Annotated in this window: 53 protein-coding genes, 1 riboswitch and 1 other annotated feature; of the genes, 16 read left to right on the plus strand and 37 right to left on the minus strand. The window is 44.9% G+C overall.

The genetic code is table 11. From position 1 onward, the window contains the following. Positions 1-666 precede the first annotated feature (666 nt). The 5 genes from ACE4RR_RS18125 to trmB all read right to left on the minus strand — a co-directional run bounded on the left by ACE4RR_RS18125 (position 667) and on the right by trmB (position 5,060). Entirely contained in the window at positions 667-1,302 is a 636-nt protein-coding gene (locus ACE4RR_RS18125; RefSeq protein ID WP_375536860.1) for a response regulator, read from the minus strand. After that, positions 1,299-2,498 carry a GAF domain-containing sensor histidine kinase gene (locus ACE4RR_RS18130; RefSeq protein WP_375536861.1) on the minus strand — a complete coding sequence of 400 codons (1,200 nt, stop codon included), beginning with the start codon at positions 2,496-2,498 and terminating at the stop codon, positions 1,299-1,301. The genes ACE4RR_RS18125 and ACE4RR_RS18130 overlap by 4 nt, the downstream gene beginning before the upstream one ends. Positions 2,499-2,534: 36 nt before the next feature. Then, entirely contained in the window at positions 2,535-2,741 is a 207-nt protein-coding gene (locus tag ACE4RR_RS18135) for a hypothetical protein (protein WP_375536862.1), read from the minus strand. 590 nt (positions 2,742-3,331) lie between these two features. Further along, positions 3,332-4,174 carry a YtnP family quorum-quenching lactonase gene (locus tag ACE4RR_RS18140; RefSeq protein ID WP_375536863.1) on the minus strand — a complete coding sequence of 281 codons (843 nt, stop codon included), beginning with the start codon at positions 4,172-4,174 and terminating at the stop codon, positions 3,332-3,334. 229 nt (positions 4,175-4,403) lie between these two features. Next, positions 4,404-5,060, minus strand: coding sequence for a tRNA (guanosine(46)-N7)-methyltransferase TrmB (gene trmB, locus ACE4RR_RS18145; protein WP_375536864.1), 657 nt, complete (start codon positions 5,058-5,060; stop codon positions 4,404-4,406). 89 nt (positions 5,061-5,149) lie between these two features. Here trmB and ACE4RR_RS18150 point away from each other — a divergent pair, with 89 nt between their 5' ends. Beyond that, entirely contained in the window at positions 5,150-5,482 is a 333-nt protein-coding gene (locus ACE4RR_RS18150; protein WP_375536865.1) for a hypothetical protein, read from the plus strand. Positions 5,483-5,542: 60 nt separating this feature from the next. On the opposite strand, the gene ACE4RR_RS18155 is transcribed toward ACE4RR_RS18150, so the two are convergent. From ACE4RR_RS18155 to pulA, 3 genes are all read right to left on the minus strand, one after another. Beyond that, positions 5,543-6,490 (minus strand): carbohydrate kinase family protein, encoded by a 948-nt coding sequence (locus ACE4RR_RS18155; protein ID WP_375536866.1) that lies wholly within the window; start codon positions 6,488-6,490, stop codon positions 5,543-5,545. Between the two features lie 207 nt (positions 6,491-6,697). Continuing rightward, a complete protein-coding gene (locus ACE4RR_RS18160; RefSeq protein ID WP_375536867.1) occupies positions 6,698-7,522 on the minus strand; it encodes a phosphotransferase in 825 nt (274 codons plus the stop codon). A 60-nt stretch (positions 7,523-7,582) separates the two neighbouring features. After that, the gene (pulA, locus tag ACE4RR_RS18165; RefSeq protein ID WP_375536868.1) at positions 7,583-9,730 is read right to left on the minus strand and encodes a type I pullulanase; all 2,148 of its coding nucleotides are present in this window, start codon (positions 9,728-9,730) and stop codon (positions 7,583-7,585) included. 119 nt (positions 9,731-9,849) lie between these two features. On the opposite strand from pulA, the gene purU reads away from it, so the two are divergent. Then, positions 9,850-10,722 (plus strand): formyltetrahydrofolate deformylase, encoded by an 873-nt coding sequence (gene purU, locus ACE4RR_RS18170; protein ID WP_375536869.1) that lies wholly within the window; start codon positions 9,850-9,852, stop codon positions 10,720-10,722. Positions 10,723-10,725: 3 nt separating this feature from the next. Here the strand turns inward: purU and ACE4RR_RS18175 are convergent, their stop codons facing one another. From ACE4RR_RS18175 to thpR, 4 genes are all read right to left on the minus strand, one after another. Continuing rightward, positions 10,726-11,688 carry a nuclease-related domain-containing protein gene (locus ACE4RR_RS18175; RefSeq protein ID WP_375536870.1) on the minus strand — a complete coding sequence of 321 codons (963 nt, stop codon included), beginning with the start codon at positions 11,686-11,688 and terminating at the stop codon, positions 10,726-10,728. A gap of 80 nt (positions 11,689-11,768) precedes the next feature. Next, positions 11,769-12,458: an LrgB family protein gene (locus ACE4RR_RS18180; protein ID WP_375536871.1), complete on the minus strand. Its 690-nt coding sequence runs from the start codon at positions 12,456-12,458 to the stop codon at positions 11,769-11,771. Continuing rightward, on the minus strand, positions 12,451-12,816 hold the full coding sequence (locus tag ACE4RR_RS18185; RefSeq protein ID WP_375536872.1) for a CidA/LrgA family protein: 366 nt from the start codon (positions 12,814-12,816) through the stop codon (positions 12,451-12,453). Before ACE4RR_RS18185 ends, ACE4RR_RS18180 begins: the two co-directional genes overlap by 8 nt. Before the next feature lie 65 nt (positions 12,817-12,881). Further along, complete coding sequence (thpR, locus tag ACE4RR_RS18190; RefSeq protein ID WP_375536873.1) at positions 12,882-13,427, minus strand: RNA 2',3'-cyclic phosphodiesterase; 546 nt, start codon at positions 13,425-13,427, stop codon at positions 12,882-12,884. Positions 13,428-13,542: 115 nt separating this feature from the next. Here thpR and cysK point away from each other — a divergent pair, with 115 nt between their 5' ends. Next, positions 13,543-14,481: a cysteine synthase A gene (gene cysK, locus ACE4RR_RS18195; RefSeq protein ID WP_375536874.1), complete on the plus strand. Its 939-nt coding sequence runs from the start codon at positions 13,543-13,545 to the stop codon at positions 14,479-14,481. 194 nt (positions 14,482-14,675) lie between these two features. Here the strand turns inward: cysK and ACE4RR_RS18200 are convergent, their stop codons facing one another. The 6 genes from ACE4RR_RS18200 to pepV form a co-directional block, all read right to left on the minus strand. After that, on the minus strand, positions 14,676-15,455 hold the full coding sequence (locus ACE4RR_RS18200; protein WP_375536875.1) for a fumarylacetoacetate hydrolase family protein: 780 nt from the start codon (positions 15,453-15,455) through the stop codon (positions 14,676-14,678). An 18-nt stretch (positions 15,456-15,473) separates the two neighbouring features. Next, complete coding sequence (locus tag ACE4RR_RS18205) at positions 15,474-16,937, minus strand: FAD-binding oxidoreductase (protein ID WP_375536876.1); 1,464 nt, start codon at positions 16,935-16,937, stop codon at positions 15,474-15,476. A 6-nt stretch (positions 16,938-16,943) separates the two neighbouring features. Beyond that, entirely contained in the window at positions 16,944-18,335 is a 1,392-nt protein-coding gene (locus ACE4RR_RS18210; protein WP_375536877.1) for a (Fe-S)-binding protein, read from the minus strand. Positions 18,336-18,337: 2 nt separating this feature from the next. After that, the gene (locus ACE4RR_RS18215; RefSeq protein WP_375536878.1) at positions 18,338-19,618 is read right to left on the minus strand and encodes an FAD-binding oxidoreductase; all 1,281 of its coding nucleotides are present in this window, start codon (positions 19,616-19,618) and stop codon (positions 18,338-18,340) included. Between the two features lie 27 nt (positions 19,619-19,645). Further along, positions 19,646-20,368, minus strand: coding sequence for a FadR/GntR family transcriptional regulator (locus tag ACE4RR_RS18220; protein WP_375536879.1), 723 nt, complete (start codon positions 20,366-20,368; stop codon positions 19,646-19,648). A 360-nt stretch (positions 20,369-20,728) separates the two neighbouring features. Then, positions 20,729-22,135: a dipeptidase PepV gene (gene pepV / locus ACE4RR_RS18225; protein ID WP_375536880.1), complete on the minus strand. Its 1,407-nt coding sequence runs from the start codon at positions 22,133-22,135 to the stop codon at positions 20,729-20,731. Positions 22,136-22,444: 309 nt separating this feature from the next. Here pepV and ACE4RR_RS18230 point away from each other — a divergent pair, with 309 nt between their 5' ends. Then, positions 22,445-22,663: a DeoR family transcriptional regulator gene (locus ACE4RR_RS18230; protein WP_375536881.1), complete on the plus strand. Its 219-nt coding sequence runs from the start codon at positions 22,445-22,447 to the stop codon at positions 22,661-22,663. 26 nt (positions 22,664-22,689) lie between these two features. Here ACE4RR_RS18230 and ACE4RR_RS18235 read toward each other — a convergent pair whose 3' ends face one another. The 5 genes from ACE4RR_RS18235 to ACE4RR_RS18255 form a co-directional block, all read right to left on the minus strand. Beyond that, positions 22,690-23,430, minus strand: a complete 741-nt coding sequence (locus ACE4RR_RS18235; RefSeq protein WP_375536882.1) for a pseudouridine synthase — start codon at positions 23,428-23,430, stop codon at positions 22,690-22,692. After that, positions 23,420-24,091 carry a hypothetical protein gene (locus ACE4RR_RS18240; protein WP_375536883.1) on the minus strand — a complete coding sequence of 224 codons (672 nt, stop codon included), beginning with the start codon at positions 24,089-24,091 and terminating at the stop codon, positions 23,420-23,422. Before ACE4RR_RS18240 ends, ACE4RR_RS18235 begins: the two co-directional genes overlap by 11 nt. A 76-nt stretch (positions 24,092-24,167) precedes the next feature. Further along, positions 24,168-25,310 (minus strand): putative lipid II flippase FtsW, encoded by a 1,143-nt coding sequence (gene ftsW, locus ACE4RR_RS18245; RefSeq protein WP_375536884.1) that lies wholly within the window; start codon positions 25,308-25,310, stop codon positions 24,168-24,170. 280 nt (positions 25,311-25,590) lie between these two features. Continuing rightward, complete coding sequence (locus ACE4RR_RS18250; RefSeq protein WP_375536885.1) at positions 25,591-27,207, minus strand: putative polysaccharide biosynthesis protein; 1,617 nt, start codon at positions 27,205-27,207, stop codon at positions 25,591-25,593. Between the two features lie 107 nt (positions 27,208-27,314). Then, positions 27,315-27,719: a secondary thiamine-phosphate synthase enzyme YjbQ gene (locus ACE4RR_RS18255; RefSeq protein WP_375536886.1), complete on the minus strand. Its 405-nt coding sequence runs from the start codon at positions 27,717-27,719 to the stop codon at positions 27,315-27,317. Positions 27,720-27,830: 111 nt separating this feature from the next. Between ACE4RR_RS18255 and ACE4RR_RS18260 the strand changes: the two genes are divergently transcribed. Next, the gene (locus ACE4RR_RS18260) at positions 27,831-29,093 is read left to right on the plus strand and encodes a BaiN/RdsA family NAD(P)/FAD-dependent oxidoreductase (protein WP_375536887.1); all 1,263 of its coding nucleotides are present in this window, start codon (positions 27,831-27,833) and stop codon (positions 29,091-29,093) included. A gap of 331 nt (positions 29,094-29,424) precedes the next feature. Here the strand turns inward: ACE4RR_RS18260 and leuS are convergent, their stop codons facing one another. Continuing rightward, positions 29,425-31,842 carry a leucine--tRNA ligase gene (gene leuS, locus ACE4RR_RS18265; RefSeq protein ID WP_375536888.1) on the minus strand — a complete coding sequence of 806 codons (2,418 nt, stop codon included), beginning with the start codon at positions 31,840-31,842 and terminating at the stop codon, positions 29,425-29,427. A gap of 84 nt (positions 31,843-31,926) precedes the next feature. Then, positions 31,927-32,156 (minus strand) — a binding site (T-box leader). A gap of 195 nt (positions 32,157-32,351) precedes the next feature. Here leuS and mnmL point away from each other — a divergent pair. The 4 genes from mnmL to ACE4RR_RS18285 all read left to right on the plus strand — a co-directional run bounded on the left by mnmL (position 32,352) and on the right by ACE4RR_RS18285 (position 35,148). Continuing rightward, positions 32,352-33,323 carry a tRNA modification radical SAM protein MnmL/YtqA gene (gene mnmL, locus ACE4RR_RS18270; protein ID WP_375536889.1) on the plus strand — a complete coding sequence of 324 codons (972 nt, stop codon included), beginning with the start codon at positions 32,352-32,354 and terminating at the stop codon, positions 33,321-33,323. After that, complete coding sequence (gene mnmM, locus ACE4RR_RS18275; RefSeq protein ID WP_375536890.1) at positions 33,320-33,892, plus strand: tRNA 5-(aminomethyl)-2-thiouridylate-methyltransferase MnmM; 573 nt, start codon at positions 33,320-33,322, stop codon at positions 33,890-33,892. The genes mnmL and mnmM overlap by 4 nt, the downstream gene beginning before the upstream one ends. A 118-nt stretch (positions 33,893-34,010) precedes the next feature. Continuing rightward, complete coding sequence (locus ACE4RR_RS18280; RefSeq protein WP_375536891.1) at positions 34,011-34,493, plus strand: divergent PAP2 family protein; 483 nt, start codon at positions 34,011-34,013, stop codon at positions 34,491-34,493. Between the two features lie 100 nt (positions 34,494-34,593). Beyond that, positions 34,594-35,148 (plus strand): beta-class carbonic anhydrase, encoded by a 555-nt coding sequence (locus tag ACE4RR_RS18285; RefSeq protein ID WP_375536892.1) that lies wholly within the window; start codon positions 34,594-34,596, stop codon positions 35,146-35,148. 256 nt (positions 35,149-35,404) lie between these two features. Here the strand turns inward: ACE4RR_RS18285 and ACE4RR_RS18290 are convergent, their stop codons facing one another. From ACE4RR_RS18290 to ACE4RR_RS18300, 3 genes are read right to left on the minus strand one after another with little or no spacing between them, the layout of a single operon-like run. Next, complete coding sequence (locus ACE4RR_RS18290; RefSeq protein WP_375536893.1) at positions 35,405-35,953, minus strand: hypothetical protein; 549 nt, start codon at positions 35,951-35,953, stop codon at positions 35,405-35,407. Beyond that, the gene (locus ACE4RR_RS18295; protein WP_375536894.1) at positions 35,940-37,004 is read right to left on the minus strand and encodes a tetraprenyl-beta-curcumene synthase family protein; all 1,065 of its coding nucleotides are present in this window, start codon (positions 37,002-37,004) and stop codon (positions 35,940-35,942) included. Before ACE4RR_RS18295 ends, ACE4RR_RS18290 begins: the two co-directional genes overlap by 14 nt. A 30-nt stretch (positions 37,005-37,034) precedes the next feature. Next, on the minus strand, positions 37,035-37,814 hold the full coding sequence (locus ACE4RR_RS18300) for an alpha/beta hydrolase (RefSeq protein ID WP_375536895.1): 780 nt from the start codon (positions 37,812-37,814) through the stop codon (positions 37,035-37,037). A 124-nt stretch (positions 37,815-37,938) separates the two neighbouring features. Here ACE4RR_RS18300 and ACE4RR_RS18305 point away from each other — a divergent pair, with 124 nt between their 5' ends. After that, complete coding sequence (locus tag ACE4RR_RS18305; RefSeq protein WP_375536896.1) at positions 37,939-38,451, plus strand: gamma carbonic anhydrase; 513 nt, start codon at positions 37,939-37,941, stop codon at positions 38,449-38,451. Positions 38,452-38,615: 164 nt separating this feature from the next. On the opposite strand, the gene ACE4RR_RS18310 is transcribed toward ACE4RR_RS18305, so the two are convergent. After that, entirely contained in the window at positions 38,616-38,747 is a 132-nt protein-coding gene (locus ACE4RR_RS18310) for a hypothetical protein (RefSeq protein ID WP_375536897.1), read from the minus strand. A gap of 165 nt (positions 38,748-38,912) precedes the next feature. On the opposite strand from ACE4RR_RS18310, the gene ACE4RR_RS18315 reads away from it, so the two are divergent. After that, entirely contained in the window at positions 38,913-39,812 is a 900-nt protein-coding gene (locus ACE4RR_RS18315; RefSeq protein WP_375536898.1) for a helix-turn-helix domain-containing protein, read from the plus strand. Between the two features lie 170 nt (positions 39,813-39,982). Here ACE4RR_RS18315 and metK read toward each other — a convergent pair whose 3' ends face one another. Further along, positions 39,983-41,182 (minus strand): methionine adenosyltransferase, encoded by a 1,200-nt coding sequence (gene metK, locus ACE4RR_RS18320; protein WP_375536909.1) that lies wholly within the window; start codon positions 41,180-41,182, stop codon positions 39,983-39,985. A 160-nt stretch (positions 41,183-41,342) separates the two neighbouring features. Then, positions 41,343-41,459, minus strand: a riboswitch (SAM riboswitch). 66 nt (positions 41,460-41,525) lie between these two features. After that, the gene (locus tag ACE4RR_RS18325; RefSeq protein WP_375536910.1) at positions 41,526-41,918 is read right to left on the minus strand and encodes a thiol-disulfide oxidoreductase DCC family protein; all 393 of its coding nucleotides are present in this window, start codon (positions 41,916-41,918) and stop codon (positions 41,526-41,528) included. A 286-nt stretch (positions 41,919-42,204) separates the two neighbouring features. On the opposite strand from ACE4RR_RS18325, the gene pckA reads away from it, so the two are divergent. After that, the gene (gene pckA, locus ACE4RR_RS18330) at positions 42,205-43,806 is read left to right on the plus strand and encodes a phosphoenolpyruvate carboxykinase (ATP) (protein ID WP_375536899.1); all 1,602 of its coding nucleotides are present in this window, start codon (positions 42,205-42,207) and stop codon (positions 43,804-43,806) included. Positions 43,807-44,032: 226 nt separating this feature from the next. Here pckA and ACE4RR_RS18335 read toward each other — a convergent pair whose 3' ends face one another. Continuing rightward, a complete protein-coding gene (locus ACE4RR_RS18335) occupies positions 44,033-44,794 on the minus strand; it encodes an alpha/beta hydrolase family protein (protein WP_375536900.1) in 762 nt (253 codons plus the stop codon). Between the two features lie 91 nt (positions 44,795-44,885). On the opposite strand from ACE4RR_RS18335, the gene ACE4RR_RS18340 reads away from it, so the two are divergent. The 3 genes from ACE4RR_RS18340 to ACE4RR_RS18350 are packed head-to-tail and all read left to right on the plus strand — an operon-like array spanning position 44,886 to position 47,461. Then, positions 44,886-45,893, plus strand: coding sequence for an ABC transporter substrate-binding protein (locus tag ACE4RR_RS18340; RefSeq protein WP_375536911.1), 1,008 nt, complete (start codon positions 44,886-44,888; stop codon positions 45,891-45,893). A gap of 7 nt (positions 45,894-45,900) precedes the next feature. Beyond that, positions 45,901-46,680, plus strand: a complete 780-nt coding sequence (locus ACE4RR_RS18345) for an ABC transporter ATP-binding protein (protein WP_375536901.1) — start codon at positions 45,901-45,903, stop codon at positions 46,678-46,680. Further along, the gene (locus tag ACE4RR_RS18350) at positions 46,652-47,461 is read left to right on the plus strand and encodes an ABC transporter permease (RefSeq protein ID WP_375536902.1); all 810 of its coding nucleotides are present in this window, start codon (positions 46,652-46,654) and stop codon (positions 47,459-47,461) included. Before ACE4RR_RS18345 ends, ACE4RR_RS18350 begins: the two co-directional genes overlap by 29 nt. 80 nt (positions 47,462-47,541) lie before the next feature. Here the strand turns inward: ACE4RR_RS18350 and ytkD are convergent, their stop codons facing one another. From ytkD to ACE4RR_RS18375, 5 genes are all read right to left on the minus strand, one after another. Beyond that, positions 47,542-48,033, minus strand: a complete 492-nt coding sequence (gene ytkD, locus ACE4RR_RS18355; RefSeq protein ID WP_375536903.1) for an RNA deprotection pyrophosphohydrolase — start codon at positions 48,031-48,033, stop codon at positions 47,542-47,544. A gap of 100 nt (positions 48,034-48,133) precedes the next feature. Beyond that, positions 48,134-48,607 (minus strand): YwpF family protein, encoded by a 474-nt coding sequence (locus ACE4RR_RS18360; protein ID WP_375536904.1) that lies wholly within the window; start codon positions 48,605-48,607, stop codon positions 48,134-48,136. 114 nt (positions 48,608-48,721) lie between these two features. After that, positions 48,722-48,865, minus strand: coding sequence for a hypothetical protein (locus ACE4RR_RS18365; protein ID WP_375536905.1), 144 nt, complete (start codon positions 48,863-48,865; stop codon positions 48,722-48,724). A gap of 71 nt (positions 48,866-48,936) precedes the next feature. Beyond that, the gene (locus ACE4RR_RS18370; protein WP_375536906.1) at positions 48,937-50,109 is read right to left on the minus strand and encodes a MalY/PatB family protein; all 1,173 of its coding nucleotides are present in this window, start codon (positions 50,107-50,109) and stop codon (positions 48,937-48,939) included. A gap of 18 nt (positions 50,110-50,127) precedes the next feature. After that, entirely contained in the window at positions 50,128-50,352 is a 225-nt protein-coding gene (locus ACE4RR_RS18375; protein WP_375536907.1) for a hypothetical protein, read from the minus strand. A 315-nt stretch (positions 50,353-50,667) separates the two neighbouring features. Here ACE4RR_RS18375 and ACE4RR_RS18380 point away from each other — a divergent pair, with 315 nt between their 5' ends. After that, the gene (locus tag ACE4RR_RS18380; RefSeq protein WP_375536908.1) at positions 50,668-50,829 is read left to right on the plus strand and encodes a sporulation histidine kinase inhibitor Sda; all 162 of its coding nucleotides are present in this window, start codon (positions 50,668-50,670) and stop codon (positions 50,827-50,829) included. 50 nt (positions 50,830-50,879) lie between these two features. Here the strand turns inward: ACE4RR_RS18380 and ACE4RR_RS18385 are convergent. Then, on the minus strand, positions 50,880-50,976 hold a 97-nt coding region (locus ACE4RR_RS18385; RefSeq protein ID WP_375536912.1), incomplete at its 5' end, for an IS3 family transposase.

Genomic DNA, 50,976 nt, shown 5'->3' on the forward strand with positions numbered 1-50,976 from the left:
TTTGTTTGATATTTATATTATATCTCACACATGAAAAAGACTAGAAAACAATTTTGTTTTCTAGCCAAAAATCGTATTTTATCGGGTACTTTTTCAGCAGCCTCGAAGAGCAGCGGCTGAAGATCCGACGGGCGCGGGTTTCGCCCGGTTAGCTGAAGCGCTGCCCACGGAAAGCGAAGGACTTGTCCACTGCTTTTTTTACCATGCAAAAGGGGCGAGTATCATTAATGATACAGCCCCATAATTTTGGGATGAATTCCATTGTTTATAACCTTTTGATACAGACTAGTTTTTCAAATATTCATATTTTTTTATAGCTGAGGCGGCGCCCATGGAAAGCGAGCGGTTATTTTTCTAAATCAACAATAAAAGATAACAGAGTATCTATTGAAGAGAAGTAAAGTTTGGCACCTTAAATGAGCATAAAGAAGGTGTGTTTGCTTTGACGCTTACGCATGTCTGGAAAGAAAGCAAAGAAAATGTCAGGGAACACAGGCATGGGGCGATACCGTGGGGATCAACGCTCTCTGAAAATCCATTCTGGTGAAGCTTCCCTGAAGCTGAATTAGTTGAAGAAAAGCCCCTCGGAAAGCGTCCGCCTGCAGGGTGAAATCTACAAAATTATTACTTTCTTCTCTTTTTAAAAAAAAGAACCGTTAGACCGGTTCAAGTTTGGTTAAATCCATTTTTCAAAGCGTATATAGCTGCCTGCGTACGGTCTTCTACCTCGAGTTTTCTCAAAATATTAGTCATATGAGTTTTGACCGTCTTCTCGGTGATAATGAGACGGCTTGAAATTTCTTTGTTGGAACATCCATCCAATATTTTTTCGAGAACCTCTTCTTCTCTTGCAGTGAGCCTCTTTAAATAATTTTCCTGTTCACGATAATGCATATGCTGCACCAGCCGGGACGCAGCCTTTGGGTCCAGCTCGGTGCCGCCTTTTACTACGGCATGAATGACTTCGATTAATTTTTCCGGTTCAATGTCCTTCAGCTGGTATCCTGCTGCTCCGGCCTGAAGTGCGGGAATTACCTGTTCTTTTTCAGAAAAGCTCGTTAAGATAATGATCTTTGTGTGCGGGTGTGTCTTCAATATTTTTTCCGTCGCTTCAATTCCGTCCATCACCGGCATAATTAAATCCATTAATACAATATCCGGCTGGATTTCTGATGCAAGCGAAACCGCTTCTTTCCCATTTCCGGCTTCTCCGGCCACCTCGATTTCACTGTTCATATCAAGGTAAAATCTCAGTCCTTTCCGGACAACCTGATGGTCATCTGCAAGTAACACACTAATCATAATTTTCCCCCTGTCGGTGCTTCGGCATAGATGATTGTTCCTGTCCCCGGTTCGGAGTGTATAGCAAAAAAACCGTCCAGCAATTCCATTCGCTGTTTCATTGTCTGAAGTCCAAAGCCTTGCTGATCCTTCATTACACGGGAAGGAATACCTTCTCCATCATCTTTGATTTCAATTACTGCCCGTGTATTTTTGCTGGAAAACCTAACCTCGGCTTTTTTTACAGAGACATGCTTACTGATATTATTTAATGCTTCCTGTCCAATGCGAAGAAATGCCTCCTGAATCGGGAGGGGCCACTCTTCAGTTCTCTTATCATAAATCTTCACGTCGATCCCCAGCGTTTCTCCATAGGAGGCAATAACGTGCCCAAGCCCCTTATCGAGGCCTTCCGGGCGCAGCTGCCAGATTAAAGCCTTCATTTCCTGCAATGCTTCATGGACAAGCTTCTTCACTTCCACCAGCGGTTCCTGCAGTCTCTCATCCTTATTCATTGCCTGCAGCCCTGCCGTATGAAGTGACATCGAAAATAATAATTGATTGACAGAGTCATGAAGATCCCTCGCTAACCGGTGTCTTTCTGAAATCTTAGCTGCTTCTTCTTTTAACAATTGGAGCCTATAGTCTTCCAGCATCATTGCAATGCCGGGGGCAAGCGATTCCAGCGTCTTTTTTTCTTCTGCCGACTTACTGCTGCGCGGCCAGCATAATAGTCCTTTCGTTTCTCCATAATGAAAAGGAACGGCACATACTTCATCAGTAAAATTTTTCTGGTGCTCTGTCACAATCTGCACATCCTCCCATTGAAAAACCTCGCGCAGCGCTTTTTGAATAATTGATACATTGCTTCCTCGTTGAATGGATGCCGCCGTTACAGATTCCATCCATTCCCGTTTTTTTCTATCAAGCTCCTGCTGCTTCTTTTCCTTATCTGCTGCTTCTAATCGTTTCATCGCAGTACCAATTTGAAATGCCGCCGTTTCCAATATATAAAGCTCATCCTTTTCAAAATGTTCCTTGCGTGGTGCCGCAACATTTAAAAGCCCGTAACTGTCATCCCCTGCTTTAATCGGTACGGTAGCATGATGTGTAATATTCAACGTATCCCCATAATTTTTTTGCCGTGCCGTTAACAAACGCTTGCATTCCATCGTATTAACTGCGTGCTTCAGCTCCTTTTTCTCATAGCTGTTCATGCACCAGCAGCTGCCATGACGCATCAGGTACTGGTCCTAGTTATCCAGGGCTGGGGCAAGCTGATGACGTGCTGCCAGTGAATAGGTACCATCTTCTGCGATCAGAAAAATCCATCCCGTAGTCCATGGAGTTATTGAGAGAAGTGACTTTAGCACAGTAGAAAGAGTAGCTTCAATCTCTGTCCCCTGGTTCAACGTCTTTGATATTTTTTTTATAGTTTCTAGTTCTGTTGGTTTTTCCATAAATTTCACACTACTCCTGTAAGGGCGCAACAGCAATAACCACTAAGTGAAACTGGCGGAGCGCTTACTCCGCTGTTTCTTCAAAATGGCCCGTTTTTCCAAGTGTGGCGGACGTGAGTTCCTCTAATCGCCCAATGACGGTCCAATTTCTCTTCCATTCTGGCAAATGGCGTACCTGATGTCGCGTTGACCATCAAAAAGAGAGATTTTTGAGCAAATAAGGGGGCTTCTGAGCTTCCAGCCCGCGAGCCTGATTAGTCTTCTTACCTTCAACCCTTACTTAAGCAAGCGTAGTGTGTCTTCCTCCTCCTTTTCCACAAAGGTCTTTTCTTATTTTTTTCTCGTAATTTATGCTGGTATTTCCATCCATGGTTATTTACTTTCTCTGTGTGGCGCTTTCTTTCCTGCAAAATAGCTTCTTCTAACATCGTGTGCATAAAGCACCGCCTCCTGAATGATCTTTTGTGGTGAGTTAATTAAATTATAAAAAGCCTGCGCCGTTTTATCTTCCGGCACAGGCTTGAATTATTTTTCATTCAGAAGGTTTACTTATTGATGTTCTTTTCTACGACTTATGTCCGGGACAGGACTCAGCTCTTCTTTTCTACCTGATTGATTACCGCGCCGCTTCCATCGTATTGAACCGCCCGGTATTTATAATCATGGTAGAACGTGAACCACGCTTCGTTGTTATATCCTATATCCATATACTTCTGCTTCACGGCAATCGAGTCCATTGGATAGTCATCAAATGCCATAACCCAGAGAACATTTTGGTGAGCGTGCGTCCCCATATTGTCAGCCATGTGGATCATCATTTCATCGTCCTGTTCAATTGTGGTAACCGCCAGACCTGCGCTATGGCCGCCGGTTTTTGTCACTGTAATTCCAGGAGCCGGTTCAAAAGATTCTTCGTACGTTTTTACCTTATGCTCCACCGGCTTCCAATTCTGCGTCCAGTATGTATTCTTCGAGCGGATGTTCGGATTCTTCGTTTCCTCCCATTCTCTCTTTGACACATATACATCAGCATTTTCATAAGCAGGAACTTCCTTGTCTCCTGACCACTTCACAAGCCCGGCGGCGTGGTCAAAGTGCATATGTGTCATAATTACCATATCTATATCAGAAGTAGAGAGGCCCAGCTTCTTCAGATCTTCTTCTACGTACGATTCTTCGGTAATGCCGTAGTTGCGTTTCTGTTTCTCACTGAACCTCCCTTTCCCAAGTCCGGCTTCAATCAGCATTGTCTTTCCGCCGCCCTGTATTAAAATTGGATCAGTGCGGAGTTCAATTTGATTGTTATCATTTACCGGATATTTTTTTGACCATAATGCCCTCGGCACGACGCCAAACATCGCTCCTCCATCCAGGTGGGTAACACCCCCGCGCAGCCAGGTAAGCTTGTAATCGCCTATAGTTAACTGCTCCATTCTTCTCCTCCTTTGAATGCGTTTTCACTCCGTAATTGTAACATAAAGAAAAACTTGGCTTACCGTCAGATTCAAATGTAGAAAAGTCTTTGCTTTTCTTAATCTATCTTTCTCTTCCCCTCAACATTGAACTTCACTTAAACGCTGAATCAATTTCATAAGTGCTTTTCTGAATATAAAAAGGTTGAGGAGCCATGCGCAAGCTCTCATAATAAGGTGTGGTGAATGATCATTCACCGTCATTTGGATAAACGGCCTCCACCCGGAAAATACGCTCGCCTCTACTGTAAAATTTTTCTTCATACTCTGTCATCACATTGTCTTCCCAATCACTTTGATGAAGATTCAGTGAAATATTTTTCAGCTTCAGGCCATACTCTGACATGCTCTCAAGAGAATATTCAAATAAACCCTCATTATCCGTTTTCATATGCAATTCCGCTCCCGGCTTCAGCGCTGCTTTATACAGATCTAAAAAATCCTTATAGGTGAGCCGCCGCTTTTCATGACGTTTTTTGGGCCACGGATCTGTGAAATTAATAAAAATTCTGTCCAGCTCGTTATTTTCGAAATAAGCTGGAAAGTCTGCTGCATCCCCATTGATAAAGCGGAGATTCGCCGGCTTTACTTCCTTCTCTAAAATACGCTGCAGGCCAGTTACGAGGACGCTTTCGTATTTTTCTATTCCAATAAAATTAATGTCCGGATATTTTTCACACATATTCGTCAAAAATTTACCTTTTCCGGTTCCGACCTCCACGTGGATAGGACGGTTATTACTAAAAATCTCGTTCCAGCAGCCTTTTCCTTCTTCTGGAGAAGGGACAATGTATTCAGGATGGCTTTCAAGTAATTCTTTTGCCCAAGGCTTATGGCGCAGTCTCATTGGTACAGACTCCTTTTCGATAAAAATTTTGCTATAATAGGATTGCTGCTGCATACTTAAAGGTATAGTTACATATGAGGAGGAATTCGATGTCACAGCATGTATATCCAGAAACTGAGCAATTGATTAAAATTATCACCGATCTCCTTGACGCCTGTAATGGCAGTGAAGATCAATTCCGCACAATGCATCAGGAATTAAAAAAGCTTCAGCTTGGAGAAGAAATTGATCCAAATTTTCAAGGTACACTGTCAGAAATGGAAGCTTTTATTGACGGTCGGTCGGAAAGTAATTCCCTTCAACAGCATGTAGAAATAAACGAACTAAATTTAAAGCGCTGGCGCAGCGAGCTCCAGCATCTCCAGGAAGGCGCTGGTGCTGTGACAATTGATCATGAACAGCGCCGCGGCCGTGAAATTTAATGTGAGGCAGACAGCCTGTTGAGACAGAAATAATCTCAGCGGGTTTTTTCATCGCTCTGCCTAGCGTAACTTTCGATTTTCAATATCTGTAAGTCTTGGCAATGCCGACATGGCTCCTTTTTCTGAAGCTGCCAGTCCGCCGGAAACACTCGCAAATGCCGCGAACTCCTCCCATTGGTCAAGACCAATGTCCCGTGGATCCTGTCTGCTTTCGTGTATCTGATAAAGCAGGCCGGACACATATGCGTCTCCGGCACCTGTCGTATCTACTGCATTGACTTTATCTGCCGGCGCATCAATTCTGCCATCCTTTGTAATGATTGTGCTCCCTTCCGCTCCTTTTGTGACCACCAGTACAGGAATGTGAAATGACTTCAGCTGTTCAAGCGCATTTTCTTCCTCTGCTTCTCCAGTTAAAAAGGAGAGCTCATCCTCAGAAATTTTGACAATATCTGCACTTGACAGCGTATCTAAAATCACTGTCCTGGCCGCTTTTTCATTTGGCCACAGCGGCAGCCGTACATTGGGATCAAATGAAATCGTCATGCCATACTTTTTCGCGAGATCAATGGCATGCAGAGTGGCAGACCTGGCCGGTTCATTAATTAGAGTAATCGACCCGAAATGAAGAATTTTACACTGATGAAACAGTGCTTCCCTTACTTCGCCTGCTTCCAGTTTTTGATCAGCGCTTGGCTTTATGTAAAAATCAAAGCTTCTCTCTCCGCCTTCTCCGAGCGTTACAAAAACAACCCCTGTCCTAGTCTCTGTAGTCAATGATACTGCACTCGTATTCACACCATACTCGGTAAGCGTTTCAAGCAGAAATCTGCCCAGCACATCATCTCCGATCTTTCCAGCAAAATAAGTCTCGATCCCGAGTCTCGATAGTCCTACGGCCACATTTGCAGGCGCTCCGCCTGGATTCTTTTGAAATACACTGTTAGTTCGGTCCATTGGAATAAAATCAATCAGCGCCTCACCTAAACTAATCACACCTTTTTTCACTCTCTATCATCCATCCTCTCTAGGGGTTGACCAGATTTTCTGGCACCTCGGAATTTATTAAAGCAGTGCTTTAAATGTATAAAAATAGGATACCTCATTAAGAAGGAAAACGCATTTCCTCAGGCATCCTTTCCTTTCAAGCGATATTAGGGTAATGAGAGAAGGGAAATTTTACTATTTCCCGGGGAATAAAGCTTATTTTGTCGGTTATTGCTGGTCCATTTTAGCAGAGAGCTGCTCTATCCATTCGTTTGCTTCTTCAGTTTCTCCGCGTCTCAGATGGTATAGACTGTAATAAATCATATGAGATATCACGTACCACTTCATTCTGACTTCTAAATTTCTGGTCAGAGTAATACCGTAATAAGAAAGCCATTCCTCCCAGCGGTCCCCAGGAATATATTCATCCAGCAAAAGACCAAGATCAAACGCAGGGTCTGCAACCGTAGCTCCGTCCCAATCGATTAGAAATAAATCATTGTCCGAATTTATAATCCAATTATTGTGATTCATGTCACAATGGCACACTACCATCTTTGGAGGTGTGACCAGGCTGCGCATTATTGAAAGATATTGAACTGCTTCGGCTAATACTGGGTGTGAAAATCCTGAATCCATCATACTGTTTTGAAGGTCTTCAATGATTCCCTCCGGCGTGAGCGGTTCATTACCAATTCTCTTAAACATATCAAGCAGTTCAACCGAGGTATGTATCTTACTTAACAACTCGGCAACATCCGGCCTGATCATATCATAGCCTTTTAATTCACGACCGTGCACCCACCGCTGAGCAGTGATCACGTCCCCGTTCTCCAGCCTTTTCGTCCAGAGCAGCTTCGGCACTATCCCTTCAGCAGACAATACAGCAAGGAAAGGAGAGGAATTGCGCTTTAAGAATAGCTTTTGCTCCCCTGCACGGGCAATATATGCTTCTCCCGAAGACCCTCCGGCAGGTTCTACTGTCCAACCTTCTCCAAGTAGCAATTCCAATAGTTTCACCCTCATTTTTACTAAATTATCTGATTGTTTCATGTCGAATTCCTTTTCTCGGGAAGCTGCCCATAAGCTTGTATTTAAACTAATCTATTCACTTTACTGTAATAAAACCATCGCGGTCATCGATTGAATATTTATGGCATGAGAGTTAATCGTTTTTAATGGTATCAAATTAGCACTTTCCCCGTCAACAAGCACCTGCAGCGGGCCAGAGCCCGGCAGATCAAGCTGTTTTTCGGTTTCAGAAGCATTCAAGACCACCATAACCTGCTGCTCGTCATCCGCTTTCTTTTTAAAATAAAAAGCGACAACATTTTCCGGGGCCTCAAGTAAAACAAATCTATTTCCAATTTCTTCCTTGGTCTGCATTCGAAAACAGCTGTATTTCCTGCGGACAGCTATCAGCCCTTTTACGTAATTTACATAATTCTGATATTGCCCGCGCTTTTTCCAATCCAGCTGGTTAATCCACAGGGGCGAATTGTAACTGTTTTCAACGCCGAATTTTGTCCGGTAAAATTCCTGGCCGGCATGAAGGAAAGGAACGCCTTGAGCAAGCAGAACCACTGCCGTTGCCAGGCGGTGCATTTTCATTCTTGCCTCTTTTTTTATATGAGATGATTTGAATTCGAGATGGTCCCACAACGTGTAATTATCATGACATTCTACATAATTGATAGACTTTCCAGGATCATCGAACAGCGGATCCCTGTAATTCTGTGAAATTACAGAGCCCTTTAAATAATACGGGAGCTCTGCTGTTTTTGCAGCATTTCCGTGAATAAATCCAACTTCTTCTCTGTTCATGTGACTGCCCTTTATTAAATCTCTAAAACGGTCATTAAAAAAGCCAATCTTATTCATTCGTCCAGATTGCTCTATCACTGCTTTTTGGTGGTGCGGAAGGGAGGTTGGCATGTTCCAGCCTTCACCGTACAGCATTAATGAAGGATTGATTGCAAGCAGTTCTTTTTCAATTCTCTGCATTGTTTCTACATCGTGTATTCCCATCAAGTCAAAGCGAAAGCCATCAACTGAATAATGTTTGACCCAATGCTTCAGCGAATCGATAATATATTTCTTCATCATTTTCCGTTCGGAGGCAGTATCGTTGCCTACTCCTGTTCCGTCAGAAGGAATGCCGCTTTCTTCATATCGAAAATAATAGCCCGGTACGAGCTTTTCAAGGGAGGAAAATTCCCGGATATAAAAATGATTATAGACTACATCCATTGTAACCCGTATCCCGGCCAGATGAAGAGCAGACACTGCGCTCTGCAGCTCAGTAATTCTTGCAGGACCGTCATCTGCATCCGTTGCATAGCTTCCTTCCGGGGTAAAATGATGAACAGCATCATAACCCCAATTGTAAGCCGGCGGCTCTTTTGTTTCATCGACACTTCCGAAATCCTGAACAGGCAGCAGCTGCACATGCGTTATACCGAGTTCTTTTAAATAAGAGAGCCCTGTAGACAGCCCATCAGGTGTTTTCGTATCGTTTTCAGTCCAGCTTTTATACTTCCCTTTATTATCGGCATTACTATATAAATGTGAAGTGAAATCTCGAACATGCGCTTCATAAATAATCGCATCCACTGGATGGTGAAAAGAGGAGGCCGGTGCATGCACAGGTTCAGTAAGCCGTTCCCAATCTATCATGATTGAACAGCGGCCGTTAACTGAGGCGGAGCTGCCGTACGGATCACTTGTTTCGTGCTGCTCTCCATTCACATTCACCCGATAGGTGTAGCGCTGCAAATGATAGTCTCCTACCAGCTTAACACGCCAGACACCTTTTTCAGTTCGAATCATATGCCTAGTTTCTACCGGTGCTGTAACTCCTTTTTCATATAGTAACAGCTCCACATTCTCAGCAGTCGGCGCCCACACAGCAGCATAGGTATGACTCTTTCCACACAGAGCTCCCAAATCATCGCCGTCATAAGCGTATAATTTATCAAACGTCTCCGTTCTCACCGCTTTCCCAGAAAGTACCCTCGCCTGATGCCCGTATGAGTTCTCAACGATATATAGAATTCCCGCCTGCAGGGTATCCTCCGTGGTGATCCGAATGCGTCCGTGGTGTTCCACCGCCTCAATATTAACCTCTTTTTCATTATGACCGATTTGAAAAAGCTTCCACTCGTCAAGATCCCCTTGTATATCGCCCTTGACGAAGATAGTATTCAAGTCTTCGAGCCAGGCTATGATAGTTGTTTTCTTGTTTTCAATTGAAACGTTCATCAAAGACTGACCTCCGCTTCCTAAATATTTGCATGAACTCCTGCTTTTTTTTCTCCATAAGGAATGATATAGTAAATCCGTCTGCGCAAGCTGATATTACGTACAGTGGAGGAAATAATATGGATTTAAAAAAACATCGAAATCGTGCTCGTTTATTAATATCCTGCCCGGACCAGCCAGGAATCGTGGCATCCGTTTCAGAATTTTTATATAACTCAAAGGCAAATATTGTTCAATCCGATCAATATACTACCGACCCTGAAGGCGGAAGGTTTTTTATGAGAATTGAATTTGATTTATCATCTTTTGATACATCATACCCTTTACTCGAGAAAAATTTTGCCGATATTGCTGACAGGTTCCAAATGAATTGGCGCCTGCAGATGGAACGGAAAACGAAAAGGATGGCTCTATTTGTCTCAAAAGAGGATCACTGCCTCCTGGAATTGCTGTGGCGGTGGCGATCCGGCGAGATTGATGTCGATATTCCTCTAATAATCAGCAATCATCCCGATTTAAAAGATATCGTAGAGGGTTATGGTATATCCTTCTATCATATACCTGTTTCCAAAGAAACAAAAGGAGAAGCTGAAAAAGAAGCGAAAAAACAGCTTGAGAAAGCCAGCATTGATTTTCTCGTACTCGCTCGTTATATGCAGATTTTGTCGCCTGATTTTGTCCATACTTTTTCAGAACGAATTATTAATATCCATCATTCATTTTTGCCGGCGTTTATCGGTGCCAACCCCTATAAAAAAGCGTTTGACCGAGGTGTCAAACTGATTGGTGCCACTGCTCACTTTGTTACCGATGATCTCGATGAAGGACCAATCATCGAACAAGAGGTGCTGCGGGTAAATCACCGCTACAGTACCGAAGACCTGAGAATCGCCGGACGCAATGCGGAAAAAATCGCACTGGCCAAAGCAGTGAAGGCACATATTCAAGACAAAATTATTGTCTATGGCAATAAAACAGTGGTCTTCCCTTAATAGTTATTCATCAAAATCATTTTCACCCCTGTGAAATAGATCCTCGCGGCGAAAAGACACTGTTATTGTATTCTCAAGCAGCATATCCGCAATTTTTAATTGAGTGCTTTTGATAGGAGACGGCTGGCGTTTTAATTTCGCCAGCCAATTTTCATGACTTCTCCGGTCAATTAATTCTACTTTTAACCCGGAAGAGCGGTTATCAATAAGTGAAGCAGGTGACCATACTGCATACCTCACCGGCAAAGCTGCCTCATTATTTTTCAAAATCTCCCGCAGGATCGAGCCCATCCGGTTTAAAGAAACGACCGGGTTCACTTTCCGCTTAATCTGCTGGTCAACGTATTCGTTCCAAAATCTTCCGGAAGAGCTTTCAAATACACTATTATGCTTCCCTTCAAGAATTGTCAGGCAGATTATTTCTGCCGGACTGATAAGTATAACATCCATCTCTATAGGGGCATTCCGCACTGAGAAGATTGGATAATACAGCACAAAATAATTATCAGGCAGCTCCCGAAGCAAATAACGGAGAAGCTGATCATATTTGAACTTCGGATTCAGGCTCGACTCTTCAAGCAGTGACGAACTGGCCCACTTCAGCTGAGCTAAAAAAAGTTCCTCGTAAAAAATGTCAATTATATCTTCACGGGACCTTCCTTCGTATAAAGAAAAATTTGAATCTTCTATGTTCATATTAAATTCCGGTACGACGTGTTTTCTTTTAACGGAGAAATTTTTCAGCCGGTCGAGCGCCTGGGTGAACACATTTTTCTCGGATTCATAAAACCAATCCTCCTCCGCCTCGTCCGTATCGCTTTCCGGAACGGTTCGATTGGCCGTCATCCATTCACGCTTCAAATGATTCCAGCGCTCTTTTTTCAGCCTCGTATACTGACTTGGATACCGGTGGATGTCATGCTGGTACCTGGATGCACAATCTTCCATTTTTATGAGATGAGCCACATATAACACCTCTTTCTAAGAAAAGCGCAAGCATCTTCAGCAGCCTCATGATCGAACTGCTGTACTGACTTCCTGAAGGACTAAAAAAACCATAGCGCGGCAACAGGAACTAAAATAGAGACAAGTACAGCACTTATTGTCATAGAAACCGAACTGGCTGCGCCTTCTTCTTCACTGCTTTCAAGTGCCTTTGCTGTACCTATAGCATGGGAGGCTGTTCCCGTAGCAATGCCTTTACTAACAGGGTCTTTGATTCCAAGCAGTCTAAACCAGTAAGGACCTGCCACTACTCCTCCTATACCCGCCACCATCACAAAAATAGCCGTAATTGCAGGATAGCCTCCAATAGTTTCTGAAACCTCCATAGCCACCGGTGTCGTCACTGAATTTGGAAGCAGCGAGTAGATGAGAGTTTTCTCCATTCCAAGCAGAACAGAGAGAGAATAACTGGTTACAAGACCGATACACGTTCCAAAAGTTACGCCAGAAAGCAGGGGAATAAAATAGCGTTTTAACATACTCCGCTGCTGATAAAGTGGATAGGCAAGCGCTACTACAGCGGGACCAAGAAGCCTTTCAATCCATTGTCCACCGATCATGTATGTATCATAGGAAATTCCTGTCACCAATAAAAAGGTGACCATAAAAATAGTTCCGATAAGCAGCGGAAGTGTTAACGGATGTGGAAACCACTTATAAAAGCTTCTTGCTCCGGCATAAACCAAAAAAGTGCCAATAGCTCCGGTAATCCCTGCAATCCATTCAATCATGCTGCTCCCTCCTCCGCGCCATGGTCTGTGCTGTCCAGCCGGAGACAGCCATCACCGTCATTGTGCTGACAAAGGCAATAACCACAAGCCAGAACGAAGCTCCTGTAAAAACGTCTAAATAAATGATCACACCTGTCGTTATCGGCAGAAATAAGACAGGCATATGAGATAAAAGCAAAGCTGTGCCGCGCTGGATATATTTCGGTTTCATAATTTTCAGCGAAAAGCATGCCAAAAGCAGGAGCATACCAATTATACTTCCTGGAATAACAAGTTCGAACCACTCCCTGATCCAAGAACCCGCTGTATAAAACATATATAGAATGATGATATGAATAACAATACGTAAATTGTCCATCTGCTGCTGTCCCCTTGTTCTCCTGGAAGCGAAGGAAGCCTCTACTGATTAATATCGGTTCTCCTTCAGAACGTTTCCACTATTTCATATTTTGGTTCTTGCTTTGGCCGTGTACGAAAAAGATAAAACTCTGACACTTTCCACTCTAGAGACTCTAAATGAGAGAGTTGTTTTTCCGTTTCGCTGTAAATCTGTTTCCCGCCGTCCCATTTTCTTGCCAATGTAATATGCGGGCGATACGGCCGCGTCTCCACGTCAAATCCTGCTTCCTCGCAAACACCTGCCACCCCTGCCTGCAGATTGAAGAGCGCAGCACTCTTCTCTACACCAGCCCAAAGAATTCTCGGCTGCTTCTTACTTCCAAAAACTCCTTCACGCTCCAATTTTAAATGGAATGAAGTGGTATGCTTTTTCAATATATGCCCCTGTTTAATAATCGCAGCGAGCTTACTTTCCTCAGCAGCTCCGAGAAAGAAAAGCGTAATATGGAAATCGGCGGGATGAACCCACTTTCTGAAAAAAAGATACTGGGCATTTTCCTCTGTCCAGTACGAGAGATACTCTTTAATACGTCTATCAGGCTTCACCGCCAAAAAATAGTGATCTTCCATAAAAAATTCCTCCACAGGCAATTATATAGCATCCCTATTTCAATGATGGGATTAAATGCATTATCTATGTTACTATATTACGAAGATTCGACACAAAAAAAAGGAAGTGACAGCCATGAAAGTGGCAGATAATATGTCCGAACTCGTCGGGCAGACTCCTGTAGTGAAGCTCAATTCCCTGCCCGATGCAAACGGGGCAGAGGTTTACTTTAAACTTGAATTCCAGAATCCCAGCGGCAGCCTGAAGGACCGTGCCGCCCGAAATATGATCTTAGAGGCGGAGAAGGACGGCAGCCTTAAGCCCGGCACCGTTATTATAGAGCCGACATCGGGTAATACCGGTATCGGTCTCGCTATGAACGCATCCGCCAAGGGCTACCGCTCCATCTTAGTTATGCCCGATACCATGTCACAGGAAAGAATAAATTTGTTAAAGGCATATGGCGCAGAAGTTAAGCTTACTCCCGGTGATAAAAAAATGCCGGGAGCAATTGAACGCGCCCATGAGCTCGTAAAAGAGATCCCTAACAGCTATATGCCAATGCAATTTGAAAACCATGCGAATCCAGATGCCCATCGTAAAACAACCGCCCTGGAAATTAAAGAAGCGGTCGAAGAGATCGGCAGGCCTCTTGGTGCATTCGTTGCCGCCTCAGGGACGGGAGGCACCATTACAGGAACGGGGGAAGAACTGCAGAAGTTTTATCCGGAGGCTTCTATGTATGTGGTTGAGCCATTTGGATCGCCGGTGCTTTCTGGAGGGAAGCCGGGTCCTCATAAGCTCGTCGGCACAAGTCCGGGCTTCATCCCTCCCGTCCTCAATCAAAATGTATATAAAAAAATATATAAAGTCACCGATGAAGATGCTTATGACATTACGAGACGCTTAGCGAGAGAAGAAGGGATTCTCGTTGGTCCATCCTCCGGTGCAGCCTGCTGGGCTGCAATAGAAGCCGCCAGGCAGCTTTCTCCAGATCAAATCGTTGTTGCCATCGCCTGCGATACTGGGGAGCGGTATCTCTCTACGGATTTGTTTGATTTCGAAAAGGCGTAAGGAGAGTTCTAGTTTTCATAAAAATAACCTGTAGAGATTTTAACTACTCTCTTCACAGGTTATTTTTTATTAATATGGAGAGAAGCTTATTGAAAGCTGAGAATATGGATGAGGTTATTGGAAACTGCATTGACCAGTCTTTTTTGCTATGAATAGACACAGCAGCTATCAATAAGAATTTGCTTCCGTGGCGATTACCGAGTATCCGCTGTTTTCGCAGCCTTCACAATCGTATTTCGGAGAGTGCCGATACCGTCAATTTTACAGTCAACAACTGTACCGTTTCCAACCATTTCCGCTCCGAGCGGACTTCCGGTTAAAATGACATCTCCCGGAGAAAGGGTCATGATGCTGCTCAAGTAAGAAATCATTTTTTTCGTCGGAACAATCATAAGCTCTGTTTTACTATTTTGTTTCTCAACGCCGTCAACCTCCGCCTTCACGGCCACTTCAAGCGGATCCAGTTCTGTTTCAATAACAGGCCCCAGCGGAGTGAACGTATCGAATGATTTACCGATCGTCCAGTGGCCGTCCTCTCTGAAGTACTGTGGCGCCGTTACATCATTGCCTGCAGTATAGCCAAAAACATAATCAAGCGCTTCATCTTCAGACACATTTTTAGCTTCTCTGCCAATAACGACGGCGAGTTCAGATTCAAACTTAATCGTGTCCGTCCCCTGCGGAAGAACTACTTGCTGTCCTGTTCCGATCACCGAGGAAGCCGGTTTAAAAAAGAACACGGGAATCTCGGGCAGTTTATCAGGAAGTTCACTTGTATCCCCCACGTAATTAGCGCCGATGCCAATGACTTTGGATGGTTCAACTGGAGCAGCCCATTTAACCTGACTTTCGGCAAAAGATCTTCCGTTGTATTCCCATTCACCGAAAATATCACCGACAATTTCATCTATTTTAGACTCTGATACTACACCTGTACATAATTCATCATTAACTATAAACTTTGCAAATTTCACGTTTCACCACTCCAGTTGTTAAATTTGTACTGCTTTTTTCTCTTCTTTTTTAATTTCCACACATTTTCCCGGAGAAGGGAAAAGTTTACCTTTATTTAATAGATTGTGAGGATTAAACACCTCTCTTACTCTCGTTTGGGCTTCAATTTCTTCCTCGCTGAATATGAACTTCATTTCCTCACGTTTTTCAATACCTACGCCGTGCTCACCGGTTATGGATCCGCCCACATCTGCACAGGCTTTAAGACAGGCGGAACCGGCCTTTACTGCTTTGTCCGTTTCTCCCGGCACACTTGAATCGAAAAGTATGAGAGGGTGGAGGTTGCCATCTCCGGCGTGAAAGATATTAGCAATCCGTAATTCATATTCTCTACTGATGGAGGCAATCTGATCAAGAACCTCCGGGAGACGGCTGCGAGGGATTACCCCGTCCTGCACAAGGTAATCCGCGGAAATGGCACCCATTGCTCCAAATCCGGTTTTTCTGTTAGCCCACCATCTACCTCGTTCTTCATCATCCTCTGCCACTTTCACATCGGTCACATGATTATTTTGACAGACATCTAAAATATCATCTATCTGTTCATCAAGCCCGGCAGCAATGCCGTCGACTTCGATCAATAGGAGCGCTGCAATGTCCTTTGGATGTCCGACCGGAAAAGCTCCGGCTTCCACGCCTTCAATGGCAATCTGGTCCATCATTTCAAGGGCTGCAGGCACGATACCTGCAGAAATAATGTCTGAAACTGCTTTGCTTCCATTTTCGACTTTATCAAAATAGGCAAGCACTGTTTGTTTTCTCTCTGGGTTTTTTAATATTTTCACGGTAATCTCCGTAACGACTCCGAGAGTTCCTTCCGATCCTGTCAGTAGTCCAAGCAGGTCGTAGCCGGGCATGTCCGGGATGCCCTCTCCGCCAATATTTACAATTTCTCCGTCCGGCATAACTACTTCAAGTGCGAGGATGTGGTTGGTCGTCACACCATACTTTAGGCAGTGGGCACCTCCGGCATTTTCCGCAACATTTCCTCCAATGGTACAGACGTACTGACTAGATGGATCAGGCGCGTAGTAATAGCCTTTATCTGAAATGGAATGTGTCAGCTTAAGGTTCACAAACCCCGGCTGCACAACGGCCTGCCTGTTTTCATAATCGACACTTAGAAGGCTTTTCATTTTTACGAGACTGATGATGACTTCTTCATTAACCGGTGTTGCTCCGCCGCTCAATCCAGTTCCCGCTCCGCGGGCAAGAAATGGCAGCTTGTGGGTGCTGCAATATTTAACGATCTCTGAAACCTCTTTCGTATCAGTTGGAAATACAACAGCCTTAGGCATATGGGTATGGACAGTAAATCCATCGCTGTCATAAGAGATTAGATCTTCTTTCTTATACAAAATTTCATCGTCTCCGACAATTTCAGCGAGCTTCCGGATGTGTTCATCTCCCTGGATTTTCTTTCTTTTTTTCGAAAAAAGCATAGGGTGCTACTCCTTTCCGGCCGCGGCCATCTGCTTTTGACTTCGCTGCTTTTCAAGCTGATCCTTCTGATACGCCCAGTCGAGGAGCTGGACGGTATGAACCACCTGCGCATTTCTTCCGTACTTCTGTACTCCCATTGCCATCTGCAGCATACAGCCTGGATTACCCATTGAAATCATTTCGAGATCTTCTGGTACATTTTCCATTTTTCGGTCCAGGACAGAGCCGGCCATATCTGGATTGGTAATGTTATAAATACCGGCACTTCCACAGCACATATCCGCATTTTTCATTTCTACAACCTCCAGCCCTGGAATATCTTTCAGAAGCTGGCGGGGTTCGTTGCGGACAGATTGTCCATGTGCCAGGTGACAGGCGTCATGGTAGGTGATACGTGACTGAATTTCTGATTCCGGCTTTTTGTAGCCGCTGTCATACAAATATTTTGAAATATCTTCCACTTTTTCTGAAAATCTTTCCGCACGTTCCTTCCACTCCGGCTCCTGCCGGAACAGTTCCCCGTATTCCTGTAGTGCACAGCCGCAGCCTGCCGCATTAACAATTACTTTGTCAGCCTTCTCAAAGGCTTCGATATTCTGTTTAGCCAGCTCTCTTCCCATATCACGGTCGCCGGCGTGGACATGGAGAGCGCCGCAGCAGGTCTGCTTTTTTGGAATAACGACATCATTGCCATTGTGAGTCAGCACATTGATGGTTGATTCGTTTACATCACTGAACATCACATCCATGATACAGCCTGTTAGTAATGCGACCTCCGCTTTTGTTTCCCCTTTCGCAGGGATAACTTCCATATTTTCATATTTTTTTCGAGAAGGCTGTCGCAGTGCCGGCATAATTGCTTCCATGTCAGCGAGGTGCGACGGCATAATCTTTAACGCTCCCGATTTTCTTACGGCAGTCTGCATACCGCTTTTTTGATAAAATTTCAATAAACCTCCGAGTGTATGAAGCCGCTCTTGATGAGGGAAAACACCCTTCAGGAAAAATTTACTAATTACCCCTTTATAGCCTTTTAACGGCATAGCCTGGCGAATTTGTCCTCTCGCTTCCTCAATAAGCCCGCCGACCTCCACATCTGCCGGACAGGCAGTTGTACAGGCTCTGCAGTCAAGACAGGCAAAGACAGGATCGGCGAAGGCTTCATTAACATCAAGCTTTCCTTCGGCGACAGATTTGATGAGATGAACACGCCCACGTGGTGAGTGCTGCTCCTGCCCCGTTTCAAGATACGTCGGACACGATTCAAGACACATTCCGCAATGCACACAATCAGCCCATTTATCCGGGTCAGGAGTGTCATTCCATTTATAATTGCCAAGCGACATCGTACTGCAGGCAGGTTCTTCTTTTACTGCCGTCTGCTGTTCAGTTGCCATGATTAAATCCCTCCTGCAAATCGTTTAGGGTTTATCAGTCGTTTCGGATCCATTTTCTTTTTTAAACCATCCATAAGAAAAATCGGAGAGGTCTTTTGCCCCCACACCGTTTTTTCATTTCGTAAAGAGAGCGGAAGGTGTCTCGCCACTGCATAGCCGCCCCGCTTTTCAGCAGTGAGACGAATCTTTTCCACTGTCTGATCCAGGACGCCCTCTTTCGCTTTTATATAGGCGTAGGATAGGCCGTGTCCTGCGCCTCCGTGAGCAAGTAATTGAAGCTCTGATGAGTTAAGGCTGTGAAGTTCCTGCACGATATCAAATACATCTATACTCTTGCTGCCGATTTTAACAGCAGCCCATTGCTGTGATTCTGCCGGATCATCGGTTCCGGACGGAGCGATTCGTGAAAAGCGCTCCCAAAAATCCTGTGCTTTGTCCTTCTCTAAAACCGTGATCTCCGCTTCTTCCGGATGATTCTGCTTCATCCAGTTCAACTGATATTCCACGGAGCTCTGCACATCTTCGAATGCTATGGCAAGCGCATAATCCGGCCGGCCGGTCAGCTTGTCTGTAACTGCCGGGGATAGAAACTCAAGGGAAACCGGCTCCAGGAATGTGTCCAGGAAAGCTGTGGAAAAAGAGCGGACTTCATTCTTATCTTTTTCCGGAAAAGAAAGAATGACAACGCTTTCAAATTTAGCAGTTGGACGCAGTTTCAAGGTAATCTCCGTCAAAACTCCAAGCGTACCCATGGCTCCGACAAACAACTTATTCATATCATAGCCGGCAACGTTTTTGACGACTTTTCCTCCCGTTCGGATAATGGTTCCGTCTGAACGGACTACGCGCAGCCCGATCACGTGGTCTCTTGCTGAGCCATATTTCAAGCGTTTTGGGCCGCTGCTGTTTGCCGAAATCACCCCGCCGATTGTCGCTTCCTCCGGCCAGGATGGATCGAGCGGAAGCATTTGATTATATTCTGCTAGGAAGTCCTGCAGCTCTTTTATCGGCGTTCCCGCTTTGACTGTCACAGTCATATCACCGGGAACGTGTTCAATTATGCCACGATACTTTTTTAAGGAAAGGAGAATATCCAGCTCCTTCACCGCTCCGCCGAAGCCGCGCTTCGTGCCTCCACTTATCACAGACACCGTTTTATTATTTTCATCAGCGTACTTTAATACCTCCGCTATATCCTGCTCTGATGCCGGCTCTACTGATGCTTTTCCATCATTTCCGAGCAGATGCGGCTGCTCTGTGTCGGTTACATCATTTAAATTCATCCTTGCATGCACCTCCATCTGCACAATTTAAAAAGATTCTCTATCCTGCAGCACACTTTGCTGCATTAGCGTTTCCACTAAGGATAAATGAGCAAGTATTTCTTCTCTGGCTTCTTTAGGCTGTTTTCGTTCAATCCTTTGGAAGATAGCTTCATGCTGACTTATAATCCGCTTCGTGAGCGAAGAATCCGTAGAAATATACTGATGAAAATCAATCATTTTGTTTTTAGTAGTCGCCGATATAAAGGTCATCAGCTGCGTAAGAATAGAATTACCAGCCGCCGCAGCAATGTACATATGAAAATCGTAGTCCGACTGCCAGCTCTTCTGATCAGTAGAAATCTTCATCCGCTCCACCGCTTCCCTCATCTTTGCAAGTTCTAATTCACTGCGGTAGACGGCCGCCATCTCAACTATTCCCGCCTCGAGAATTTTTCTGACCTGAAAAAGCTCTTTAATATCCTCTAAATCCGGAAATCCTACACCTCCACTGAATAATTTCGACGAATCAAAAGGACTCACAAATGTACCTTCCCCCTGCTTGACATATACCAGACCTTTTCCTTTCAGTGTAGTAATCGCATCACGTACCGCTGAACGGCCGACCTGGAAGTCGTCACAAAGCTCCCGGACAGAAGGCAGTTTTTCATGTGCTTCGTACCTTCCGGATTGTATTAAGCCTTCCATCTGCTCCGCTACACTCTCGGAAATTTTCTTCGTTGAAATCTTTTGGATTTCCAGAAGGATCACACCTTTCAGTTATCAGACATCTGATCTGTATCTTTATTTAATCATAATTGCGTACAATATTCAAACAGTTTTTTAGAGCGCTTTCATTATGGTGAATGGGAAATATTTATTCCGGGAATTGTCTCCAGGGCCGTTCTGTGCCGCGAGTCGCCAGCATTTTTTCCCGCCCACGTGACGCTTTTCACCCGGTCACGCTCTATTTCCCCTGGCAAACCTCGGTTTCCCTCTTTCCCCGTGGCTGTTTCCACCACAAATAAAAGGAAATCCCGTCTTTCCAACGGGTTTCCCTTTTACGTCGCGTTGTATCCCCTCTTCCCAGGCAGTTGCCCTGTCCCCCTTTGATCAAAAGATATTCATACTTCAATCTCGGCCGGCCAGCATATATATCGCTTCCGCGTATATAGCGGTGCAGGCGAGCAGATCATCAACAGATATATATTCATTTTTTTCATGAGCCACATCTTCTCTCCCCGGAAAAACCGGACCAAACGCTACTCCTTCCTGCATCGCCCTAGCATACGTCCCTCCGCCGATGGCGATCGGTCCGCTTAAATCATTCGTATGTTTCTGATAAACATGCAGCAAATTCTGCACTAGCGGCGACTCAGGATCATTATCGTGAGGAGGCTGGTGTTCCTGCTCTGCCCACTTCATCCCCGTTTCTTCAGAAAATTGATTTAGCAGTCTGGTGACTTGTTCATAGGAAGTACGAACAGGATAACGAATATTCATCCCGATTTCTGCACCCATTCCGTCATAATGAACAATCCCTGGATTGATTGTAAGATGGCCGCTTACGTCATCCTCTAATGCTAATCCTGCTTTTTCCCCCTTGTAGTCAGAGAGTCGCTCTGCGATCACCCGCAGAAAGGAGGTGGTTATCTCCGGAAAGGGAAGATTAATTAAAAACTCAGCCATTCTTACGGCAGCATTTTCCCCTCTCTGCGGCTCTGAACCGTGGGAAGACCTTCCTTCAAGCGTCAACTCCAGCCCGTCATTTATTGCTGCTTTGCCCGTAAATTCACGTTTATCCAGCCATGCTTCAAAGTCACTCTTCCACTTCTTCAGTTTATCTTCCTCAGCTTCAAGTACAGCTTCTGCGAGATCAGGCACCATATTCAAACGGTGACCGGCTTTCAGCTTTCTTAATCGTGACCGGTTTTTGTCTGTATCTTGTATCTCCATACTCAGGCTGCCGTCAATAATTCCTTTTTCTGCAAAAATGACTGGAAATTCAGCGTCCGGGGAAAATCCGGTAAGTGGCTGGTTCTCTTTTTTAAAATAATGATCAACACAACGCCACTGACTTTCTTCATCTGTTCCTAAAATGAGGCGCACACTGCGATGCAGTGGCAGTCCAAGATCCTGGATAAGTTTCATTGCGTAATAAGCAGCCACCGCCGGTCCTTTATCATCAACAGCACCCCTGGCATATATTTTTCCCTCCTCGATCCTCGGAGTGAAAGGATCACCGCTCCAGCCGCTTCCTGCCGGGACGACGTCCACATGGCATAAGACACCAACATATTCGCTCGTATTTCCTAATTGAATATGGCCTGCATATCCATCCAGATTTTTTACAAAAAATTTATCTTTTTCACCTTTTTGTAATAAGTATTCCAAAGCCTCTTTAACATCTCTGCCGAACGGTTCACCCTTCGCTTTAGTACTGTCATCGAGAATGCTTGGGATAGAGAGAAATTCGATAGTAGTATTTATTATTTCTTCTTTGCGGCTTTTTACGATATTCTTCCAATCTATATCCATACTCTGCTTCCTTTCTTTACACTGGCTTAAAATAAAATTCGACCTTTTTTGCCAATTATCCGAAATTATTGTACACTAAAATGGACGGACGGGGCCGTTGATAGGATTTTTTCCATCCAGAAATTATTATATCCACTACCCATCGTACATACTAATATATACAGCTTCCATTTTCCTTATTGACTTGTTGTAAAACTACGAAGACATGTCCTGTCAATGCAGATGTACAGCAATGTAAGCACGATGATAGATACCCCGGATACAGTGCTGAACTGTTTTGTCTATCAATTAATGCTAAGGAGTGGTTTTTTGAATACTTCGACCGATCGTATGATCACCAGGATTAAATCCATCTACCTGTACATTAAACAGAAAGGGACGGTGACAACGACAGAACTGGTTGACGAATTCGGAATCACCCAGCGGACCGTTCAGCGGGATCTGAACGTGCTGGAGTATAATCACTTGGTTCACAGCCCAACAAGAGGAAAATGGAGCATCACGAGCAAAAAAGTAAAGGCATCATAGTAAAATAGCAGCGGACCGCAATTGTATTAAAGCGATCCGTTGCTTTTCTTTTGGTATGCTTCTTCGAGAAGGTCCTCCACTTCGTCACTGCTCATTTCCCGGTACTCACCGGGGGCCAGATCAGGATCAAGTGCGAGTGTCCCAATGTGCGTTCTTTTTAAGTAAAGGACCTTTTTTCCTACCGCTTCAAACATCCGCTTTACTTGATGAAATTTGCCTTCCGAGATCACAACAATTACTTCTTTTTTATCTATCCCATCCTTGACATACAGTTCAGCTGGCTTTGTCACGTATCCGGCATCCAGCGTTACTCCACTTTTGAAAAGCGCGGTGTCTTCCTCACTCACGTCCTGGTCTAATACTGCTTCATACGTTTTCTTTACTCCTTTTTTTGGCGATGTGAGAGCATGGGCAAACTTTCCGTCATTTGTAATTAGAAGCAGCCCCTCCGTATCTTTGTCAAGCCGCCCCACAGGAAAAGGATCCCGCACTGCATCTTCTATTTCGAGAATATCTATTACCGTATCGTGAACATCATCGACAGTTGCCGAAATCACCTGCTGAGGCTTATGCATCATCAAGTAGATGTAAGGCTTGTAATCAACCGTTTCTCCAGACACTGTGATCTCCTGTGCCTCCGGGTCGACATGAGAGGAGGCAGAAGACAACTTGGCTCCGTCTGCTTTCACCAGTCCTTTCTTCAAGAGCTGTTTTACATCCTTGCGGCTGCCATAGCCGAGGTTTGCAAGCAGCTTATCAATTCTCACGATTTTGTTCTCTCCATTCTTCTAATATTTTTTTGGCGAACGCACCGTGCTCTCTGTTGACGTGCGCATGAGAAACGCCGCCGGGGATTTGTTTTATTACCGCCTGCATGACAGCTTCAGGGAGTTTCTCTTTTCTCAAACGTTCTTCTAAGCGGATCAGCATCCGGACAGTTTCTTCAACGGCTGTCTTATTTGCTGTCTGAACTATTTCTTCCTCTCCCTCGATCACCTCGAATGAACGTCCAAGCCACTCCTGCAGCTTCATTGCTTCAGCTTTTTTTTCGACGACAAATAACCCTCCGCTGTTTTCTCTTCCAGACTGAAGAGCGTGGCCAGCAAATTTGGCAGAAATGATACGGTGCCGGGGCACGATTTCTCTCACTTCTGCCGCCGGCATAGCCGTGGCCGTGTGAAAAATCACAGTTTCTTCTGAAAAGCTGTCACCATAATCATAAAGAAATTCTTTTACAGCATCAGGAGGCAGTGCTAGAAACACGGCGTCAAACTTCGCAAATGAGCCGGGAGAAATATATTCAATGTCAGGATTTAATTTCGCCGCATCAATAACCTTTTGAGCAGAACGGTTGTAGACATGAAATGAATGAGAGTCCCCTTGTGAAATGACCATTTCTGCTAGTTTTCCAAAACCTGCAATAAGCATGGATCGTTCTCCTTTCTCCGTAGATCAATTCGCTGAAAAAAAGTGCCGTCCGATGTTTGGACAGCACTGTAAAAATCTACGCGGCACCCGCCTCTTCCACTTCTCTTTTCTGGCGATTATTTTCTTTCGAAATGCTCGCGAGAATTCCCACTGCCATCAAGGAAACGAGCAGGGAGGAGCCGCCATAGCTGACAAACGGAAATGGCAGCCCGGTGATCGGCATAAGACCTGTGGCGGCGCCGGCGTTAACAACCGCCTGGCTGACGAGTTGAAAAACAAGGCCAAAAGCAAGCAGTGTGCCGAACGAGCTTTTGCTCCGCACTCCGATTATTATTCCTCTCCAGGCAATGATGCCAAGACAAAGCAGTACAAATCCGATCCCCAGCAGCCCCAGCTCTTCAGCGACTACAGCAAGTATAAAATCGGTATGAGGCTCGGGGAGAAAATGCATCTTCTGCACACTTTGCCCGAGACCAACCCCGGTGATGCCGCCGTTTGCTATCGCTATATAGGATTGAATCAGCTGGTAACCTCCTCCACTCGCCATATCTTCCTGCGCCACCTCAAACGGGTCCCGAAAAGCTGTCAAACGCTGAATGCGGTACGAGGCAGTAAGCGCAAAATACGCAACCACTCCTCCGGATAAACTGGCCAATACGGCAAGATGACGAAACTTTGCCCCCGATAAAAATACAATAATGCCCGCTGTCATTAAAAGAGCAGCGGCAGTACCAAGGTCCGGCTGCAGCATAATCAGGGAAAAGATAAAAACAACTACCACTAACGGCGGTATCACTCCACTGATAAATTTGTTTATATACGCCTGTTTCTGGGAATAAACCTGCGCCAAATAAATAATGACGGCAATTTTCACAAATTCCGACGGCTGAATGCTGAACGGTCCTGCGGAGATCCAGCTTTTTGCACCATTGACCTCGCGGCCGATCACAAGCACAAGAATCAGCAGAGCGATGGATCCAAGAATCATCAACGGGGACAGCTTGTTGAACATCGGATAACGAAAATGCATAAACACGACCAGCAAAAACATTCCGCCACCAAACCAGATGAGCTGGCGTGTAAAAAAATGAGAGGGGTTGTCATATAAATCGATGGCAAGCGGAAAGCTTGCGCTGTATATCATGATGGCCCCGAAAATACTAAGCAGGACAGCAGCAGATATAAGCCACCAGTCATAATCTTTGTAACGATTCAACATCATGATTCACCCCGGATCTCTCCTGAACTTTCATTTGATTTTATTTCAGAAAAAAATACTTGGCCGCCGACAGATATACATTGCTGCAGCCCCCGCATTTCTTATATCTTCATCCATCTACTGGAGTTACATAATGTCAATTTTCTAACAGCAGTCGCGGATAGAAACATAGTTTTCTCTATACCCCTCGACAGCAGGCAGCCTGCATATGAACGTATAAGATAGGTAATATTATACCACCTGCCTGAATTGGAAAAAAAGAGTCCTATCGTCTAAATGCTTATTTTTTAAATATCGAGAAACGACTCCCTAAAACCGTTCCGGCGAGACCACTCTTCACGCTTAGAATAAAATAAAGAGCCGCACCGACTGTCACACTGAAACATTCTACATAAAACGTGTGAAGCCAGCTGTTCATCGGAAACATGGTCAGTGCACCGGCTTGTACGATCCAGACCGCCCCTGCCATCACGGCTGTAAACGCTGTAATCACCAGCGTCCGCTTCATGATCGGTTTATAATCAAAATTGGCAAACTTTCCAATCGCCCACACATTCCAGGCAATTGCTGCTCCATAGCCAAGCGCTGTGCTGAGGCTTCCGCCCGCAGGACCAATCAAAAAGACAAGCCCGTAAGCCGAGATGATTTTTAATGCAAAGCCGATGATCAGTGACATGACCGCGTACCGCTGTCTGTTCATTCCCTGAAGAACGGCTGCTGTCACGGAAAATAAGGAAAAAAGTATCGCTGCAGGAGCGTAATACCGCAGAATGAAACCACCTGTTTCGACATCCTCCAGGCCAAAAAGCACGCCAAAGGTTGGGTAAGCTAGAATCGATAGACCTGCAGCTGCAGGAATCGATAAAAATAAGATAATCTGATACGTCTGTGTAATCTGTCGCTGAAGCTGATCCGTATCATTACTCGTAAAGGAGCGGGTGATTGTCGGTATTAACGTCACAGACATAGCTGTTGCCACTGCCACCGGTATTAAAATCAGCTTGTGCGCTGAGCCGGCAAACGAGCCGTAAGCAATCTCCGCCTCCTGCTGTGTATATCCGGTCTGAATTAAGGCATTATTAAAGGTAAACAAATCGACCATTTGAAAAATGGGGATTGCCAGCCCGACAAAAGAAAGCGGCAGTGCATAAGAAATCAATTCTTTATACATCGAGGAAAGCGGCAGCTTATGATCAACAGTACTCTGATCAAGCTGCTTTTGTATAAACTGTTTTCTTTTTTTCCAATAGTAAAGTAGTACGGCAATCGCACCAAGTCCCCCGATAAACGCTCCGAACGTGGCGAACCCTATCGCCGTCCCGAGTTCTCCGTCCCATATGTACAAGATTGCAAACGTGAGAGATAAAATAAACGCAATCCGCACAATCTGTTCGATCACCTGCGAGACAGCAGTTGGCCCCATCGATTGAAAGCCTTGGAAATATCCGCGTGTGACTGACATGGCCGGTATTAATAATAGGGCCACGCTGACCATGCGGATCGTAAAAATAATGTCATTCATCGAGTTTCCATTGAGATCACTCGGATCACGAATAATCCATCCTGCAATCACCGGGGCAAAGCTGAACAGTATCAAAAATGCCAAAAAGCCGGAAATTGTCATGATGATCAGGCCGGAGCGGAAAAGACGGTGACCAGTCCTGTAATCTCCCAGCGCGTTATATTTCGATACAAATTTAGAAACAGCCATCGGTACGCCGAGTGTGGCCAGGCTCAACAAAATCGTATACGGCTGATAGCCGTATTGATAGAGAGCCAGACCCTGCTGCCCGACCATAGCCACAAACGGGAAAACATAAATCATTCCGAGAAATTTAGATAAAAACGTGGCCAATGATAAGATCATTGTCCCCCGTAAAAATTTAGAGTCAGCCATACCTTCATCTCCAGTTGCTGTCAAAATCCATCCTAGGGAATTTTACCATACTGAGCACAGATAATCTCCCTTTCCATAAAGAAGGCATGCTACAGTTTTGTGAAATTTCATGCATCACTTGCACCTTTCAAGTACATTGTACGGGTGCGCGGCCCGTCAAATTCGCAAAAATAAACGCCCTGCCAGGTGCCAAGCACCAGATCATTATTCTCTACAATCAATGTCTGCTGAGTACCGACTGTACTTGCTTTTAAATGCGAAGCAGAGTTTCCTTCTGCATGACGGTATTTTTCATGGCTCCACGGGTATACTTCATCGAGGCGCATCAGCATATCATGCTTGACATCGGGATCGGCATTTTCATTTACGGTGATTCCGGCTGTCGTATGTGGGGAATAAACAACCACAACTCCATGTTCCAGTCCTTCCTCCTGAAGGAATGTACGAATCTGATCGGTTACATCAATCATTTCATCGCGCTGGTTTGTTTTTATATTCAATTTCCTAAGCATTCTTATCTCCTCCATGTTTGATATACTTAATAGCTGTCGAACACTTTCCCTGTTTTCTTTTGAAGAAAACACAGCAGGAAGACAGGTTATATAGGAAAGGAACAGATAAAAATGAATTATGATGTCATTATCATAGGCGGCGGCCCGGCCGGTCTAATGGCGGCAATTGCTGCCTCAGAGCACGGCGCCCGCACGCTTATTGTAGATAAAGGGAAAAAACTGGGACGAAAACTTGCGATTTCCGGGGGCGGGCGCTGTAATGTCACCAACCGCATGGACCAAAAACAATTAATTGAGCATATCCCTGGGAACGGAAGATTTATGTACAGCCCCTTTTCCATATTCAACAATGAGGACATTATTTCCTTTTTTGAAGGACTTGGCATCGATCTAAAGGAAGAGGACATGGGACGTATGTTTCCAGTTAACGATAAAGCTATCACTGTGGTGAAAACACTGCTCGACAAGATGAAAGAACTCGGTGTAGAAACCAGGCTGGAGACGAAGGTGTCTTCACTGGATTTCAATGAAGGGCAAGTAGCCGGGATTACATTAGAGAATGGAGAAAAACTCGAAGCAGCTGCGGTGATTATTGCGACCGGAGGAAAATCAGTGCCTCACACTGGGAGCACCGGCGACGGGTATCCGTGGGCCAAATCGGCAGGCCATACAATAACAGAGCTTTACCCTACCGAAGTCCCCATTACCTCCAAAGAAGTTTTTATTCAGCAAAAAAAGCTGCAGGGTTTGTCGCTGCAGCACGTTTCCCTTTCTGTGTTCAATCCAAAAGGCAGGCATATCAAAACACATACAGGAGATATGATTTTTACTCATTTTGGCATCTCTGGACCGATTGCCCTGCGTTGCAGTCAGTACGTCGTGAAGGCTTTAAAAAAATTTAAAACAAAACAATTACCGATGGCCATTAATTTATTCCCCGACAAAAATCAGGAAAGCTTATTCCAAGAGCTCATCCAGCTAAAAAAGCAAACCGGTGCAAAAGCTGCCAAAAATGCACTCAAAGGGCAGGCACCGGAACGGCTGCTTCACTTTTACATGGATAAAGCCGGCATCCCTCTCAATAAAAGTATGAATGAGCTTTCTAATGACACGCTGAGGCAGCTTGCTGAGCTTCTTACTGATTTTCGGTTTGAGGTAAATGGAACGCTTTCGATAGAAGAAGCATTCGTAACAGGCGGTGGGGTATCAATCAAAGAAATTCATCCTAAGCGTATGGAATCGAAGCAGACCAAAGGATTATTTTTCTGTGGAGAAATATTAGATATTCATGGATATACCGGTGGATTTAATATTACCTGCGCCTTTTCAACCGGCTACACCGCCGGCAGGGCGGCGGCTCAGCCGGAGGACTAAGATTATGCACAGGTTGTGGATAAGGCCAACGTTTTTCTGTGGATAATTACCCCTTTTACATTAGGGATTATTAGATATCAACACAGTCCCTGTTAATAAGTACCCCTCTTACCCACAGAGTTATCCACATTATTTAACTTTTTTTGGTGTGAATGCCTCCCGGCAGAAAGAACACTGCCTGCAGCGTCTTGAGACTCGTGCTGTTCCTCGACGCACAGGACGTGGCCGGTTTTAATCGACCATTCTGTGCACATAAAAATGGAGTCAGGATTGAATTCATCCTCACTCCATTTTCTTATTGTAAAGAACTTTTGATGCAGCCCCATTTTCATTAATTTGCGACAATATTTACCAGCTTACCTGGCACTGCAATGACTTTCCGGATGGTCTTGCCTTCCATCTCTTCTTTAATTTTTTCGTTTTCCCTGGCGATTTCCTCCATGGCTTCCTTGGAAGCGTCTTTTGGAACGACCGCTTTGGAACGGACTTTGCCATTCACCTGAATAACAATTTCTACTTCATCCTCGACGAGCACGGATTCATCATGCACTGGCCACGCTTCATAAGCGATGGTACCGGTATGACCAAGAATTTCCCACAGCTCTTCCGTAACATGCGGTGCAACAGGTGAGAGCATTTTCACAAAGCCTTCTATAAACTCTTTCGGCAGGTGCTGCTGCCGATAAGCTTCATTGACAAATACCATCAACTGACTGATTCCTGTATTAAAACGAAGGTTTGTAAATTCAGTTGATACCTTCTTAACGGTCTGGTGATACGTCCGTTTCAGCTCAGCACTGCTCTCAGCACTTCCAATATAAGACTGCTGTTTATGCTCACTGTCTACAATCAATCTCCACACCCTGTCGAGGAAACGCCGCGCCCCGTCAAGCCCATTTTCAGACCATGCAATAGAGGCATCAAGCGGCCCCATAAACATTTCATATAAGCGCAGCGTATCAGCACCGTGTGATTGTACAATATCATCCGGGTTAACCACGTTTCCTTTTGATTTACTCATTTTTTCATTGTTCTCACCAAGAATCATTCCCTGGTTATACAATCTTTTGAAAGGTTCTTTTGTCGGCACAATTCCAATATCATACAATACTTTATGCCAAAAGCGGGCGTAAAGCAGATGCAGAACGGCATGCTCTGCCCCGCCGATATAAATATCTACAGGCAGCCAGCGCTTCACTTTTTCCGGATCTGCGAGCGATTCTTTGTTGTCCGGATCAATGTAGCGGATATAATACCAGCAGCTTCCTGCCCACTGCGGCATTGTGTTTGTTTCGCGGCGGCCCTTCATTCCTGTTTTCGGATCGGTAATCTCAAGCCAGGCCGTATTATTGGCAAGCGGGGACTCCCCGGTTCCGGAAGGTTTAAACTCTTCCATTTCCGGCAGCATCAGCGGCAGTTCTTCCTCTGGTACCGGGCTCATTGTGCCATCTTCCCAGTGAATGACGGGGATTGGTTCGCCCCAATAACGCTGGCGGCTGAACAGCCAATCGCGCAGCCGGTAAGTTATCTGCTTTGTGCCCTTCCCGCTATCATCAAGATATTCAATCATTTTATTAATGGCATCAGCAGTGTGCAGCCCATTCAAAAAGTCAGAATTCACATGCGGACCGTCACCGGTGAAAGCTTCTTTATTAATGTTTCCGCCTTCGACCACTTCAACAATTGGCAGATCAAATTTTCCAGCAAATTCGAAATCTCTTTCGTCGTGTGCAGGCACCGCCATGATTGCGCCGCTTCCATAGCTGACAAGCACGTAGTCAGCAATCCAGATTGGCAGCTTCATGCCATTTACAGGATTGATCGCATATGCACCGGTAAAAACTCCCGTCTTTTCCTTCGAAAGCTCCGTACGCTCCAAATCACTTTTCGTAGAAACCTCTTTCTTATATGCTTCAACCGCTTGTTTCTGATCCTCTGTAACTATATCATTGACCAGCTCATGCTCGGGAGCAAATACACAGTATGTCGCACCAAACAGCGTATCCGGGCGGGTAGTAAATACGGTAAAGGTCTTCTCTGAATCCTCTATTCCAAAATGAACATCTGCCCCTTCAGAGCGTCCGATCCAATTTCGCTGCATATCCTTAATGCTTTCCGGCCAGTCGAGCTCCTCCAAATCCTCCAGCAGCCGATCTGCATACTCAGTGATTCTTAGCATCCACTGCTTCATCGGGCGCCGTTCGACCGGGTGGCCGCCGCGTTCACTGACTCCGTCAATTACTTCTTCGTTGGCAAGCACCGTCCCAAGAGCCGGGCACCAATTAACCGGTACTTCATCGATATAAGCAAGATCCTTCTTAAATAGCTGCAGAAAGATCCATTGTGTCCACTTATAATAATCAGGATCGGTCGTATTAATTTCCCGGTCCCAGTCATATGAGAAGCCGAGCGATTTGATTTGGTTTTTGAATGTTTCAATGTTTGCCTGTGTAAATTCGCGGGGATGCTTTCCGGTGTCGAGCGCAAACTGCTCCGCAGGAAGCCCGAAGGCATCCCACCCCATTGGATGAAGCACGTTGTAGCCCTGCATGCGTTTCATCCTTGATAAAATATCAGTCGCTGTATAGCCCTCCGGATGCCCGACATGCAGGCCTGAGCCGGATGGATAAGGAAACATGTCGAGAGCATAAAAGTCCTCTCCATCCGATGTATCATCTGTTTTAAACGTTTTATTTTCTTCCCAGTACTTCTGCCATTTTTTCTCTATATCCTTATGTGAAAATGCCATAAGCATGCAGCCTCCTTGTGATTGATCTTATATTATGGAGCAGGTGGTTTTTTCCATGAAAAAACTCCCATCCCCGGTATTGCCTAAAGGGACGAGAGTTTGTTATGTAAACGATTCCCGCGGTACCACCCTGATTGGCGTACAATAAGCACACCCGCTCCTGCATCCGTAACGTGGACAAAACGGCAGAAAATACTATTCTGTTCATTTCTGCAACTGTAAGGGGAGTTCACGAATGTCTTCGGCTGACTTGCACCACCGTCTGCTCTCTGTGACCCGACGTATCCGTTACTGGTCCTTCTCATTGTTGATCGCTTTACTATTCGGTTTTCGCACTTCCTATATTAATACTTGATATTTTATGGATTTCTGCGCCCAATGTCAAGGTTCCACGGGTCAAAGCAACCTTTTTCACCAATAGTTTCATTGGATGCGGAAGTTGGGGTTTTGAGCTGTAACATGCTAAAATACGAGAGAAATAGATGTTTTCAATTGAAGGAGAGATTTACATGTCTCAGACCAGCAGCGCATCTTCGCCAGTTATGTGGGGAGAAAAACGCTACCATACATGGAATTACCACCTTAGAGAAACCTTTGGTGAAAAGATATTTAAGATACCGCTCGATGCAGGCTTTGACTGTCCGAACCGGGACGGAAACGTTGCATCCGGCGGCTGTACCTTTTGTTCAGAACGGGGCTCCGGTGATTTTGCCGGGGACAGAAAAGATGATCTCGTTACTCAATTTCATACGATAAAAAACCGAATGCATCAAAAATGGAAAAAAGGAAAGTATATCGGATATTTTCAGGCATTCAGCAATACCTATGCACCTGTTGAGGAGCTGCGGGAGCTGTTTGAGGTTATACTTCAGCAGGAAGATGTCGTCGGACTCGCCATCGCGACACGCCCTGACTGCCTCCCGGAGGAGGTTGTTGACTATTTAGCTGAACTGAATCAGCGCACGTACCTGTGGGTCGAGCTCGGCCTGCAGACCGTCCATGAACGCACGGCCATGATTATTAACCGCGCTCATGATTATCAATGCTACGTCGATGGTGTTAATAAGCTCCGCAGACATGGAATCCGAGTTTGTTCGCATGTCATTAACGGGCTTCCACTTGAAACTAATGACATGATGAAGGAAACGGTTGAGGAAGTAGCAAAGCTCGATGTTCAGGGGATAAAAATTCATCTGCTGCATTTATTAAAACGTACTCCAATGGTCAAGCAATACGAAAAAGGAATGGTCGATCTAATGAATAAGGACGATTATGTACGGCTTGTCGCTGACCAGCTCGAGATTCTGCCCCCTGAAATGATTATTCACCGTCTCACCGGTGATGCCCCGTCTGAGCTGATGGTCGGGCCGATGTGGAGCATGAACAAATGGGAAGTCCTAAACGCAATTGATGATGAATTAAAACGCAGAAACAGCTGGCAGGGTAAATATTACGAGACGAAGGCTGCGGCGGCTAAATGATTCTGCCGGGTATTTTACCTTTCGCCCGCCAGCTTCTTGCGTCAGCACTGCAGCCTGGAGATACAGCAGTTGATGGAACCGCCGGCAACGGCCATGACACGCTGTTTCTTGCAGAACTCGCAGGGAACTCCGGCCGCGTGTATGCATTTGATATCCAGGCAGAAGCAATCGAAAATACGCGAAGACTCCTTCAGGCAAAAGACCAGTTGTCGCAGGTCTCCCTTTTTCAAATAGGGCACGAGCAGGCGGCATCCGTTATACCACCGGAAGAATTCTCAAATGTGAAAGCGGCGGTGTTCAACCTCGGTTACTTGCCGGGCAGTGATAAATCTATTACTACGCACTCAGAGTCCACCCTGGCAGCTGTAAAAATACTGCTAGACCGTATGCCAGCCGGGGGCTTGATTGTGCTCGTGATTTATCATGGCCATGTCGAAGGCAGACAGGAAAAACAAGCCGTGGAAGCATATGCAGAATCACTCGACCAGAAAAAGGTGCAGGTGCTCCGTTATGGTTTTATTAACCAGGTAAATCGCCCACCTTTTATTATCGCTCTCGAAAAAAAATAAATCGCTCCACTCAGAACATAGGAACGTTTTTTAAGATTAATACGCAATCTCTGTGGGTAAAATATAAACGACATTATGTTACATAATTAATGCATTGAACCCAAGAATATTAAATGAGGTGGAGCGAATGAACCGAGGAATCGTTACAGCATTATCAGGTATCAGTATTGCCCAGGGATTGAAAGTCCTTACTCATAAGCGCTTGACAGGGAATTGGGACTGGCGGCCGCTCCTTCAAACCGGGGGCATGCCGAGCTCTCACTCTGCAGGGGTTTCCTCGCTGGCTGCCTACGTGGCTGCGAACAAAGGGACGACTTCGATAGAAACTGCTCTTGCCGTGGTGTTTGGTGCCATAGTCATGTATGATGCTCAGGGGATCCGCCGCCATACCGGTGAAATTGCCAAACTCGTGAATGATCTTGATGATAACATTGAAATCATTTCCGGTGATTACCCCGATATCAGCTATGTCAGGCAGGACAAAGAGCTGAAGGAGCTCCTCGGCCATCAGCCTGCAGAGGTTGCCGGCGGCGCCCTGCTTGGAGCACTCCTTGGCTTTGCAAGCGCCAGAATTGAGGACCGGAAAGAAGCGAGAGCATAACAGGCTTTCGCTTTTTTTTATGACTGCCCACTTGACTTTTTTTCAACAATTACAGAAGCTATATATATAGATACATAACTAACAGAGGAGAGAAAAGAATATGTCAGTAATTGAATCCATATTGGAACATAACCAGCAATTTGTAAAAAACAAAGAATATGAAAAGTTCGAAACTACCAAATTCCCTGATAAAAAACTTGTCATATTAACCTGCATGGACACACGCTTGATCGAGCTGCTCCCTCATGCAATGAACCTTTCGAACGGCGACGCAAAAGTGATTAAAAATGCCGGCGCGGTAATATCGCATCCGTTTGGCAGTGTCATGCGGAGCATACTTGTAGCTCTGTATGAACTGCAGGCAGAGGAAGTGGCTGTTGTCGGCCATTATGGATGCGGAATGACCGGCATGCACTCCGGGCCAATTCTTGAAAAAGCCAAGCAGCAGGGCGTGACGGAAGAGCAGATTCAAGCGCTCGAATACACTGGAGTGTCGATTGATTCGTGGCTAAAGGGCTTTGACAATGTCGAGGATAACGTACGAAACAGCGTTGATATCATCAGGCGCCACCCGCTGCTTCCGAAAAATACCCCGGTGCACGGCCTGGTAATATCCCCGGAAACCGGTGAATTGACAGTAATTGATAAAGAGTAATTAGTATATTTAAGTAAATCGCAATCTCCCTGAAAGACGCTTTTTGGTCTGTGAGGCGTACGATGTGCCAGCGTATCCATCCCCGGGAGATCGACCTAAGGTGACGGTCAATAAACTGCGCAGGGCTGCCCGCAGCCCCGCATCGTTGCCCGGGAAGATACCACAGTCCGGAGGAGTTCTACAGCTGAACATCGAAGCTGTTAATAACTATAGCGTCGTTTCATTAATAACTTTAGCTGCTCCTATTAGAGGTGAATTATTTAACTCTCTTTATCATCTGCCTCATAGCTCCTAAATGATACGTAGAATGGGCTAACGCTGCTAAAAGATTATCAGTCGCAGCAGAATTAAGATTTCGGTCTTCACTAATGTGTTCAATCATTTTCATGTACTCCCGCTGAAGTCCTTTTTTTATTTGATCCCATTCATCTTTTGCCACCGTTCCAACTTCCCAACTTTCATCCCAATTGAGATCAGGTGTCTTTCCCTCCAATAGTTGGTTGTTTGCCCACAAATAGTAACGTGTATGATCCGTATGAGCGGCAATTGTCACCCCTTCTACAGGGACGGAAGCTTCCTCGGCGCTTAACGGATCAATAGTACCAAATAATCCACTACCTGGCTTTGATTCAGTGAACCAACTCCAATTTCCCTGGTTTCCTTCAAAAGTTTCACTTAGTAATTTTTTGATTCCTTCATTCTTCATATCATCACCCTTCCTTATATTTGTTTTATTCACCAGTCTGGCCATAGTCATGGCATCTCTTCCTGCTTCCAGATACCAAACCGCACTATTTAGCTTCACGCCTGTAAATCCAGGAATTCAAATAGAAAAAAGCAGTCGGAATTCCGCCAAATCGGATAAAGTGCTTTGCAGTTTTTTTCATTTCCGGATCTGTCTGCACCTTTTCATCCGCAAGGTAAATCGCAATTACACCGCTGATAATAGCGCGGTGAAACTTTGCATCCGGCAGCGTCTTCACACGCTCCTCCGCTTCTTTCTTTATATGGTTAATCCGATTAATCATATCCTGCTCACTTGGAAAGCAGGCACAGAAATTGAGCTCGTCGTCGGCAATGTCCTCTTCCTGATCAATAAAATAATCAAGAAGTATATGAAGACCCTGCACATAGGGAAAATAGCTGTTTTTAATCGCCAGCGCCTGCATGTTGGCAAGGTGGCTGCGAGAAGCGTAAGCAGCCAAAGTATAAATGCCGAGTGTGGAGCCTGTCGCAGCTGAAAATTCATACCAGCGCAAATCTCCTTCATACTGGTCGCTGGTCTCTTCATACCATTCTTTTAATCGTGGTTCTCTTTCAATCTTCACCACATGCTTATGAATCTGAAGGCCGCTGTAATATTGAGCGAGCTCCTTCATCTCCAGCTGTGCTGCATCAAACCCTGGAAAAGTACGAAGCAGACTCTGGCACTCCGTAACAAGTTCTTTCAAATAACCTCCGTCGTCCGGGCTGCCCCTGAACCTGTAGTAATTTTCCGGCTCAGCACCTGGCGTGAGTGCTTGAGTAAGGGCGGTGTGAAGTGCTTCAAAATCATCCGGGTCACTGGCACCGAATTTATCACAAAGACCGTCCAGATAATCACAAATTATCTGATACGCGACAATAAAACGGAGCAGACTGCTGCGTATTTCCTTTCTGGTGAGGAGCGCATAAACGCCGCCTCCTTCACAGTGAAAGGCCTTGGATTCTATTTCTTCAAGCGCCTGCTCCCGCAGCTCCTGATCCGGTATCAACTCCGCTTTTTTCTTCCATTCGCCGAGGATATCATGAACTTCCGGCACAATATCCCGGTGTATGTAATACATCATTAACCATGGCTTCGTTGCAACTTTCAATCGAGATCCTCCTATACAAAATGTATCAGATTAAATACGCTGGTTTATAAAATTCATCATAAACCTGAAAACCATTTCTCTTTCCGGTTCGTTAAATAATTCATGATAAAGTCCCTTCCATTCTTTCATGGATCTGTCGGATGTTTCAAGGCGGTTAAACCAGCGATGGGCTGCATACTGATCAACAATAAGGTCGCGGCCTGCCTGCAATACGAGCAGTGGTACATTGGGGAATCTGTCTGCTTCATGGAGGCTGATTTTCATCGCCTTCAGCATTTCCTGATACCACCGCGCCGTTACCGTCGATAAATTCAGTTCATCTTCCTGATAAGCGAGCCTTGCTTCCGGACTGCGTGTGATTTTTTCCGCCTTAATGCCCGTTTTTCCGCTGAATCCGGGCGAGAGACGGTGCATTATTTTTGTAGTGAATTCAGCTGTTCTGCCCGGGTACTCATACAATCCAAAACATGGAGAAGAGAGCACGACGCCCCGCACCGGCATATGCTTTTCCATTAAAGAACGAACTGTAATTAATCCTCCCATGCTGTGACCGAATAAATATACCGGCAGCTCATAGGAAGCGGCCTCTTTATACCAGGCATAAACCATGTCTATGTATTGGTCAAATGAATCAATATGTCCGCGCTTTCCACGTGTCCGTCCATGGCCCGGCAGGTCTCCGGCGACTACATGAAAACGCTGCTTTACCATTTGTTTAATAATCCATTCATAACGGCCATGATGCTCTGCTGCCCCATGTACGATTACCATCGTTCCTCTTGCTCTGTCCGACATCCAATTTTTCATCATTCGATCTCTTCCCTGCCTTTCTCTTTCGCTGCTGCCAAAAGGCGATTATCCTATTCATTTTACTACTTTTTTTGCTAAACTTACATCAAACAGAAAAAAATATTGTGAATTCTGGAGGGCTCTCATGATTTATCCATATAAAGGAAAAAAACCAGACATTGCCGAATCTGCATTTATCGCTGACTATGTAACCATTTCAGGAGATGTCACCATTGGGGAGGAATCGAGTGTGTGGTTTAATACATCCATCCGCGGGGACGTCGCCCCAACAATGATTGGAAGCCGTGTTAATATTCAGGACAACTCAGTTCTTCATCAAAGCCCAAAAAATCCACTTATCATAGAGGACGATGTAACCGTTGGGCATATGGTAATTTTACACAGCGCCATTATACGCAAAAATGCTCTGATCGGCATGGGAGCAACCATTCTTGACGGAGCAGAAATCGGTGAAGGGGCATTTATCGGTGCGGGAAGCCTTGTGCCAGGCGGAAAAGTCATTCCACCCCATACGCTGGCTTTCGGCCGCCCTGCTAAAGTGGTCAGACAGCTCAATGAAGAAGACCTAGCAGAAATGAAAAGAATCCGCGAAGAATATGTGGAAAAAGGTCAGTATTACAAAAGCATGCAGAAATAGAGCTCATGCGGCAGAAAATACGGTTTATCGCCGTATTTTTTTATTGAAACTAAAATCTGTCCAAAAAATAGTGAACTTATGTTAAATATTAGTACACAACATTTCTCCATTATTCGATCCGTAAAAAAAATAAGCCTGTCCGGCTTATAAATTGTTTACCTTTATTAATGTTTATGTGGCAGATCCAGTGTCGTAAATCCTCCGCTGACTTCTTGTCCAGCTTGAAAACTACCGGCTCCGAAAACAACGGCAAGACTCAGAAATAACGCGGTAAAGATTAATTTTGATTTTTTCACTCTGGGTCACCTCCCATATGATAGACCCAGTATATAAGAGGAGGAAAAAGCTTGCGTTCGGCATATTTCCCCATTTTTTTCAAGGATTCTGTTATTTTCTGCTTCCTACTTTTCTAATCTTCGTATAAAATAATTATAAGCATACTATAAGGAGGGCGGATGGAAATGGATTTTTCGAGAGTTGGAAAGAAAATACATGAGCTTCGCCGGTATCACCGCATGACCCAGTCAGATCTTGCCCGTGATATTTGTACGCAGGCCCAGGTCAGTAAAATTGAAAATGGAACTATTATCCCGTATTCAAATACGTTATTTCAAATTGCAGAACGTCTTGGCGCCGACATGTATTATTTCTTTGAGGAAGCTCGTACTGACAGAGCTGATTATGTAGAAGAGGTGTTTGAAAGACTAAGAGACCTTCGTTTTCAGCAAAAGTATGAAGAGATAAGAGAAATTCTGATTCATGAAAAGAAAAATCCATTGTTCCAGCCCGGCTATTACAAGCAGTATATGCTCTGGCACGAAAGTATTTGTGTGTTTCATCTGGACCGTGAACTCAAACGTGCGCTCCAATTAATCCAAGAAGCGCTTGAAGCGGACGAAAGTACGGTATTTACAGAGCGCAAAGGCGAAATGATGAATACAAAGGCCATCTTTTATGATTTAACAAATAATTATCATCAGGCCTCTATCATATGTGAAGAAGCATTATCGCGCCTGCGCAAATTAAAACGCATAAAAAATCCCTCTATTGAACTTCGCTTAATTTACACATTAACGAAAGCACTCACGAATCAAAAGAAATATCAGAGCTCTGCCTTCTGGTGTGAAAAAGGAATCAAGCGCTGCATTGAAACAAACAGTATGTATGTGTTTGGGGAACTTCTCTACCAAAAAGGCAGAAATTTAATTTTTCTCGACAAGCATAAAGAAGGAATAAAAAGCTGGAAAAAAGCACTGGCTATTTTTGAAGTTACCAATCAAAAGCCTCTAGCTAACATCGTAAATAAAGAAATGGAACAACTCCGCGATTCCGGCAAATTTCAGGATGAAATTTATGAATAGGATATAATCAGGCTCGTGTGCTGGATGCGGACAGGAGATCCGTTATTCTTTCAAAATTTGCTTTCCTTCCTTGCGAAGCCATACATGCCTGAGCTTTTCTTAAACTATGATTTTACTCTCTTAAAGTATAAAAAAGGATGGCGGAGCTCCGCCATCCTTTTTCTACTATATTATTTCTGCTCTGATGCCAGCTGTTTTAAAAGTTCCGCTTTGTCTGTAGCTTCCCACGGCAGTTCAATATCTGTCCTGCCAAAATGGCCGTAAGCCGCCGTCTGTTTATAAATTGGACGGCGCAGATCAAGCATTTTTATAATGCCGGCCGGTCGGAGATCAAAATTCTCCCGAACCAGGTCGACGAGCTGGTCCTCTGGAAGCTTGCCGGTACCAAAAGTGGCGATGGAAATAGAAACAGGACTCGCCACCCCGATCGCATAGGCTACCTGAACCTCGCATTTGTCTGCCAGGCCTGCTGCTACAATATTTTTTGCAACGTAGCGGGCAGCATACGACGCAGAACGGTCTACTTTAGTAGCGTCCTTGCCGGAAAAAGCACCACCGCCGTGACGCGCATAGCCGCCATAGGTATCAACAATAATTTTCCTGCCCGTCAGTCCTGCATCCCCCTGCGGACCGCCGATGACAAACCGGCCGGTAGGGTTAATGAAGTACTTCGTCTCCGAATCCAGGAGATGCTCGGGAACAACCGGATCAATGACATGTTCTTTAAGGTCAAGATCGATTTGTTCCAATGTCGCATCGGCATGGTGCTGAGCCGAGATAACAATTGTATCGATACGGATAGGATTTCCATCACTATCATACTCCACTGTCACCTGGGTCTTTCCATCCGGGCGCAGGTAAGGGACGATTTCCTTTTTACGGACCTCGGTCAACCTTCTTGCAAGCTTATGGGATAGAGAGATCGGCAGCGGCATTAATTCCTCTGTTTCGTTATCCGCATAACCAAACATTAACCCCTGATCCCCTGCGCCGATTTCATCTATTTCCGCCTCGCTCATATGCCCTTCTCTTGCTTCGAGAGCACGGTCGACCCCCTGGGCAATATCGGCAGATTGTTCATCAATCGATGTAAGTACGGAGCATGTTTCAAAATCAAAGCCGTATTTCGCCCGCGTATACCCGATATCCTTTAATGTATCACGGACAATCTTGGGGATATCTGCATACGTAGAAGTGGTAATCTCCCCTGTTACAAGTACGAGTCCCGTGTTCACCGTGGTTTCGCAGGCCACACGGGCATTCGGATCTTCCTTTAAAATTTCATCAAGGATCGCATCGGAAATTTGGTCACATATTTTATCCGGATGTCCTTCAGTTACTGATTCTGATGTAAATAATCTGCGTCCAATTGATTGCACGTTTTGCAGCCTCCTTTTGCCGAATTATAGTACGGCACTCATTCCCTGAGTCAATTTCTTTGAAGACGAGAAGGAGATTTATGCGGAAACATAAAAAACCCCCGATTCCTATGGCGAGGAAAAGGAGGTTCTACCCGTTCACCTTTTTCGCCTCTTATCTTCCAAGACGCTATCCGTCTCTCCAGGTTAGCACCTCTTCATCATTTTGCATTGATGAATGGTTGCCGGGCTTCACAGGGCCTGTCCCTCCGCCAACTCGGGATAAGAGTATCCGTTATGCGACATATCATATCGCAGTTTCTGTGTCTGTGTCAAATATAACAGATTATGAGGGCTATTCATGAATGCTGCAGGCGCCGGTTTCACACGTACGGCCAAACCATTGATAGCGGTTTTTGGCCAAATATTGATATATGATTCTGCCCGCTGTGTCTGCTCCCGGCAGGCGGAACAGCGGAGTAATTATCCTGCTTGCCGGAAAAACCTGCATCATTCTTTTAATAGAAGCAAACCCTGTATATAAATAGGTTTCGTCAACAAGCAGGTGCATTTCCTTTTGAATACGATCCTGTTCGAGAAAAGGGAACTCTTCAAGAATGGATGGATTTTGGATGGAATGCCATTCTAACTCATAATTCTTATCCAATTTTTCAATTTGATGTTTCGTTTTTTGGCACAAAGCACAGTTTCCGTCATAGAAAACAAAATAAGAATGATTTTTTTTCATCACAGTAAAGAATCCTCCTTCCCTTTTCAACTCCATTTTATCACGGCATCGATTTTAAAGAAAAACCTGCAATCTCGCCATTTTCAAAAGCCGAAAGCCTAAACTAAATTTAAGTCCATGAAAAGGCGAATAACTAATCAACAAAATCATCAAATTAGTATAGACTATTAGAATAAATGTGTTATACTAATTCATAATTAAACGTAATAAAGCCTCCCAATAAACGAATATGATGGAATGAAGGTGCTTTATTAAAACTTTTTTGCAAAGAAGGGGTTATGCCGCCATGACGACAATGAACTTTTCTGCTGAACTTTCAAACCTGTTGAAAGGGAAGAACATTGATAAAAATCTCCCGGTATCTCGATTAGTTGAAAAATCTTTAATGCGCCGGGAAGGCGTGTTAACCTCAAACGGAGCACTGAGTGTCAATACTGGAAAATATACTGGCCGCTCCCCGAAGGATAAATTTATTGTTGATGAAAAATCCGTGAGTGATCAAATTAACTGGGGCGCTGTGAATCAGCCGATCAGCAAAAAATCATTTTCCGGCTTGTACAGCAAAGTGCTCGCTCATCTTCAGGAAAAGGATGAGCTGTTTGTGAGCAATGGTTATGCAGGTGCAGATGCGTCATACCGTTTATCTCTTAATGTCGTTAACGAGTATGCCTGGCACAATCTGTTTGCCCGCCAGCTGTTTATCCGCCCTGATTCTCTCGAAAATACAACGGAGGACGCTGACTTCACAATTATATATGCTCCGACTTTCCAGGCGGACCCTTCTGAGGACGGGACGAACTCGGAAACCTTTATTATCATTTCATTTGAAGAACGTATCGTCTTAATTGGCGGCACAGAGTACGCAGGTGAAATGAAAAAATCGATATTTTCTGTAATGAATTATATGCTTCCGCAAAGGGACGTACTCTCCATGCACTGCTCTGCCAATGTCGGCGAAGAAGGAGATACTGCATTGTTTTTTGGACTCTCTGGAACAGGCAAAACAACTTTATCCGCTGATCCAACTCGTTACTTGATTGGTGATGATGAGCATGCGTGGTCCAACAACGGCGTTTTCAATATTGAAGGCGGCTGCTACGCAAAATGCATTAATCTCTCATACAAGAAAGAACCGCAGATCTGGGACGCTATCCGGTTTGGCTCTGTGCTTGAGAATGTGCATATTGAAGAAAAAACCGGCCTGCCGAATTATGATAATACAGAGCTGACAGAAAATACGAGAGCTGCCTACCCGCTCGAGAATATCCCAAATGCTCTCGTTCCAAGTGAAGCCGGACACCCGAATACGATCATTTTCTTAACCGCAGATGCATTCGGTGTCCTGCCTCCGATCAGCAAGCTTTCAAAGGAACAGGCCATGTATCATTTTCTGAGCGGGTACACGAGTAAGCTTGCCGGTACGGAACGTGGTATTACCGAGCCGGAAGCTACGTTCTCCACCTGCTTTGGTTCTCCATTCCTTCCGCTCCATGCTTCACGCTATGCGGAAATGCTCGGTGAAAAAATCATGCAGCACAATGTGAATGTATTTCTAGTAAACACCGGCTGGTCCGGCGGTCCTTACGGGGTGGGAGAACGCATGCACCTTCCTTACACACGCGCAATGATTCAGGCCGCGCTGCAAGGGGAGCTTGATGAAGTCGAAACGGTTATTGATCCTATTTTCGGCCTGCCGATCCCGATCCATTGCCCAGGTGTTCCAGACGATGTCATGCAGCCAAAACAGACATGGAAAGACCCGGCAGCATATGACCAAAAAGCGTGGGAGCTGGCTGAGCAATTCCGGCTTAATTTTGAAAAATTTGACGACGTGTCTGATTACATCAAAGAAGCTGGTCCCGCTTTTTTGACAGCTAAAGCAGAGTAATAGCCAGCAGTCCCTGCAAATACTAATAAGAACCGGGCTGACCCCAAAAGATTACCTTTTGAGGGCAGCCCTTTTTTATATTAAATTTAATTGGACTAATGGCGACAAAAAACTGGAAAGTTACTGATAAAGCGGTATGCTGAGGCGATGCCTTCGAAAAAAGCGCGGTCAGCTTGATGAACCAAGTACTTCGGACAGCCAGTGCCGGTTCTCCGGACACTTCTTTTTATTGCTGCTCATTCATCCACTTGACCACTTCCGTGAGAACCTTCTCTTTTAGAGAATAAGGAAAATGGTGAGGCATACCCTCGTAAATTTTTTTCTCAAACGGAACCTCATGCTGCTTTAATACTTCTGCCAGTCTTTCAGCATGTGCTGCAGATACATGCTCATCCTTTTCACCGTGCACTATAAACACAGGAGCACGCAGCTTATTTATCGTAAATAAAGGGGTTCTCCACTCATATTCCTCTTTTCGGTTTGCAGGAGTACCTCCTGTGACCCGCCTGAGCATTCTCCGCAGATCCGGTCTTTCCTCGTACGTTAACGACATGTCAGATACACCACTCCAGCACACCACCGAAGTAACCGGCCTATCCATTGCTGTAAATAACGCCATCACTCCTCCACGCGAAAAGCCCATCACATGAATAGGCTGCGACTGTACTTGCTTTAGTTCAGACAGTAAGTCATATCCTGCAAGGGCATCCTCACGGTCCTCTCCTGCAAAATCCTCACTGCCATGCCCTCCTTTGTTTCCTCTATAGTAAGGTGCGAACACGACAAATCCACGAGAGCACAGCTCTATCACAAACTCTTCACTGACCATGCCAACATGCTTAATCCCGCCACGTAAATAGAGCAGACCCGGGGCGTGACTGATGCCCTCTGGCACTCCGAGACATCCTTTCACGACAAAAGGGCCGCTTTTGTAGGCAGCTTCATAAATACTGATTCTATTTTTCGCATAACATTTTCTAATTTTCATGAGAGGCTCCTTGCCGTATGAATAGTATGCACCAATAAACAAGCCTACTGCATAAGATATTGCATCAGCAGGAGCGGAGAGGAGAATGACTATGAGAAAAAAAGGCAGACTGTTCCTGTCCATGTTCTTTATATTTTGTTTATGTATGATTTCTGCCTGTGGGCAGCAAGGAGAGGAGCAGGCTGAAATCCGGATCAGTGAGGTAACGCGTTCCATCTTTTATGCTCCCCTGTACGCAGCCATCGAAGAAGGATTTTTTGAAGATGAAAATCTTTCCATCGATCTTACCACAGCCTGGGGTGGAGATAAAACGATGACAGCTTTACTGTCAGATGGCGCTGACATCGCCCTTGTCGGCGCGGAAACATCTGTTTATGTAAATGCACAGAATCCCGCTGACGACATCATTAATTTTGCCATGCTCACACAAAGCGACGGAACCTTCCTGATTTCCAGAGAACCGAACGAAGACTTTGAATGGAGTGACCTGGAAGGTAGTTCGTTTCTTGGACAGCGAAAGGGCGGGATGCCGCAGATGACGGGCGAATTTGTGCTGAAAAATCATGGCATTGATCCAGCGGGTGATCTTAATTTGATTCAAAACGTTGACTATGCCAATATTCCAGGCGCCTTCGCATCTGGAACAGGCGATTATGTTCAGCTTTTCGAACCACAGGCTTCTCAGTTTGAAAAAGAGGGACTCGGTCATATTGTAGCTTCCTTCGGAGAAGAATCCGGTCCTGTTCCTTACACTGTATTCATGGCCAAAGATGGATATCTTCAAGATCAATCCGATGAAGTAGAACGCTTTACCCGCGCCATTTACAAGGCGCAGCAATGGGTGTATAACTCAGAAGCAGAAGAGGTCGCCGCCTCCATCGCTCCATGGTTCGAGGATACACCACAGGAAATAATCGCCTCCTCAATAGAGCGTTACAAAGAACAGGAGTCCTATGCAAAAACCCCGTATCTGCCGGAAGAAGCCTGGAATAACCTTCTGGACATTATGGAGGAAGCAGGAGAACTGCCAGAAAGGTCCGATTATAACCGGTACGTTGATTTAGAAGTGGCAGATCAAGTGACCGGTACACAGGAGTGAATGTAATATGCTTTCATTGAGAAACGTGGATAAAGTGTATGTCACAATGACGGAAGCGGCAGAAGCTGTTTCCGGCATTTCTTTCGATGTGCAGCAAGGAGAATTTGTTTCTCTGATCGGTCCAAGCGGATGTGGAAAAACTACTATTTTATCTATGATTGCCGGATTGATGGTGCCAACTAAAGGTGAAATTCTGCTGCACGGGAATACAGTAAAAGGACCAAGCAGGCAGACCGGATATATGCTGCAGCAGGATTATTTATTTCCGTGGCTGACCATTCAACAAAATGCGGAGCTTGGCCTGCGGGTAAGCGGTGCACTGACCAGCTCAGTAAAAGAACACGTTCAAGAGCTTCTTGTGCAAATGAAGCTGAAGGACAGAGCCAAGTCTTATCCGGCAGAACTTTCCGGCGGCATGCGGCAGCGGGCTGCACTCGTCCGGGTTCTCGCCACCGATCCCTCCCTGCTCTTACTCGATGAACCGTTCTCCGCTCTTGACTATCAAACGAAGCTGAAGCTCGAGGATCTAGTATCCACCACCTTAAAAAAGCATCAAAAAACAGCGGTTCTTGTGACACACGATATCGGGGAGGCTATTGCGATGTCTGATCGAATCTATCTTCTTTCAAGTCGGCCTGGGCGGCTTTTCCAAACATTTTCTGTCCCAGACAATATTAGGGCAAAAAAGCCGTTGGAGGCACGAAATGACGCAGGCTTCCAAGCACTCTTTCAGCAAATATGGAAGGAGCTTGAGAACGTTGAAAACGAACATGCAAACTCTCCATGACGCTTACCTGCACCGTCGCAGAAAAGAAAAACACAAGGTGACTGCCTGTCAGCTTATGTTTCTCATCTCATTTTTTGCTTGCTGGGAAACAGCCAGCAGACTGCACTGGATTGATCCGCTGATTTTCAGCATGCCTTCCCGTGTAGCTAGGCTGATAGCTGAGAAGACGGCTGATGGATCTCTTTTAAGTCATACCACCGTTACCCTGACCGAGACGCTTTCAGGATTTTTACTCGGTACCGTGGCAGGCACATTAATAGCTGCCTGTCTGTGGTGGATCCCATTTCTCTCCAGAGTTCTGGATCCATATTTAGTCGTTCTTAATTCCATGCCGAAGGTGGCACTTGGCCCGATTGTCATTGTGGCGCTCGGACCGGGTATGTACTCGATCATTGCGATGGGGTTTTTGTTATCGGTGGTGATCACGACCATAGTCGTCTATCACGCATTTAAACAGGTGGACCCTAACTACCTCAAGGTGCTGCAGACACTCGGGGCTTCCAAACGCCAGGTCTTCCGGCTCGCCGTATGGCCTGCTTCATTACCTTCCGTTCTCTCTACCTTGAAAGTCAATGTCGGCCTTGCGTGGGTAGGGGTCATTGTCGGGGAATTTCTCGTGGCAAAAAAGGGGCTCGGTTATTTAATAATCTATGGCTTTCAAGTCTTTCAATTCCAGCAGGTCATGATGAGCCTGATTGTGATTGCCGTACTCGCCACGGTGATGTATAAAATTATCGAAGCATTAGAAGAAAAGCTGATCGGGCATTATGACAGAAAATAATCGTTGCAGCTGCTTATCGCCTGATAAGGCGTTAAGCTTTTTTGCCTGTTGGGACCTCTGGCGGCAAGAAAGGATTTTCATTATCCTTGCTCTTCTATCCAGCCTTTCTCTCTGATGAGCTGCAGCGACCGGGACAGAACCTCATCTTTCATCACAAAAGAATATTCTTCATGCGCGCGGCAGTTCTCCGGAAGCTTATTTAACAGCAGCGGCCCTTTCGTTTCCATATAGTTATCTTTTTTAATCAGCTCTTTTATTCTTGCAAAAAAAACATTTTTAACGACCGTTTCGGCTTTACCGTACACGATGTACTGGCCAAGCTGATAAATATCGTTGACCTTGGCACCTGTTTCTTCCCAAATTTCACGGATGGCAGCGTCCTCCGGGGTTTCGCCGTTTTCTATTTTTCCGCCTGGAAATTCATACCCCCGACGTGGATGCTTTGTTAAAAGCCACTGATCCTTATAAAGACATATTGCCCAGACATGGCCGGGCTTTTTGAACTCGGACGACTCGCTGAATGTTAATTCAACTTCGTTACGATAATAATCATAAAAAGTATATTTTCCCATCATTATCTTCCTCAATTTAATACAAACTTTTACTGTACCATTAGTTCCCTATTCAAGAAGAATTCAATCACGAATAGAAAAATTCTGCGCCCGGGATTTATTAACCTTGTCCGGCCTGTTTATATAAATTTTCTGCGATCTTCTTCGACCAGCCCCTCTGGTCTGTTTTTCTCTTACTGAACTCTTTTAACAGCTCTTCACCAGACCGGCCTTCCTTAATTAAATTTTCTAGCAGCATCGTGGATATATCGTCCTTACCTGCCGCCATTTTTGCATCAATCATGACACTCAGGTTGCTGTTTAACTCAAGAATATCACGGATAGTACCCTTCATCATAGCCGGTTCGTTCTCGGGATGAGTAATGACCACCTCAAAAATGAGGAGTGTTTCAGCCTGCTTCCACGCAGAAAATGCGGCTAAATGTTCCGTTTTAATGACCGCTTCAAGCAGCCAGGAACCATCATCTTCTTCTCGATTGATTATAAGGCCCTCGATAACTGGAACGTCTTTTAATTCAATGGATTTCTCTTCTTCAATAAAGAATTGAAGAGAACGCAGCCGGAAGGTTTTCATTGCTTCATCCTCCTTGATCTAATCGTATTTGCGAATATATTTAATCAAAACAATTACTTGGAAAAAGAAAAACCGCCAGTCTGCGGTCATAGGTGGCGGTCTTTCTCTTATTTGTTATGAAAGGGAATTACAGCCTTCTATATTTTCGTGCTTTTCTGCCAGCCATACGATGAATTGGAGTTCACTACCTGTCAACGGTCGATTCAATTGCTGTTCAAATTCTTTAGAAAGGGCTTCACACACATTGTTTTTCCCCATAACTTAGACTCCCTTTTATCCTATAATCAAATCCTGATTCTATTATACATTTTATTCGATAAAAAAGGGTATTATTCCTGCATATTTAAGTAAGCTTTCTGCAGTCGGTTCAGTCCTTCTTCGACATTCGCCCGCGGGCAGGCAACATTAATCCGTACAAATCCTGCTCCTTCTCTTCCGAAAATATGTCCATCACTTAATGCCAGTTTTCCTTCCTGGCGCAGCCAATCCTGCTGTTCTGATGCGGACATCTTTAACCGGCGCATATCAATCCAGATCAGATACGTCCCTTCAGGTTCGATCACTTCCATTTCCGGCATATTTTTATCTATAAAGCTTTTCACATAGCTGACATTGCCCCGCACATATTCAAGCATTTCCTCGAGCCACTCTTCACCATCACGGTAAGCTGCTTCCGCGGCAACAGTAGCAAACGGATTATCAATTTCCACAAAGTTTCTTTTTAAATGCTCTTCATACGCTTTTTGTGAATCTTCATTTTCAAACACAACATAAGAAAGCTGTAATGCTGCAAGGTTAAAGGTTTTGCTTGGTGCCATGCAGGTTATCGTTTCTATATTTCTTCCAGCCGCTGCAGACGCAAATGGAATATGCTTGCCTTTAAGAATTAAATCTGCATGAATTTCATCTGAAATAACCAGAACCCCGTATGTTTCACACAAGTCAGCAATTCTGTCGAGCTCTTCTTTTGTCCAGACACGGCCGATCGGATTATGAGGGCTGCAGAGGAGAAGAATTTTGGCGCCTTCTTTCATTTTCTGTTCAAGATCCTCAAGATCCACTGTAAATCCATCCGTGGTTTCCTTTAATGGATTGCGCAGAAGCTTTCTCTCGGTATACTCAATTAACGCGTAAAAAGGATAGTATACCGGAGGCTGGATAATGATACCGTCTCCTTTTTCTGTAAAGGTCTTAATAAGATGACTGATAGCTGGCACTACTCCTGGTGTATAGACAATCTGGTTGTTATTCACGTTCCATCCAAATCGCTTTTTAATCCAGGAGGTCGTCACTTCTCGAATGGATTCAGGTCTGCGGTGATAACCGAAGATGCCGTGCTCGGCCACTTCTTTTAAGGCATTAAGCACCGGCTGAGGCGCCTGAAAGTCCATATCAGCTACCCACATCGGCCATAAATCTGATGAACCATATCGTTCTGCTGTATGATCCCATTTCATTGAGTTAGTATTTTTACGATCATGTACTTTGTCAAATTGCATCATGTACTTCCTCCTGTAATCTTACGCACACGCGCTGATATTTTCCTTTCTTAGTTTAACATAAAAATAAGGCTCCGCCTTGTGCAGAACCTTTTCTGCAAGTACTGTTAAAATTGGAGCCATCTTATGCTCCCGGACCATCTCCGAGGCAGATTTTGCTTCAACAGTCAATCGCTTCTGGCGAACGCTTTCTACAGCGTTGGCTTCAGCCTCCCGGACGGCTGGCTCCCTGCGGGGATTACACATCAGAAAGTCCCTGCCAGTCAGAGAACGTGCTGGAATTGATATTCCCATCTAACGTGGCCGGTTTTCATATATCTTGAGTCGTCACAACCGAATGTTCTTGTTTTAATTTCAAAAACCATTATGAAATTATTCATAATTCTTATTACCTACATTTGTAACAACATTGAAATATAAATATTCATAAAGTAATAAAAAACGTTACTTTTGTTGTGTAATATTGTTGCACATTTAGTAGAAATAGTATATTATAAAATAAATCATGTTATCCGAGTTTTTACATCGATATTATCATCAAATGAGGGGGGGGCTTTAGGAATGCAGAAAATCAGCAATACCGTGCTGGCAGAAGCATACGAAAAAGCATTGGATTTAAAGCTAGACCCCGATTTTATATCTTTGCTCAGCTCTGAAATGCAGCGCCGCGGAATGGCTGTGAAACCACCTGCGGGTATGCAGCTCACTTCTGCTAATAAATAATTAATCAAAAAGCCCGGACAGGTAGTGAACCCCAAAAGTTAGAGTTTTTATTATGCAGCTGATTGGCTGGTTTGAGTTCGGTATTGTACCGGACTCAAACCAGCCAGTTTTTCTTTTATTCTTTCGTGATTATAGTAATCCATGTAC

Origin of the sequence: Alteribacillus sp. HJP-4, from assembly GCF_042139015.1 — a bacterium.
Classification (GTDB): Bacteria; Bacillota; Bacilli; order Bacillales; family Marinococcaceae; genus JBHIKY01.

Coding starts and splice junctions, on each gene's coding strand:
- ACE4RR_RS18215 (WP_375536878.1), bottom strand. CDS start 19,618: ATGAATTTAAATGATGTAACCGACACAGAGCAGCCGCATCTGCTCGGA.
- cysK (WP_375536874.1), top strand. CDS start 13,543: ATGAAAGTGGCAGATAATATGTCCGAACTCGTCGGGCAGACTCCTGTA.
- ACE4RR_RS18325 (WP_375536910.1), bottom strand. CDS start 41,918: ATGAAAAAAAATCATTCTTATTTTGTTTTCTATGACGGAAACTGTGCT.
- ACE4RR_RS18250 (WP_375536885.1), bottom strand. CDS start 27,207: ATGGCTGACTCTAAATTTTTACGGGGGACAATGATCTTATCATTGGCC.
- trmB (WP_375536864.1), bottom strand. CDS start 5,060: ATGAGACTGCGCCATAAGCCTTGGGCAAAAGAATTACTTGAAAGCCAT.
- ACE4RR_RS18370 (WP_375536906.1), bottom strand. CDS start 50,109: ATGATGCAATTTGACAAAGTACATGATCGTAAAAATACTAACTCAATG.
- pepV (WP_375536880.1), bottom strand. CDS start 22,135: ATGGATATAGATTGGAAGAATATCGTAAAAAGCCGCAAAGAAGAAATA.
- leuS (WP_375536888.1), bottom strand. CDS start 31,842: ATGGCATTTTCACATAAGGATATAGAGAAAAAATGGCAGAAGTACTGG.
- mnmL (WP_375536889.1), top strand. CDS start 32,352: ATGTCTCAGACCAGCAGCGCATCTTCGCCAGTTATGTGGGGAGAAAAA.
- ACE4RR_RS18185 (WP_375536872.1), bottom strand. CDS start 12,816: ATGGACAATTTACGTATTGTTATTCATATCATCATTCTATATATGTTT.
- ytkD (WP_375536903.1), bottom strand. CDS start 48,033: ATGGGAAAATATACTTTTTATGATTATTATCGTAACGAAGTTGAATTA.
- ACE4RR_RS18260 (WP_375536887.1), top strand. CDS start 27,831: ATGAATTATGATGTCATTATCATAGGCGGCGGCCCGGCCGGTCTAATG.
- ACE4RR_RS18125 (WP_375536860.1), bottom strand. CDS start 1,302: ATGATTAGTGTGTTACTTGCAGATGACCATCAGGTTGTCCGGAAAGGA.
- ACE4RR_RS18205 (WP_375536876.1), bottom strand. CDS start 16,937: ATGCTTTTTTCGAAAAAAAGAAAGAAAATCCAGGGAGATGAACACATC.
- ACE4RR_RS18285 (WP_375536892.1), top strand. CDS start 34,594: ATGTCAGTAATTGAATCCATATTGGAACATAACCAGCAATTTGTAAAA.
- ACE4RR_RS18130 (WP_375536861.1), bottom strand. CDS start 2,498: ATGAACAGCTATGAGAAAAAGGAGCTGAAGCACGCAGTTAATACGATG.
- ACE4RR_RS18375 (WP_375536907.1), bottom strand. CDS start 50,352: ATGTGTAATCCCCGCAGGGAGCCAGCCGTCCGGGAGGCTGAAGCCAAC.
- pckA (WP_375536899.1), top strand. CDS start 42,205: ATGACGACAATGAACTTTTCTGCTGAACTTTCAAACCTGTTGAAAGGG.
- ACE4RR_RS18340 (WP_375536911.1), top strand. CDS start 44,886: ATGAGAAAAAAAGGCAGACTGTTCCTGTCCATGTTCTTTATATTTTGT.
- ACE4RR_RS18365 (WP_375536905.1), bottom strand. CDS start 48,865: ATGGGGAAAAACAATGTGTGTGAAGCCCTTTCTAAAGAATTTGAACAG.
- ACE4RR_RS18300 (WP_375536895.1), bottom strand. CDS start 37,814: ATGATGAAAAATTGGATGTCGGACAGAGCAAGAGGAACGATGGTAATC.
- pulA (WP_375536868.1), bottom strand. CDS start 9,730: ATGAACGTTTCAATTGAAAACAAGAAAACAACTATCATAGCCTGGCTC.
- ACE4RR_RS18160 (WP_375536867.1), bottom strand. CDS start 7,522: ATGAAACAATCAGATAATTTAGTAAAAATGAGGGTGAAACTATTGGAA.
- ACE4RR_RS18210 (WP_375536877.1), bottom strand. CDS start 18,335: ATGGCAACTGAACAGCAGACGGCAGTAAAAGAAGAACCTGCCTGCAGT.
- ACE4RR_RS18180 (WP_375536871.1), bottom strand. CDS start 12,458: ATGATTGAATGGATTGCAGGGATTACCGGAGCTATTGGCACTTTTTTG.
- ACE4RR_RS18135 (WP_375536862.1), bottom strand. CDS start 2,741: ATGGAAAAACCAACAGAACTAGAAACTATAAAAAAAATATCAAAGACG.
- ACE4RR_RS18335 (WP_375536900.1), bottom strand. CDS start 44,794: ATGAAAATTAGAAAATGTTATGCGAAAAATAGAATCAGTATTTATGAA.
- ACE4RR_RS18255 (WP_375536886.1), bottom strand. CDS start 27,719: ATGCTTAGGAAATTGAATATAAAAACAAACCAGCGCGATGAAATGATT.
- ACE4RR_RS18150 (WP_375536865.1), top strand. CDS start 5,150: ATGTCACAGCATGTATATCCAGAAACTGAGCAATTGATTAAAATTATC.
- ACE4RR_RS18305 (WP_375536896.1), top strand. CDS start 37,939: ATGATTTATCCATATAAAGGAAAAAAACCAGACATTGCCGAATCTGCA.
- ACE4RR_RS18380 (WP_375536908.1), top strand. CDS start 50,668: ATGCAGAAAATCAGCAATACCGTGCTGGCAGAAGCATACGAAAAAGCA.
- mnmM (WP_375536890.1), top strand. CDS start 33,320: ATGATTCTGCCGGGTATTTTACCTTTCGCCCGCCAGCTTCTTGCGTCA.
- ACE4RR_RS18315 (WP_375536898.1), top strand. CDS start 38,913: ATGGATTTTTCGAGAGTTGGAAAGAAAATACATGAGCTTCGCCGGTAT.
- purU (WP_375536869.1), top strand. CDS start 9,850: ATGGATTTAAAAAAACATCGAAATCGTGCTCGTTTATTAATATCCTGC.
- ftsW (WP_375536884.1), bottom strand. CDS start 25,310: ATGTTGAATCGTTACAAAGATTATGACTGGTGGCTTATATCTGCTGCT.
- thpR (WP_375536873.1), bottom strand. CDS start 13,427: ATGGAAGATCACTATTTTTTGGCGGTGAAGCCTGATAGACGTATTAAA.
- ACE4RR_RS18345 (WP_375536901.1), top strand. CDS start 45,901: ATGCTTTCATTGAGAAACGTGGATAAAGTGTATGTCACAATGACGGAA.
- ACE4RR_RS18140 (WP_375536863.1), bottom strand. CDS start 4,174: ATGGAGCAGTTAACTATAGGCGATTACAAGCTTACCTGGCTGCGCGGG.
- ACE4RR_RS18240 (WP_375536883.1), bottom strand. CDS start 24,091: ATGCTTATTGCAGGTTTTGGAAAACTAGCAGAAATGGTCATTTCACAA.
- ACE4RR_RS18360 (WP_375536904.1), bottom strand. CDS start 48,607: ATGAAAACCTTCCGGCTGCGTTCTCTTCAATTCTTTATTGAAGAAGAG.